This is a genomic window from Methylorubrum rhodesianum (assembly GCF_014199985.1).
Taxonomy (GTDB): Bacteria; Pseudomonadota; Alphaproteobacteria; order Rhizobiales; family Beijerinckiaceae; genus Methylobacterium; species Methylobacterium rhodesianum.
Map to the genome: position 1 here is coordinate 112601 of NZ_JACHOS010000001.1, position 55602 is coordinate 168202.

53 protein-coding genes, 1 tRNA gene and 4 pseudogenes (2 of these 58 only partly in view) are annotated in these 55602 nt (G+C 67.3%); 24 read left to right on the plus strand and 34 right to left on the minus strand.

What is annotated here, in order from left to right; translation table 11 throughout:
- The 4 genes in view from HNR01_RS00510 to HNR01_RS00525 are tightly spaced (at most 8 nt apart) and all read right to left on the minus strand, a layout consistent with a single transcriptional unit that may run on beyond the window.
- Nucleotides 1-418: the 5' portion of a DUF3305 domain-containing protein gene (locus HNR01_RS00510; protein ID WP_183665980.1), read on the minus strand. Its footprint begins 125 nt before the window's first position; only the first 418 of its 543 coding nucleotides appear in the window; the start codon lies at nt 416-418; the stop codon falls past the left edge of the window.
- Nucleotides 419-426: 8 nt separating this feature from the next.
- Nucleotides 427-1437 carry a DUF6352 family protein gene (locus HNR01_RS00515; protein ID WP_153875692.1) on the minus strand — a complete coding sequence of 337 codons (1011 nt, stop codon included), beginning with the start codon at nt 1435-1437 and terminating at the stop codon, nt 427-429.
- Nucleotides 1434-2012, minus strand: coding sequence for a DUF6505 family protein (locus HNR01_RS00520; RefSeq protein WP_017482692.1), 579 nt, complete (start codon nt 2010-2012; stop codon nt 1434-1436). Before HNR01_RS00520 ends, HNR01_RS00515 begins: the two co-directional genes overlap by 4 nt.
- A complete protein-coding gene (locus HNR01_RS00525; RefSeq protein WP_153875691.1) occupies nt 2009-2773 on the minus strand; it encodes a biotin/lipoate--protein ligase family protein in 765 nt (254 codons plus the stop codon). Before HNR01_RS00525 ends, HNR01_RS00520 begins: the two co-directional genes overlap by 4 nt.
- A gap of 163 nt (nt 2774-2936) precedes the next feature.
- Between HNR01_RS00525 and HNR01_RS00530 the strand changes: the two genes are divergently transcribed.
- The 4 genes from HNR01_RS00530 to HNR01_RS00545 all read left to right on the plus strand — a co-directional run bounded on the left by HNR01_RS00530 (nt 2937) and on the right by HNR01_RS00545 (nt 7887).
- On the plus strand, nt 2937-4934 hold the full coding sequence (locus HNR01_RS00530) for a 4Fe-4S binding protein (RefSeq protein ID WP_183666377.1): 1998 nt from the start codon (nt 2937-2939) through the stop codon (nt 4932-4934).
- Nucleotides 4935-5151: 217 nt separating this feature from the next.
- The gene (locus HNR01_RS00535; protein ID WP_183665982.1) at nt 5152-6078 is read left to right on the plus strand and encodes an ABC transporter ATP-binding protein; all 927 of its coding nucleotides are present in this window, start codon (nt 5152-5154) and stop codon (nt 6076-6078) included.
- 11 nt (nt 6079-6089) lie between these two features.
- Nucleotides 6090-6854 (plus strand): ABC transporter permease, encoded by a 765-nt coding sequence (locus HNR01_RS00540; protein ID WP_017482696.1) that lies wholly within the window; start codon nt 6090-6092, stop codon nt 6852-6854.
- Nucleotides 6855-6873: 19 nt separating this feature from the next.
- Complete coding sequence (locus tag HNR01_RS00545) at nt 6874-7887, plus strand: hypothetical protein (protein WP_183665984.1); 1014 nt, start codon at nt 6874-6876, stop codon at nt 7885-7887.
- A gap of 17 nt (nt 7888-7904) precedes the next feature.
- Here HNR01_RS00545 and HNR01_RS00550 read toward each other — a convergent pair whose 3' ends face one another.
- Both HNR01_RS00550 and HNR01_RS00555 read right to left on the minus strand, forming a co-directional pair.
- Nucleotides 7905-8369, minus strand: coding sequence for a hypothetical protein (locus HNR01_RS00550; protein ID WP_183665986.1), 465 nt, complete (start codon nt 8367-8369; stop codon nt 7905-7907).
- 136 nt (nt 8370-8505) lie between these two features.
- The gene (locus HNR01_RS00555; protein WP_017482699.1) at nt 8506-9279 is read right to left on the minus strand and encodes an alpha/beta fold hydrolase; all 774 of its coding nucleotides are present in this window, start codon (nt 9277-9279) and stop codon (nt 8506-8508) included.
- 166 nt (nt 9280-9445) lie between these two features.
- On the opposite strand from HNR01_RS00555, the gene HNR01_RS00560 reads away from it, so the two are divergent.
- From HNR01_RS00560 to HNR01_RS28275, 3 genes are all read left to right on the plus strand, one after another.
- Entirely contained in the window at nt 9446-10273 is an 828-nt protein-coding gene (locus HNR01_RS00560) for an FkbM family methyltransferase (protein WP_017482700.1), read from the plus strand.
- A gap of 100 nt (nt 10274-10373) precedes the next feature.
- Nucleotides 10374-10661, plus strand: a complete 288-nt coding sequence (locus HNR01_RS00565) for a hypothetical protein (protein WP_183665988.1) — start codon at nt 10374-10376, stop codon at nt 10659-10661.
- Between the two features lie 15 nt (nt 10662-10676).
- The gene (locus HNR01_RS28275; RefSeq protein WP_488168552.1) at nt 10677-10886 is read left to right on the plus strand and encodes a hypothetical protein; all 210 of its coding nucleotides are present in this window, start codon (nt 10677-10679) and stop codon (nt 10884-10886) included.
- Here HNR01_RS28275 and sfsA read toward each other — a convergent pair.
- Nucleotides 10830-11594: a DNA/RNA nuclease SfsA gene (gene sfsA / locus HNR01_RS00570; RefSeq protein ID WP_183666379.1), complete on the minus strand. Its 765-nt coding sequence runs from the start codon at nt 11592-11594 to the stop codon at nt 10830-10832. The genes HNR01_RS28275 and sfsA overlap by 57 nt on opposite strands.
- 84 nt (nt 11595-11678) lie before the next feature.
- Here sfsA and HNR01_RS00575 point away from each other — a divergent pair, with 84 nt between their 5' ends.
- Nucleotides 11679-12431, plus strand: a complete 753-nt coding sequence (locus tag HNR01_RS00575) for a competence/damage-inducible protein A (protein ID WP_183665990.1) — start codon at nt 11679-11681, stop codon at nt 12429-12431.
- Between the two features lie 64 nt (nt 12432-12495).
- On the opposite strand, the gene HNR01_RS00580 is transcribed toward HNR01_RS00575, so the two are convergent.
- From HNR01_RS00580 to HNR01_RS27345, 4 genes are all read right to left on the minus strand, one after another.
- Nucleotides 12496-14343 (minus strand): Hint domain-containing protein, encoded by a 1848-nt coding sequence (locus HNR01_RS00580; protein ID WP_183665992.1) that lies wholly within the window; start codon nt 14341-14343, stop codon nt 12496-12498.
- A gap of 83 nt (nt 14344-14426) precedes the next feature.
- Nucleotides 14427-16250, minus strand: a complete 1824-nt coding sequence (locus HNR01_RS00585) for a Hint domain-containing protein (RefSeq protein ID WP_183665994.1) — start codon at nt 16248-16250, stop codon at nt 14427-14429.
- Nucleotides 16251-16333: 83 nt separating this feature from the next.
- Nucleotides 16334-18154 (minus strand): Hint domain-containing protein, encoded by a 1821-nt coding sequence (locus HNR01_RS27415; protein ID WP_246417343.1) that lies wholly within the window; start codon nt 18152-18154, stop codon nt 16334-16336.
- 82 nt (nt 18155-18236) lie between these two features.
- Entirely contained in the window at nt 18237-20054 is a 1818-nt protein-coding gene (locus HNR01_RS27345; protein ID WP_198580560.1) for a Hint domain-containing protein, read from the minus strand.
- A 385-nt stretch (nt 20055-20439) separates the two neighbouring features.
- On the opposite strand from HNR01_RS27345, the gene HNR01_RS00600 reads away from it, so the two are divergent.
- Together HNR01_RS00600 and HNR01_RS00605 are read left to right on the plus strand one after the other, a co-directional pair.
- Nucleotides 20440-21540 (plus strand): helix-turn-helix transcriptional regulator, encoded by a 1101-nt coding sequence (locus HNR01_RS00600; protein ID WP_183665996.1) that lies wholly within the window; start codon nt 20440-20442, stop codon nt 21538-21540.
- Between the two features lie 84 nt (nt 21541-21624).
- On the plus strand, nt 21625-22506 hold the full coding sequence (locus HNR01_RS00605) for a formate/nitrite transporter family protein (RefSeq protein ID WP_183665998.1): 882 nt from the start codon (nt 21625-21627) through the stop codon (nt 22504-22506).
- A gap of 68 nt (nt 22507-22574) precedes the next feature.
- On the opposite strand, the gene HNR01_RS00610 is transcribed toward HNR01_RS00605, so the two are convergent.
- A complete protein-coding gene (locus tag HNR01_RS00610; protein ID WP_017482705.1) occupies nt 22575-23039 on the minus strand; it encodes an Lrp/AsnC family transcriptional regulator in 465 nt (154 codons plus the stop codon).
- Nucleotides 23040-23164: 125 nt separating this feature from the next.
- On the opposite strand from HNR01_RS00610, the gene HNR01_RS00615 reads away from it, so the two are divergent.
- Nucleotides 23165-23896, plus strand: a complete 732-nt coding sequence (locus tag HNR01_RS00615; protein ID WP_183666000.1) for an AzlC family ABC transporter permease — start codon at nt 23165-23167, stop codon at nt 23894-23896.
- Complete coding sequence (locus HNR01_RS00620) at nt 23893-24192, plus strand: branched-chain amino acid transport AzlD family protein (RefSeq protein WP_017482707.1); 300 nt, start codon at nt 23893-23895, stop codon at nt 24190-24192. Before HNR01_RS00615 ends, HNR01_RS00620 begins: the two co-directional genes overlap by 4 nt.
- Before the next feature lie 93 nt (nt 24193-24285).
- On the opposite strand, the gene HNR01_RS00625 is transcribed toward HNR01_RS00620, so the two are convergent.
- The 3 genes from HNR01_RS00625 to apaG are packed head-to-tail and all read right to left on the minus strand — an operon-like array spanning nt 24286 to nt 26781.
- Complete coding sequence (locus HNR01_RS00625) at nt 24286-25206, minus strand: bestrophin family protein (RefSeq protein WP_183666002.1); 921 nt, start codon at nt 25204-25206, stop codon at nt 24286-24288.
- A gap of 10 nt (nt 25207-25216) precedes the next feature.
- Nucleotides 25217-26392, minus strand: coding sequence for an acetylornithine deacetylase (gene argE, locus HNR01_RS00630; RefSeq protein WP_183666004.1), 1176 nt, complete (start codon nt 26390-26392; stop codon nt 25217-25219).
- On the minus strand, nt 26389-26781 hold the full coding sequence (gene apaG / locus HNR01_RS00635) for a Co2+/Mg2+ efflux facilitator ApaG/CorD (RefSeq protein WP_017482710.1): 393 nt from the start codon (nt 26779-26781) through the stop codon (nt 26389-26391). The genes argE and apaG overlap by 4 nt, the downstream gene beginning before the upstream one ends.
- A 125-nt stretch (nt 26782-26906) precedes the next feature.
- Between apaG and HNR01_RS00640 the strand changes: the two genes are divergently transcribed.
- The 3 genes from HNR01_RS00640 (at nt 26907) to hemN (ending at nt 30003) form a co-directional block, all read left to right on the plus strand.
- Nucleotides 26907-27431: a hypothetical protein gene (locus HNR01_RS00640; protein ID WP_183666006.1), complete on the plus strand. Its 525-nt coding sequence runs from the start codon at nt 26907-26909 to the stop codon at nt 27429-27431.
- Complete coding sequence (locus HNR01_RS00645) at nt 27428-28549, plus strand: 2'-deoxycytidine 5'-triphosphate deaminase (protein WP_183666008.1); 1122 nt, start codon at nt 27428-27430, stop codon at nt 28547-28549. Before HNR01_RS00640 ends, HNR01_RS00645 begins: the two co-directional genes overlap by 4 nt.
- 101 nt (nt 28550-28650) lie before the next feature.
- Nucleotides 28651-30003: an oxygen-independent coproporphyrinogen III oxidase gene (hemN, locus tag HNR01_RS00650; RefSeq protein WP_183666010.1), complete on the plus strand. Its 1353-nt coding sequence runs from the start codon at nt 28651-28653 to the stop codon at nt 30001-30003.
- A gap of 764 nt (nt 30004-30767) precedes the next feature.
- On the opposite strand, the gene HNR01_RS00655 is transcribed toward hemN, so the two are convergent.
- Together HNR01_RS00655 and HNR01_RS00660 are read right to left on the minus strand one after the other, a co-directional pair.
- A protein-coding gene (locus HNR01_RS00655) for an IS630 family transposase (RefSeq protein WP_183666385.1) occupies nt 30768-31729 on the minus strand; the annotation gives its coding sequence in 2 pieces (ribosomal slippage) (nt 30768-31378 and nt 31378-31729; 963 coding nt in all).
- Between the two features lie 12 nt (nt 31730-31741).
- Nucleotides 31742-32413: a 3'-5' exonuclease gene (locus HNR01_RS00660; protein WP_312893202.1), complete on the minus strand. Its 672-nt coding sequence runs from the start codon at nt 32411-32413 to the stop codon at nt 31742-31744.
- Nucleotides 32414-32646: 233 nt separating this feature from the next.
- Between HNR01_RS00660 and HNR01_RS00665 the strand changes: the two genes are divergently transcribed.
- Both HNR01_RS00665 and HNR01_RS00670 read left to right on the plus strand, forming a co-directional pair.
- Complete coding sequence (locus HNR01_RS00665) at nt 32647-32847, plus strand: hypothetical protein (RefSeq protein WP_153875674.1); 201 nt, start codon at nt 32647-32649, stop codon at nt 32845-32847.
- A 293-nt stretch (nt 32848-33140) separates the two neighbouring features.
- Nucleotides 33141-33314, plus strand: coding sequence for a hypothetical protein (locus tag HNR01_RS00670; RefSeq protein ID WP_246417344.1), 174 nt, complete (start codon nt 33141-33143; stop codon nt 33312-33314).
- Between the two features lie 679 nt (nt 33315-33993).
- On the opposite strand, the pseudogene HNR01_RS27420 reads toward HNR01_RS00670, so the two are convergent.
- The 4 genes and pseudogenes from HNR01_RS27420 to HNR01_RS00685 form a co-directional block, all read right to left on the minus strand.
- Nucleotides 33994-34125 (minus strand): annotated as a pseudogene (locus HNR01_RS27420) (IS3 family transposase); the annotation flags it as partial.
- A 43-nt stretch (nt 34126-34168) separates the two neighbouring features.
- A pseudogene (locus HNR01_RS00675) lies at nt 34169-34402 on the minus strand (transposase); the annotation flags it as partial.
- Nucleotides 34288-34647 (minus strand): hypothetical protein, encoded by a 360-nt coding sequence (locus HNR01_RS00680; RefSeq protein WP_183666425.1) that lies wholly within the window; start codon nt 34645-34647, stop codon nt 34288-34290. The gene HNR01_RS00680 and the pseudogene HNR01_RS00675, both read right to left, overlap by 115 nt.
- Nucleotides 34648-34856: 209 nt before the next feature.
- Nucleotides 34857-36164, minus strand: coding sequence for an MFS transporter (locus tag HNR01_RS00685; RefSeq protein ID WP_183666014.1), 1308 nt, complete (start codon nt 36162-36164; stop codon nt 34857-34859).
- A gap of 279 nt (nt 36165-36443) precedes the next feature.
- Between HNR01_RS00685 and HNR01_RS00690 the strand changes: the two genes are divergently transcribed.
- The 6 genes from HNR01_RS00690 to HNR01_RS00715 are packed head-to-tail and all read left to right on the plus strand — an operon-like array spanning nt 36444 to nt 42248.
- Nucleotides 36444-37259, plus strand: coding sequence for an IclR family transcriptional regulator (locus HNR01_RS00690; RefSeq protein WP_017482721.1), 816 nt, complete (start codon nt 36444-36446; stop codon nt 37257-37259).
- Between the two features lie 10 nt (nt 37260-37269).
- Nucleotides 37270-38439 carry a CaiB/BaiF CoA transferase family protein gene (locus tag HNR01_RS00695; protein ID WP_017482722.1) on the plus strand — a complete coding sequence of 390 codons (1170 nt, stop codon included), beginning with the start codon at nt 37270-37272 and terminating at the stop codon, nt 38437-38439.
- Between the two features lie 12 nt (nt 38440-38451).
- Complete coding sequence (locus HNR01_RS00700; protein ID WP_183666016.1) at nt 38452-39195, plus strand: enoyl-CoA hydratase/isomerase family protein; 744 nt, start codon at nt 38452-38454, stop codon at nt 39193-39195.
- Entirely contained in the window at nt 39192-40019 is an 828-nt protein-coding gene (locus HNR01_RS00705; protein WP_183666017.1) for a CoA transferase subunit A, read from the plus strand. Before HNR01_RS00700 ends, HNR01_RS00705 begins: the two co-directional genes overlap by 4 nt.
- A complete protein-coding gene (locus tag HNR01_RS00710; protein ID WP_183666018.1) occupies nt 40012-40743 on the plus strand; it encodes a CoA-transferase subunit beta in 732 nt (243 codons plus the stop codon). Before HNR01_RS00705 ends, HNR01_RS00710 begins: the two co-directional genes overlap by 8 nt.
- Nucleotides 40744-40772: 29 nt before the next feature.
- On the plus strand, nt 40773-42248 hold the full coding sequence (locus HNR01_RS00715) for a class I adenylate-forming enzyme family protein (RefSeq protein WP_153875330.1): 1476 nt from the start codon (nt 40773-40775) through the stop codon (nt 42246-42248).
- Between the two features lie 786 nt (nt 42249-43034).
- Here HNR01_RS00715 and HNR01_RS00720 read toward each other — a convergent pair.
- The 8 genes and pseudogenes from HNR01_RS00720 to HNR01_RS00755 form a co-directional block, all read right to left on the minus strand.
- Nucleotides 43035-43670 carry a 5-formyltetrahydrofolate cyclo-ligase gene (locus HNR01_RS00720; protein WP_183666019.1) on the minus strand — a complete coding sequence of 212 codons (636 nt, stop codon included), beginning with the start codon at nt 43668-43670 and terminating at the stop codon, nt 43035-43037.
- A gap of 828 nt (nt 43671-44498) precedes the next feature.
- A pseudogene (locus tag HNR01_RS00725) lies at nt 44499-45142 on the minus strand (IS5/IS1182 family transposase); the annotation flags it as partial.
- Nucleotides 45143-45475 carry a cytochrome C oxidase subunit IV family protein gene (locus HNR01_RS00730; protein ID WP_153875332.1) on the minus strand — a complete coding sequence of 111 codons (333 nt, stop codon included), beginning with the start codon at nt 45473-45475 and terminating at the stop codon, nt 45143-45145.
- Between the two features lie 9 nt (nt 45476-45484).
- On the minus strand, nt 45485-46222 hold the full coding sequence (locus HNR01_RS00735) for a heme-copper oxidase subunit III family protein (RefSeq protein ID WP_183666020.1): 738 nt from the start codon (nt 46220-46222) through the stop codon (nt 45485-45487).
- A gap of 19 nt (nt 46223-46241) precedes the next feature.
- Nucleotides 46242-46940, minus strand: a complete 699-nt coding sequence (locus tag HNR01_RS00740; protein WP_183666021.1) for a cytochrome c oxidase subunit 3 — start codon at nt 46938-46940, stop codon at nt 46242-46244.
- On the minus strand, nt 46937-48703 hold the full coding sequence (gene ctaD / locus HNR01_RS00745; RefSeq protein ID WP_026105270.1) for a cytochrome c oxidase subunit I: 1767 nt from the start codon (nt 48701-48703) through the stop codon (nt 46937-46939). The genes HNR01_RS00740 and ctaD overlap by 4 nt, the downstream gene beginning before the upstream one ends.
- Nucleotides 48704-48708: 5 nt before the next feature.
- Nucleotides 48709-49548: a cytochrome c oxidase subunit II gene (locus HNR01_RS00750; protein WP_183666022.1), complete on the minus strand. Its 840-nt coding sequence runs from the start codon at nt 49546-49548 to the stop codon at nt 48709-48711.
- A 63-nt stretch (nt 49549-49611) separates the two neighbouring features.
- Nucleotides 49612-50403 carry a DUF2189 domain-containing protein gene (locus HNR01_RS00755; RefSeq protein ID WP_183666024.1) on the minus strand — a complete coding sequence of 264 codons (792 nt, stop codon included), beginning with the start codon at nt 50401-50403 and terminating at the stop codon, nt 49612-49614.
- A gap of 231 nt (nt 50404-50634) precedes the next feature.
- Between HNR01_RS00755 and HNR01_RS00760 the strand changes: the two are divergent.
- Nucleotides 50635-51029: pseudogene (locus HNR01_RS00760) on the plus strand (type 1 glutamine amidotransferase domain-containing protein); the annotation flags it as partial.
- 1241 nt (nt 51030-52270) lie between these two features.
- Here the strand turns inward: HNR01_RS00760 and HNR01_RS00765 are convergent.
- From HNR01_RS00765 to HNR01_RS00785, 5 genes are all read right to left on the minus strand, one after another.
- Nucleotides 52271-52363 (minus strand) — tRNA-Ser (locus tag HNR01_RS00765).
- 35 nt (nt 52364-52398) lie between these two features.
- Complete coding sequence (locus tag HNR01_RS00770) at nt 52399-53181, minus strand: glycosyltransferase family 2 protein (RefSeq protein WP_017482738.1); 783 nt, start codon at nt 53179-53181, stop codon at nt 52399-52401.
- 60 nt (nt 53182-53241) lie between these two features.
- The gene (locus HNR01_RS00775) at nt 53242-54780 is read right to left on the minus strand and encodes an acetate--CoA ligase (protein ID WP_183666027.1); all 1539 of its coding nucleotides are present in this window, start codon (nt 54778-54780) and stop codon (nt 53242-53244) included.
- Nucleotides 54781-54851: 71 nt separating this feature from the next.
- On the minus strand, nt 54852-55373 hold the full coding sequence (locus tag HNR01_RS00780) for a GNAT family N-acetyltransferase (protein ID WP_183666029.1): 522 nt from the start codon (nt 55371-55373) through the stop codon (nt 54852-54854).
- Nucleotides 55374-55444: 71 nt separating this feature from the next.
- A protein-coding gene (locus tag HNR01_RS00785; RefSeq protein WP_183666031.1) for a microcin C ABC transporter permease YejB crosses the window boundary here: on the minus strand, nt 55445-55602 show its 3' end. Its footprint extends 946 nt past the window's final position; 158 of the gene's 1104 nt are visible here — the last part of the coding sequence; the start codon falls outside the window, past its right edge — the gene reads right to left on this strand; the stop codon is at nt 55445-55447.

Below are 55602 nucleotides of genomic sequence, written 5' to 3' on the forward strand. Positions count from 1 at the left end.
CCTGAATCTCGGGCGGCATCGGCACGGCCTCGACGATCTCGCCGATGCCCTCGGCCATCGACTCGCCCTCGTAGGGGTCGGCGGTGACGCTCGCGACTTCGTAGGTGTCCTCCGCCGTGGCGTGCAGGGTGACCCAGAGAGAAGGGCGGCCGGAGACGAGGTTGTCGCGATAATGCGCCGTCTCGGCGATGTGCAGCATCACCTCGTGGGCGCCGGCGTAGAAGGTCGCTTCGTCCTCCGTCTCGGAGAGTTGGGTCCAGGGGGCGGCCTGTGGCGCCGCCGGCAGGGCGGCCACCGGCAGCCAGGCATGGCTCGCCCATGGTCCTTTCAGACGACGGCGCGCCACGATGATGCCGACCTCGAAGCGGTCCTCCGGCAAGCGTTGCGGCAGCGTCTGCGGCGTGTCGTCCGATGTCATGTCCAGCCTCACGCGGCGGCCCGGTCGGAAGCCAGCGGCAATCCGACAACGAGATTCTGGGGCTTGAGCTGCACCGTCTTATCCGGCGTCATGGCGAGCAACAGGTAGACCGGCCGGTCACCGACCCGCGGGTCGACACTGGCCGGATCGGCGAAGGTGAGGCTGAACACGGCGATTACCCGCTCGCGGGCAGCGTCATCGAGCGTTTCGCCCCGCCAGAGCGCATTGCCGATCCGCGTGCCCTCGGCATCGAGTCCGACGAACCAGCGCCAGTCGGGATCCTCCAGTTGGGCAAGCGGCGCGACCGTGACCTCGGCGTTGAGCAAGTGGCGCACGAAAGCCTCGATCGCCCGTGCCAAGCCGTCCCGGCTTCGGGCACTGGAACTGAGATTGAGCGCCATGGTGAAGGCGTCCGATCGGCTCCAATAGGTCCAGGCGTTCTCCTCGTTGAGAATATCGAGTTCGCTCGCAGCCTTCTTGCCGAGCATCGAGACCAGGGGCGAGAGCGGCGCACCACCCTCCCGCGCCTCGATCACCTCGGCATCGGCGAGCAGCACCGCGCCCTCGTGAAGGCTCACCCGCTGCGGCCGGAAGAACAACTCGGCGGCGCGCAGCACGAACGGGTCGTCGCAGCCGTCCAGGGCGTTGCGCAGGATCAGGTGAACGAGCTGGCTCAGGAAGAGGCCCGGCACGCCCTGCAGCCCGCCGCGCACCAGCGCGAGATAGGCCGCCTCGACCGACCGAGCCGACAGGAGACGGTCGCGGAAGGCGAGCATCACCGCCCAGTTCTCCCGCGCATCCGCATCCGCGATCTTGTCGACTTCACCGCTCTCGACCCGCCGGCGCGGGTCGGTGAGCAGGCTGGCATGGAGCGCGCGCTCGGCCGCGCAGGCCTCCTCCGGCGGCACCAGTTCGGGACGCGCCAGATAGGCCAGGATCAGCTCGTCGGTGACGGCGAGGCCGCCGCCCTCGGTGCGCTGCGTGAGATGATGGCCGCTCGATACCCAGAACTCGGTCATGCTCGCTTCGCCCCCGCGGGGGCTCCGTTCAGAAGGCCCAGAAGGTCGGCCTGCTCCTCAGGTCCGTCCTCGTCGGTCTCGACGAAGTGGAAGGCGCGCCCGTGCAGCGGGTCCGCGCCCGGCGCGCGCTGGTGCAGGGTGCGGAACTCCTCCGCGATCTCACCGTCGCGCTCGCTTCGATGCATCGCCACCACGCTCCCGACCGGCAGGTTGCACAGCGAGGCCGCGACCTCGATCTCCTCGCGCGCGGCGGCGCATGCGGCCTCGCGATCCGGCGCGCCGAGACGCTCGTGGATATGACGGGCGAGGTCCTCGACCGCGGCTTCGCGCTCCGCATCGCTCGCCTCGCTGACGACGACGAGCGTGGAGAAGCCGAGCGAACGCACGCCGACGAAGCCGGAGCGGAACGCCGCCCGATCCTTGCCGGTCAGGGCCGAGAGATCGGCATCGAAGAACAGGAACGATCCCGTCACCGCCCACTCGCCGGGCTCGGCGGCCTGAGCGAAGACGAAGGTGTCGGAGGGGTCGAGCCGCAAGGTGCGCGGCAGCTTGCCCGACGTCTGGGTTTTCGTCACAGCCGCACCATTCCGGTGGCCGGGTCGCGCCAGGTGGGGGTGACCAGCGCCGGCATCAGCGGCAGGGATTCGCCGCGCCCGTCGGCGTGGATGAGCCGGGCATCGCCCTCCGGATCGATCGTTGCCCGCGCCCCCGGCGGCAGAGCGAGGCGGGCGAGGTAGCGTCCGGTCGAGCGCGCGGCACCGTCCTCGCTCCAGATCTCGAACGCCTTGGTCAGGTGGCGGGCGAAGCTCTCCACCAGCGCCTCGCGCAGGTCCGTGGGGAAGCCTTCCTCCTCCAGGGAGGTGGACTCGGGCGTGAGGCCGGGATCGCCCGCATCCCGCTTTGAGGCGATCAGCATCGCCGAGAAAACGAGCCAATCCGGCGTCTCGGTTTCGGCGCAGCCCTGCGGCCAGTGCAGGGTGCCACCGCCGAGGCGTGCTCCGTTGAAGGTTAGGGTGTCGGGCCACAGGAAGGTCACCGGGATCTCCGGCGGACCGAAGGTGCCGACCGTATCCGCCAGGGCCTGCATTCCGACGAAGAAGGCCCGCCGCGCCGTCGCGAGTGCCTCCGTCGGCGCCAGCACCACGGCGAGCGCGATGACGTCGTCGCGCTCTTCCATCAGGAGGGTTCCGGCATCCGCCGCGCCGGTCTCGGCCAGCCGGCAGGCATGCCCGGCAGCACCGAGGGCGCCCGCCGCAACGAGTCCCGTGAAGGCCGGGGGCAGGACCAGGGGAGCGGGGCGCAGAGCCGGCGATCCGATATCGAGGGGGAGGGTCATGAGCCGTGCCGGGCGCCTGCGCCCGCATGTCCGTTCGTCGTTTTAGAATGATACGAGTATATGGAAGGCAGGCCCCCGCGCGAAGGGCCCTCCGGCTCTTCCAATCGTCTCAGGTTCAATCGTGTCCGATCGTCTCGTGTTCGCCTGTTCCTGCGAGAAGACGATGCCGCTCGATGTCGCGGCCCTCGAAAAGGGTTGCGGCGGTCGCGTGCGCACCGCCGACCAGCTCTGCGGCCGTGAACTCGACCGCTACCGCGAAGCCCTGGCCTCGGGTGCGCCGATCACCGTCTCCTGCACGCTGCAGGCACCTCTGTTCGAGGAGGTCGCCGCCGAGCACGAGGCGGAGGAGCGCGTCGCTTTCGCCAAGATCCGCGAGACCGCCGGTTGGTCGTCGCAGGCCGACAGATCCGGTCCGAAGATGGCCGCCCTGCTCGCTGCGGCGGCGGAGGCGGTGCCCGTCGCCGGCACCGTGCCGCTGGAGAGCCGGGGCGTCGCCCTGATCTACGGGCGCGACGAGGCCGCGATCGAGGCCGGGCGGCGTTTGGCCGAGCATCTCGATGTGACGGTGCTGCTGAGCCGGCCGGGCGAGGTCGCGCCGCTCCACCGCAACGAGTTTCCGGTGCTCCGGGGCACGGTGCGCGGAGCGACCGGCCATCTCGGGGCGTTCGAACTGCGCATCGACGATTACGCCCTGCCGGCACCGTCCTCGCGCACGCATCTCGTGTTCGGGGCGGGACGGGACGGCGCGGTCTCGACCTGCGACCTGATCCTCGATCTCACCGGCGGCACGCCACTCTTCCCCGCGCACGAATTGCGCAGCGGCTACCTGCGCGCCGATCCGCGCGACCCGGCGGCGGTCGAGCGGGCGGTGATGGCGGCGTCCCACCTCGTCGGCGAGTTCGACAAGACCCGCTTCATCGACTTCCGCGGCGAGCTCTGCGCCCATTCCCGCTCACGCATCACCGGCTGCACCCGCTGCCTCGATGTCTGCCCGACGGGAGCCATCGCGCCGGCCGGCGACACCGTGGCGATCGACCCTTACGTCTGCGCCGGCTGCGGAAGCTGCGCCGCCGTCTGTCCCACAGGGGCGGCCAACTACGCCTTGCCGCCGGCCGATGCTCTGATGCGCCGCCTGCGTAGCCTGATGCGCGCCTATCGCGCGGCGGGCGGCGCCGATGCGGTGGTGCTGTTCCACGACGGTGACCACGGCGAGCCGCTGATCGACGCGCTCGGCCGCTATGGCGAGGGCCTCCCGGCCCACGTCCTGCCGGTGCGCGTCAACGAGGTGACGCAACTCGGCCCCGAGATCCTGGCCGCCCTGTTCGCCTACGGTGCGGCCGGAGTGCGCGTTCTGGTGCGCGCGCGCCCGAAGCACGACCTCGACAGCCTGCACCGTACCGTCTCGCTCGGCCGGACGCTGGCCGACGCGCTCGGCTACGGCGCCGGCTCGGAGGCGCCGACCGTCGCCCTGATAGAGACCGACGATCCCGACGCGCTCGGCGCGGCACTTCGCGCGGACATGCCAGGATACGCTGCGGCGGCGGCGGCCGGCTTCGTCCCTGTCGGCGGCAAACGCGAGATGCTGCGCCTTGCCTTCCGGGAGATGCACGCCGCCGCGCCCACCCCGGTCGCCGCGGTGCCGCTGGCGGCCGGGGCGCCGTTCGGCGGCCTCGAATTTCGCACTGAGGACTGCACGCTCTGTCTCTCCTGTGTCGGTGCCTGCCCGACCCATGCCCTGTCGGATAGCGCCGACCGGCCGCTGCTCGCCTTCGAGGAGAGCCTCTGCGTGCAGTGCGGCCTGTGCGCGGCTACCTGCCCGGAAGACGTCATCAGCTTGAAGCCGCAGATCGACTTCGCGGCTTGGAGCGAACCGCGCCGGATCGTGAAGGAGGAGGAGCCGTTCTGCTGCGTCACCTGCGCCAAGCCGTTCGGCACCCGGGCGACCATCGAGCGGGTGATCGGCAAGCTGCGGGAGCGTCACTGGATGTTCTCGGGCGAGGCCGGCGAGCAGCGCCTCCGCTCGCTGATGATGTGCGACGATTGCCGTGTCGAGGCGGCGCTCAACCAGGGCTTCGATCCTCACGCCGCGCCGCCCGCGAAGCCGCGCACCACCGAGGATTATCTTCGCGAGCGGCAGGACGCGGGCCGGCTGCAGGGCTGAGCACAAAAAACGACCCGCCTTCATTTCGAGGGCAGGTCGGGTTCAGGGATGTTTTGTCGCAGGAGAACACTTCGACAAACCTCGGACCAAGGCCCGGTTCCGCGGACCGCGCGCGAAACCCGACGAAATCGGTGCGAAATGTAACCGGCAAACGCAGGGTTCACCGCTTCGATCGCCGTGCTATAGGGCGCGCCCCATCCGCCAGCCCTGAGCCCCGATGCCACCGATCGTCTCGATCGCGAACCTGTCGAAGGTCTACGCCTCGGGGTTGCACGCTCTGCGCGACGTAAACCTCGACATCGCCAAAGGCGAAATCTTTGCGCTGCTCGGGCCCAACGGCGCCGGCAAGTCGACCCTCATCAACATCGTCTGCGGGATCGTGACGCCGAGTACCGGCGAGATCCGCGTCGGCGGCCACGACATCCTCGGCCAGTATCGCGCCGCGCGGCGGCTGATCGGGCTGGTGCCGCAGGAACTCACCACCGACGCCTTCGAGAAGGTGTGGGACACCGTGAGCTTTAGCCGCGGCCTGTTCGGGCTCGCCAAGAACCCGGCCCATATCGAGCGAGTGCTGCGGGATCTCTCCCTCTACGACAAGCGCGAGAGCCGCATCATGCAGCTTTCCGGCGGCATGAAGCGCCGGGTGCTGATCGCCAAGGCGCTCGCGCACGAGCCGCAGGTGCTGTTCCTCGACGAGCCGACGGCAGGCGTCGACGTGGAGCTGCGCCAGGACATGTGGCGCCTCGTGCGCCGCCTGCGCGATCAGGGCGTCACGGTGATCCTCACCACCCACTACATCGAGGAGGCCGAGGAGATGGCCGACCGGGTGGGGGTGATCCGCAAGGGGGAGATCATCCTCGTGGAGGACAAGGTCGAGCTGATGCGCAAGCTCGGCAAGAAGCAGCTGATCCTGCATCTGCGCGAGGCGGTCTCGGTCCTGCCCAAAAACCTCGCGCGCCACGATCTCCAGATCGGCGAGGACGGACGCACCCTCGTCTACACCTACGACACGCGGCGCCAGCGCACCGGCATCACCGGCCTGCTCGGCGAGCTGGCCGATGCCGGCATCGCCTTCACCGATCTCGATACCAGCCAGAGCTCGCTCGAAGACATCTTCGTCGATCTCGTCCGCGAGCGCGCGTGAGGACCGTGTCCATGCTGAACGTCCCAGCGATCCTCGCCATCTACCGCTTCGAGATGGCCCGTTTCTGGCGCACGGCCCTGCAGAGCATCGTCGCACCGGTGATCTCCACCTCGCTCTACTTCGTGGTGTTCGGGGCCGCGATCGGTTCACGGGTGCAGACGGTGGACGGGGTGCCCTACGGCCTTTTCATCGTGCCGGGGCTGATGATGCTCTCACTGCTGACGCAGAGCGTGTCGAACGCCTCTTTCGGCATCTACTTCCCGCGCTTCGCCGGCACGATCTACGAGATCCTGTCGGCCCCGATCTCGCCCTTCGAGGTCGTGCTCGGCTATGTCGGCGCGGCGGCGACGAAGGCGATCGTGATCGGCCTCACCATCCTCGCCACCGCCGCCCTGTTCGTTCCGCTGCATATCGAGCACCCGTTCTGGATGGTGTTCTTCCTGCTGCTGACGGCCATCACCTTCAGCCTGTTCGGCTTCGTGATCGGGCTGTGGGCCGACGGGTTCGAGAAGCTTCAGCTGGTGCCGCTCCTTATCGTCACGCCGCTGACCTTCCTCGGTGGCAGCTTCTACTCCATCGACATGCTGCCGCCGTTCTGGCGGGCGGTGAGCCTGTTCAACCCGGTGGTCTACCTCGTGAGCGGCTTCCGATGGGCCTTCTTCGGCAAGGGTGACGTGGCGGTCGGCATCAGCATCGCCGCGACGCTCGCCTTCCTCGCGCTGTGCCTCGGTCTCGTGACCTACATCTTCCGTACGGGGTACCGGCTGAAGAGCTGATCCGATCGAAGGTGGGCAGATGGCGCGGGATCCCTACATCGTCAGGCGCGACAGCCTCGCGGCGGCCTTTCCGCCCGGGCACGAGCCGCCCGCGCTCCTCCTCGACTTCGCGGATTGGCTCGAGGGGCGCCCCTGGGGCAGCCTGGGCTGCTTCCGGCTCGAGGGAACGCTGAGTGACGAGGCGCCGGTCGTCGACGGCGGCACCCTGCGCCGGGAATTCTCGCTCTTCCTCTACCTGCCCGACGGTTCGCTCGTCGGCTTCTGGCACCCGGACGGCATGCCGACGGCGGCGAGCCCCATCGTCGGTCTCGGTTCCGAGGGCGAGGCCGCGATTCTCGCGGGCTCACTCGAAGGCTTCCTGGCCAAGCTCGCCCGCAACGCGTTCTCGGATTCAGGTTGGAGCGACCTCGCGGCTGACGAGGACGACGAAGAGGACGAGGAAGACGACGGTGATGGAGGCGAACTGGTGCCGGTCGCGGACGAAGACGCCCGTGACGCGCTCGCGGAATGGCTCGGGGCGCGGATCGGGGCGGAACGCCTGAACGAGTTGGCGAGCGAGGAGTGCGCCTCGACGGCTTTCGCGGCACGGATGGAGGCCTGGATGCAGGAGCGCGAGGGCTACTGGGTCGGGCATCCGATCCTCATCGAGATCGGGCGCGCCCTGGCCGCCCACCGTCCTCCCGGCAGGACTCCGTGGGATCGGACCCGCCTGAGGGCCGCACTAGTCGGGACCCTCTGCGAGGTGCAGGTTTATCGCGCCGGGCCTCAACCGGTCCCGGAAGCCGCCCAGGTCGAGCCGCTCCTGCGTGCCCTGCGTGACGAGCAGCAGCGATCCGATCCCGATCTCGGCTTCTGGTTCGAAATCCACCTCGCGCTCGATGCGCAGGGCCGCATCCTGCCCCGCTTCGACTACCAGGTCCGTCCCGAGATCGGCGGTGCACCGGCGCCGGTCGAGGCGGCGCGGTTCGATCTCGCGCGGGCGCCGCGCCCGGCGCGATGGGTGCCGGGGTGGCTCGCGGCTGCGAGCGTATAAGAGTCTCGCCGCTTCGCTCAGAGCGGCCGTACCGCGTCGAGGGTCAGCATCCGTGCCGCCGCCCCACAGGCGAGTACGCGAAGCGACACCTTTCGGCCGACGGTCAGGATCGTTTCGAGAGATTGCTTGACCGTGCCGTTGGTGGCGGCGTCGAGGGTTCGGTAGCCGTCCTCGACGTTGATGAAGCTTCGCTGACCGGACGGCTCCTCGATGACGACGGATTGAAGATAGAGGCCGTCGCGGCCGAACTCCCGCTTCGCGATCCGGCCCGTCAGCTTGGCCGGCAGGCAGCCTTCGTCCGAGGAGAGATTGCTGAGGGCGACGACCTTCCCCCCGGCATAGGTCAGCTTCGGCCGTGCCGTAGCCGCACCGCCGAATACCAGCAGAAGGATCGCGAGGAGGATGAGCGCCGTGGCGAAGGCGTCCGCCACGAGCGAGCGAACGGCGCCGCTCCCCGCAATCTGCGAAGTCCGACCAAACATGACCGATTCCCGAAGCCCGCCCAGAGCTTTGGCGCGGATCGGGTTCCGGCGGCAGTCCGCCAAACGATCTACCACTGATAGGCCAGGACGACCCGTCCGCGCCGCTGCGGGCAGGCGCGCTGGGGACGCCGCGCGGCTAGGGCCGCTGCGCCAGGAATTCCAGCACGCCTTGGCGGTGCAGCCGGTCGCCGACCGCCGTGGAATGGTCGCGGTTCGGCAGGTCGAGGGCGCGGGCGTTCGGCATCAGCTTGGCCAGTTCCGGCCCGGAGCCCGCCACCGTGTCGAGCGTGCCGACCGAGATCAGCGTCGGCGTATCGATGGCCGAGAGTTCGGCCCGCGACAGCGTCTGGCGCGAGGCGCGGATGCAGGCGGCGAGGGCGCGCAGGTCGCTCTTGGTCTGCTCGGCGAAGGTGCGGAAGGTCGCCGCCGTCGGGTTCGGCGCGGGCGTGCCGGCGGGCGCTTCCAGCGCCTCGGCGATGCCCTGCGGCAGGCCGCGCCCGTCCACGAGGTTGAAGCCGAGGCCGCCGATCAGCAGCGAGCGGACCTCCGTCGGATGATCGAGCGCCATATGCGCAGCGATGCGCGCGCCCATGGAGTAGCCCATCACGTCCGCACGGGCGATGCCGAGATGGCGCAGCAGCCGCACCGCGTCGCCCGCCATCTGATCGGAGGTGTAGGCGCCGGGATCGTAGAGCTTCTCGCTCTGGCCGTGGCCGCGGTTGTCGAGAGCGATGACCCGGTAGCCGGCCTCGGTGAGATACCGGACCCAGAGCGTATTGACCCAGTTCACGGCGTGGTTTGAAGCGAAGCCGTGAATCAGGAGGATTGGGTCACCGCCGCCCGAAGCCCCTTCCTTGGCCGGCACGTCGATAAAGGCGATCTGCACGCCGTCGGAATCGAAGCTCTGCATGGGCGTGTCTTCGGGTGCAGCGAGCCCGTTGTCAAAGGCCGGGTGAACGCTTCCTGCGACAACCGGCGGAATTTGCTGCCGGGCGCCCCCGGCACCCCCGACTTTTGAGCCCCGCTGATGAGCCCGGCTTGCCGCCGCCCCTTCGGGCTGGCATCACCCCGGCACGATGACGGATACCTCGCCCTACGGCACCTACGCCCCGACCGGCCTCGTCGCGCGGATCGCGGACCGGACTCAGAAGCTTCCCGAGCAATCCTGGCGCGCCCGCCGGATGGCGATGTTCCTGCGCCGGCTCGCCATCTCGATGCTGCGCGGGCGACCGCTCGACGTCGAGCGCTACGGCGCGCGGATGCGGCTGCACCCCTACAACAACAACTGCGAGAAGAAGGTGCTCTTCACCCCGCAGTTCTTCGACCCGCAGGAGCGCGCGCTCCTGCGGCAGCGCCTCGCCGAGGATGCGGTGTTCCTCGACATAGGCGCCAATATCGGCGCCTACGCGCTGTTCGTGGCGGCCTTCACCGGGCCGCGCGCCCGCATCCTCGCGGTGGAGCCGCAGCCGGACGTGTTCGACCGGCTGACCTTCAACATCGGTCAGAACCCGTTCGGCACGGTCAAGGCCATCGCCTGCGCCGTCGCCGACAAGGCGGGCGAACTGACCCTCTTCATCGATCCGCGCAATCGCGGCGAATCGAGTGTGAAGATCGTCGGCACGCACAAGAACGCCACCGTGCGCGTGCCGGCGGTGACGCTGGTGGATCTCTGCCGCTCGGAGGGGATCGAGCGGATTGATGCGATCAAGCTCGATGTCGAGGGCGCCGAGGATCTGATCCTGGAGCCGTTCCTGCGGGACGCGCCGGCTTCGCTCCTGCCGTCGCTGCTCATCATCGAGAACGGTGCCGATCAGTGGCAGATCGACCTGCCGAGCCTGCTCCTCAAATACGGCTACCGCCAGATCGCCCGCACCCGGCTCAACCTGATGTTCGAGCGGCATTAGGGTCAAGTTCGACAAATGAGCTGACCCCACTCGGGGCATTGTGCTTTGTTTCTGGCTTGCTAGATCTGTTCTCATCGAGAGGACGGAAGCGAATCACTTCGTGCCGACACTGAGCAAAGATCCGCCCGGTTTCGATGTCATTGGGCCGTTTCAGCTCAGTAAGGCTGACGTAGCAGCCGGCGTATTCGTCGAAAAGTTCGGTCACGAGGTAGTAGCGAGGAGAATCTTTTTATCAATTACATTCGTGATGGTCATAACCTTGTTTGTGGTTGGATTGAGTGATTATTTCAGCGTCCTGACCGCTGTTCTGGTGCTCATTGTGGTGGAGATATCTATATTTCGCCCTTTGTTGATAATGGTTAGATATCGCGGTGGTGCCTATTTATAGTATACTGACCAAGGCATTGACGCCAGATCGAAGCACGGGCATGCTCTCTACAAATGGCACATGATCCGGTCGATCGAAAAACTGGGTCCCCGCCTGCTCATCCACATGGCCAACGGTGGCGCTTTGATCGTTCCTGAGAGGTCCACCACGACTAGGAATTTGGAGCGACTAACATCCACCCTTGAACATTTTGACGTCATTCTGCCGAAGCGAGCCCGCTGCTGACGTCAGGATCGGTACCGGTTCCGCAATTTCCACGCCCTCCGGCCCCACCGCGCAGGTATAGGCGTAGGCCTCGACGCCGGCCGCCAGCGCCGCCCGGAGGGCCCGGTCGAAGGCCGGGTCGATGTCGCGAGCGACGTCGAACGCCTCCGCTCGCATCTGGATCACCACGATCAGCATCGCCCGGCCGCCCGCGGCCACGACACCGGCCAGCTCCTCCATGTGACGGGCCGAGCGGGCGGCCTTGCAGTCGGGAAATTCGGCGAGCCCCGGCCGCCGCATCAGGTGGCAATTCTTCACCTCGACGTGACAGGGCGGCAGGCCGCCGCCGCTCGCGAGAAAATCGACGCGGCTCGCCTTGCCGTAGGCGACCTCCGGCCGGAGCGTTTCGTAGCCCGCGAGCGGTGCGAGCCGGTTCTCGCGAAACGCCTCCGCGACCAGCGCATTGGGCCGGGCCGTGTTGATGCCAACCCATTGCAGGCCGCCCGGCAACTCCGCCTCCACCAGTTCCCACGAGAAGCCGAGCTTTCGCGTCGGATTGGTCGAGGGCGAGACCAGCACGCGGAAGCCCTCCGCGTTGAGCCCCAGCATTGCACCGGGATTGGCGCAATGCGCCGTGACCATCGTGCCGTCGGCAAGCGTGACGTCGGCGAGGAAGCGCTTGTAGCGCCGCACGAGGCGGCCTTCGATCAGGGGAACGGGAAAACGCATCGCGGCCGTCGAGGAGTGGAACGGGCTTTCGCTTTCGCGCATCCGCGCCCTAGCTTCCACCCGTTTCCCTGCCCCCGAGGCTCCATGTCCCAGAGTTCCAGCTCTCAGAGTTCCGACGTCACCGCCGCCGTCCTCGTCATCGGCGACGAGATTCTCTCGGGCCGCACCAAGGACAAGAACATCGGCACCATCGCCGACATGCTGACCGAGATCGGCGTGGACCTGCGCGAGGTGCGCATCGTGCCCGATGTGAAGGAGGAGATCGTCGCCGCGGTGAACGCGCTGCGGACGCGCTACACCTACCTCTTCACCTCCGGCGGCATCGGCCCGACCCACGACGACATCACCGCCGACAGCGTGGCGGAAGCCTTCGGCGTTGGCATCGATGTCGATCCGCGCGCCCGCGCCATGTTGCTGGAGCGGCACCGGCCGGAAGACCTCAACGCCGCGCGGCTGCGCATGGCCCGCATCCCCGACGGGGCCGACCTGATCGCCAATCCCGTGTCGAAGGCGCCGGGCTTTCGCATCGGCAACGTCTTCGTCATGGCCGGCGTGCCGCAGATCATGGCGGCGATGCTCGACGAGATCCGCCCGACCCTCACCTCGAACGCGCCGGTGATCTCGGAGACGATCGAGGTCGGTGCGATCCCCGAGGGCAACTTCGCCGACGGCCTCTCCGAGATCGCCGCAGCGCATGGAAGCGTCTCAATCGGCTCCTACCCATCGATGACGCCCGAGGGGTTTCGCAACCGCATCGTGGTGCGCGGGCGCGACGCTGAGGCGGTCGCGGCGGCGCGGGCGGCGGTGGAGGACCTGCTGTCCGGGCTGCGAACCTGACGGCGGGTTCGGATCTGGGTCGGCGGCTGGGGCGCCGCCACGACGTCCCGGCCGGCGGAGCCGGTCAGATCGTCGGAGAGGCGGACGCTCCCGTCCAGGCGCAGGACTGCACGAGCTCGGCCGAGAACACGGCATCGAGCCGGCGCCGCTCGGCCTCGACCACAGGTCCCTCCACTAAGACCGGACGACAGCGGGCGGCGGAGTCCGCCGCCATGCCGTCAGGGTCGTGCAGGGGCTCATCGGAGCCGGCGAACCACGGCCGTGAGCCGAGATCGAGGTAGCTCTCGGCGCCTAAACCCTCCGCGAACAGGATGTCGTGGGCATCGAGTTCGACGTGCCAGTAGGTGATGGACTCGACCGGTATCCGGGCGACGCTGATGCCGTTGACGAGGCACATCACCGGCACGAGGAGGCCGCCGGAACCGTCGGCCTCTACCCCGACCAGCACCGGGTGTCCGGGGGAGAGGAAGAGGTCGCGCGCGGGAAGGCCGTCGCCGAACGCGCCGGTGCGGATGCGGATCGGCTGCTGATTGTGGGGCAGGGCACGGCCGTGATCGTCGAGGCTGCGGGAGCCGATCCAGCGGATCGGGCGGGAGCCGCCGGCGACGGTGAGCGCTTGGTCACCGACGCGCAGATCCTCGACCGCGACCTCGCCGCGCTCGGTGCGAATACGCGTGCCGCTGGCGAAGCAGATCACGTCGGAGACGAACACGTCGCGGGCGATGTTGGTGTCGCCCGGCACGAGGTTGGTGGCGTTGCTGTCGAAGGCGACGCGGCTGCCGTCCGCCGACAGGCCAAGGCGACTGCCGTTGCTGGGGCCGTTGCCCTGCGTGCCGTCGGCAGCACTGGAGACGCGGGTGAGCGCTCCCGTGGTCAGGTCCTTGACGAAGGTGTCGGTGGCGAGATTGGTGTCGCCGGGCACGAGGTTGATGGCGCGACTTGTGAACGCGACTTTGGTGCCGTCGGCCGAGATTTTCGGGATGCCGGTGGCCTCGGCGTTGCCCTGGGTGCCGTCGGTGGCGGTGGAGACGCGGGTGATGGCGCCCGTGGTCAGGTCCTTCACGAACACGTCGGTGCGGCCGTTGGTGTCGCCGACCACGAGGTTGTCGGCGTTGCTGAGGAAGGCGACGAGATTGCCGTCGCGCGACTGCGTTGCGTTGAAGCTGTCGCCGTTGCCCAGGCTGCCGTCGGCGGCGGTCGAGGCGTTGGTGACGGCGCCGGTCGTCAGGTTCTTGATGAAAACGTCGGCGCGACCGTTGGTGTCGCCCGCCACGAGGTTGGTGGCGCCGCTGTGGAAGGCGACGCTGCGCCCGTCCGCGGCCAGCGAGAAGGAAATGCTGATGTCATTGGCCTGAGTTCCGTTGGCGGCGGTCGAGGCGCGGGTGATCGCGCCGGTATCCAGGTTCTTGACGAAGACGTCGAAGCTCTGGTTCGTGTCGTTCGCCACGAGGTTCGAGGCCGCGCTCCCGAACGCGACTGTGCGGCCGTCCTCCGATAGCGAAGGGGTCGTGACGTCCGCGTTCGCCAGGCTTCCGTCGGCGGCGCTCGATGCGACGCGAACCTCGCCGGTCTCGAGGCTCTTGACCACGATCTGACGCGGACGGCCCGACTCGATCAGCTCCGGTGCGCCGGTCACGAACGCAACGGCGCTGCCGTCCGGCGTCAGCGAAGGTGCGAAGCTCTGCTCCGACAGCGGGTTGCCGTCGCTGTCGGTCGACACGCGGGTGAGCGCGCCGGTGGTCAGGTTCTTGAGGAAGACGCTCGAAGTCCCGCTCGCATCGGGCGTGATGCCGAGGTTGGTCGCCGAGGTGTCGAAGGCGACGAGGGTGCCGTCGCCCGAGAGGGAGGCGTCGCTACTGCGTCCGTTGCCTTGAGTTCCGTCGGTAGTCGTCGAAGCGCGGGTGATGGCCATCGAGTCGGTCTCGTCTGCGAGGAGCTGGTGCAGGCCGGGTCAGGGCGCTGCGAGCGGGACGGAGGCGGGCGGGTGCCCGGCTCTCAGGCGATGATCCAGGGCAGGCCGGCCTCGGCCCAGGCGCAGGCTCTCGCGAGCGCGGCCGCGAACACCGCGTCGAGACGCCGCCGCTCGGCCTCGACGACCGGACCGTTCAAAGCCAGCGGACGGCAGCGGCCGGGTGCGTTCGTGGCGGCGAACTCGGGGTCGTGCAGCGGCGCATCGGATCCGGCGAACCAGGGCCGCGAGCCGAGATCGAGGTAGCTCTCCGCCGGCAATCCTTCGGCGAGCAGGATGTCGTGGGCATCCAGCTCGACGTGCCAGTAGGTCACCGCCTCGACCGGCATCCGGGCGAGGCTGGTGCCGTTCACGAGGCTCATCACCGGCACGAGGTGGTCGCCGACCAGCACCGGGTGGCCCGGGGAGAGCAGGAGGTCGCGGACCGGCAGGCCGTCGCCGAAGGCGCCGGCGCGGATGCGGACCGGCTGCTGGGCAAAGGGCAGGGCGGAGCCGCGGCCGTCGAGGCTGCGGGAGCCGATCCAGCGGATCGGGCGCTGCTCGCCCCCGACCGTGACCGCGCGATCGCCGACGCGCAGATCCTCGACTGCGATCTCGCCGCGGTCGGTGCGGATGCGGGTGCCGGTGGAAAAGCAGACCACCGTGGCAGCGACGAACACGTCGCCGGCATTGTTGGTGTCGCCGGGCACGAGGTTGCTGGCGTTGCTCTGGAAGGCGATGCGGCTGCCGTCGGCCGACAAGGAGCCAGCGTTACTGGCGGCATTGCCCTGCGTGCCGGAGGCATTGACGGAGACCCGGGTGAGTTCCCCGGTGATCAGATCCTTGACGAAGAGGTCGTTGGAGATGTTGGTGTCGCCGGGCACGAGGTTGCTGGCGCGGCTCGAGAAACTGACCTTCGTCCCGTCGGCCGAGATCACCGGGGCTAACGAACCGACATTGCCCTGGGTGCCGTCCGTGGCGGTGGAGACGCGGGTGATGGCCCCCGTCGTCAGGTTCTTGACGAAGATATCGTCGACCCCGTTGGTGTCGCCCGCCACGAGGTTGGTGGCGCTGCTGCTGAACGCGACGAGCTTGCCGTCGCGCGACAGCGAGGTGAAGAGGCCGCTAGCGCTGTTGCCCTGGGTGCCGTCGGCGGCGGTCGAGACGCGAGTGATCGCGCCTGTGGTCAGGTTCTTGACGAAGACGTCGTCTGCCCCGTTGGTGTCGCCCGCCACGAGATTGCTGGCGGAACTGGTGAATGCGACGGTGCGCCCGTCGCCGGAGATGGTCGGAAGGGTGCTGGTGCCGTTGGCCTGGGTGCCGTCGGCGGCGGTCGAGGCGCGGAGGATCGCGCCGGTCGCGACGTTCTTGACGAAGACGTCGTAGGCCGCGTTCGTATCGTTCGCGACGAGGTTGGTGGCTCCGCTGGAGAGGGCGACCAGCTTCCCGTCGCCCGAGATCGCGGAATAGCCGTTCGCGTTGTCATTGCCCTCGGTGCCGTCGGCGGCGGACGAGACGATCACCGCATCGCCGGTGGTCAGGCTCTTGACCACGATCTGATTGTTGCTCGTGTTGTTGACGATCTCCGAGCTGTTGGTCGCGAAGGCCACGGCGCTGCCGTCCGTTGCGAGCGACGGGCCAAAGTTGACGCTGCCGGTAAAAGGTCTTTCTAAAGTGGTGCTCGACGCCCTGACGATCTCGCCGGTGGTCAGGTTCTTGACGAAGACGCCGCCCACGCCGGTCGGCGTGCCGAGATTGGTGGCGTTGCTGCTGAAGGCGACAAGGTTGCCGTCGCCCGAGAGGGAGGGGCTGCCGCTCTCGGCATTGGCCTGATTTCCCTCGAAGTCCGTTGAAGCGCGTGTGATGGCCATCGGGTCTGCCTCGTCGGCGAGGGGTCGGCGCAGGCCGGATCAGGGCGCTGCGGATCGTTCGGGGTGGTAGGTGGGCGCCCGGTTCAGGCGGTGATCCAGGGAGGGCCGGCCTCGCCCCAGGCGCAGGCGCCCGCGAGCACGGCCGCGAACAGATCGTTGAGCCGGCGCCGCTCGGCCTCGACCACCGGCCCCTCCACCGCCAGCGGACGGCAGCGGCCGGGTGCGTTCGTGGCGGCGAACTCGGGGTCGTGCAGCGGCGCATCGGATCCCGCGAACCACGGCCGCGAACCGAGATCGAGGTAGCTTTCCGCCGGCAACCCTTCGGCGAGCAGGATGTCGTGGGCGTCCAACTCGACGTGCCAGTACGTCACCGCCGTCGCCGGCATCCGGGCGAGGCTGGTGCCGTTGACGAGGCTCATCACCGGCACGAGGTGGCCGCCGACCAGCACCGGATGGCCGGGCGACAGGAACAGGTCGCGCACGGGCAGGCCGTCGCCGAAGGCGCCGGCGCGGATGCGGACCGGCTGCTGGGCGAAGGGCAGGGCGGCGCCGCAGCCGTCGAGGTTGCGGGAGCCGATCCAGCGGATCGGGCGCTGCTTTCCCCCGACCGTGACCGCCTGATCGCCGACGCGCAGGTCCTCGACCGCGACCTCGCCGCGGGCGGTGCGGATGCGGGTGCCGGTGGCGAAGCAGATCACCGTGTCGGCGACGAACACGTCGTCGACGCTGTTGGTGTCGTTGGGCACGAGGTTGCTGGCGCGGCTGTCGAAAGCGACGCGGCTGCCGTCGGCCGACAGGGTGGGGCTGACGAAGTTGGCGCCGTTGCTCTGGGTGCCGTCGGCGGCGGTGGAAACGCGGGTGAGCGCGCCGGTGGTCAGGTCCTTCACGAACACGTCGGTCGACAGGTTGGTGTCGCCGGGTACGAGGTTGTCGGCGAAGCTGGTGAACGCGACTTTGGTTCCGTCGGCGGAGATCCGGGCGATGCCGGTGGCATCGCCGCTGCTCTGGGTGCCGTCGCTGGCGGCGGAGACGCGGGTGACGGCGCCCGTGGTCAGGTTCTTCACGAACACGTCGGCGCTGAGGTTGGTGTCGCCCGCCACGAGGTTGTCGGCGCGGCTGACGAAGGCGACGAGGTTGCCGTCGCGCGAGAGCGAGGCGCCGGTGCTGACGCCGTTGCCCTGGCTGCCGTCGGCGGCGGTCGAGGCCCTGGTGATCGCGCCGGTGGTCAGGTTCTTGACGTAGACGTCGGTGACGCCGTTGGTGTCGCCGGCCACGAGGTTGGTGGCGTCGCTCTGAAATGCGACGTGGCGGCCGTCGACCGACATCGACGCGAGGACGCTGCCGGCATCGGCCTGGCTGCCGTCGGCGGCAGTCGAGGCGCGGGTGAGCGTGCCGGTGGTCAGGTCCCTGACGAAGACGTCGGAACTGCCGTTCGTGTCGTTCGGCGCGAGATTCGTGCTGCGGGTCGCGAACGCGACCGTCCGGCCGTCGCCCGACAGCGACACGTCCGAGGTGTCCTGGTTCCCGCGGGTGCCGTCGGCGGCGGCCGACGCGATGGTGAACGCGCCGCTTCCCAGGGTCTTGACGACGGCCTGGGCCGATCCGCCGGCGATGCCGAGGTTGCTCCGGAACGCCACGGCGCTGCCGTCCGTGGCCAGCGAGGGCGCGACGTTGAAGCTGTCGATCGGCGTGGCGTCGCCCAGGGCCGAGGCCCGGGTCACCGCGCCCGTGGTCAGGTTCTTGACGTAGACGCCGAGGGTCAGCGGCGCCGCGGCCGGGGCGACGAGGTCGTTCGCCTGGCTCTGGAAGGCGACGAGAGTGCCGTCGCCGGAGATCGACGCCCCGCTGGCCGAGCCGTCGCTCTGGGATCCGTCGGGATTGGTCGAAGCGCGGGTGATGGCCATCGGATCTGCCTCGTCGGCGAGGGGTCGGCGCAGGCCGGATCAGGGCGTTGCGGATCGTTCGGGGTGGTGGCGGGCGCCCGGTTCAGGCGGTGATCCAGGGAGGGCCGGCCTCGCCCCAGGCGCAGGCTCTCGCGAGCGCGGTCGCGAACACCGCGTCGAGCCGGCGCCGCTCGGCCTCAACGACCGGACCGTTCAAAGCCACCGGACGGCAGCGGCCGGGTGCGTTCGTGGCGGCGAACTCGGGGTCGTGCAGCGGCGCATCGGATCCGGCGAACCAGGGCTTTGAGCCGAGATCGAGGTAGCTCTCCGCCGGCAATCCTTCGGCGAGCAGGATGTCGTGGGCATCCAGCTCGACGTGCCAGTAGGTCACCGCCTCGACCGGCATCCGGGCGAGGCTGGTGCCGTTCACGAGGCTCATCACCGGCACGAGGTGGTCGCCGACCAGCACCGGGTGGCCCGGGGAGAGCAGGAGGTCGCGGACCGGCAGGCCGTCGCCGAAGGCGCCGGCGCGGATGCGGACCGGCTGCTGGGCGAAGGGCAGGGCGGAGCCGCGGCCGTCGAGGCTGCGGGAGCCGATCCAGCGGATCGGGCGCTGCTTTCCCCCGACCGTGACCGCGCGATCGCCGACGCGCAGATCCTCGACCGCGATCTCGCCGCGGTCGGTGCGGATGCGGATGCCGGTGGCGAAGCAGATCACGTCGGACACGAATACGTCGCTGACGTTGTTGGTGTCGCCGGGCACGAGGTTGCTGGCGCCGCTCGCGAAGGCGACGCGGCTGCCGTCAGCTGACAGGCTCGGGCCGCTGCCATCGCTGGCGCGGTTGGCCTGCGTGCCGGCGGCGGAGACGGAGACGCGGGTGAGCGTGCCGGTGGTCAGATCCTTCACGAACACGTCGGAGACGATGTTGGTGTCGCCGGGCACGAGGTTTCCGGCGCGGCTGGTGAACGTGACCTTCGTGCCGTCGGCCGAGATCCGGGCGTTTCCGGACTCGGCGTTGCCCTGGGTGCCGTCGGTTCCGGCGGAGACGCGGGTGATGGCCCCCGTCGTCAGGTTCTTGACGAAGACGTCGGCCCGGCCGTTGGTGTCGCCGGCCACGAGGTTGCTGGCGTCGCTGGTGAACGCCACGAGAGTGCCGTCGCGCGACAGCGAGGCGCTGGTGCTGGCGCCGTTGCCCTGGGCGCCGTTCGCGCTGGCGGACGCGTTGACGATGGCGCCGGTGGTCAGGTTCTTGACGAAGATGTCGGAGGTGCCGTTGGTGTCGCCGGCCACGAGGTTGCTGGCGTCACTCTGAAAGGCGACGCGGCTGCCGTCGGTCGACAGGGAGGCGACGTTGCTGCCGCCGTTGCCCTGCGTGCCGTCGGCGGCGGTCGAGGCGCGGGTGATCGCGCCGGTCGCGACGTTCTTGACGAAGATGTCGAGGGTCGCGTTCGTGTCGTTCGCGACGAGGTTCGTGGCGAGGCTCGAGAAGGCGACCAGGCGCCCGTCGCCCGAGATCGAGGGGTTGGCACCGCTGTTGCCGTTGCCCTGGGTGCCGTCGGCGGCGGCCGAGACGACGGAGATGTCGCCGTTCGACAGATTCTTGATCGCGATTTGGATGTTCAGGTTGTCGGTGATCTCGCTTCCGTTGGTCCCAAAGGCTACGGCGCTGCCGTCTGCGGCCAGCGACGGAGCGAAAGAGTTCCCGGCCAAGGACACCCCGCGGGTGTCACTCGAAGCCAGTACGAACTCGCCGCTCACCAAGTTCTTGACGACGACGCCCGAGACTCCGCTCGGAACCCGGAGGTTGGTGGCGTTGCTGGAGAAGGCGACGAGGGTGCCGTCGCCCGAGAGGGAGGGGGTGCCATTCCCTCTGTCAGCCTGATTTCCCTCGAAATCCGTCGAAGCGCGCGTGATCGCCATCTCATCTGCCTCGCTTGTGCAGCCGGGAGCGCCCGTGCTCGGGCGGGCGGGACCGGCGACGGCCGCCTGCCGGTGCCGATTCTCCGATGCGCGTGGACGCGCCCGTCGGAGCAGGGCCGGACGTCCCGGCGGCAAGCGGGCCGTACGCCGCCTCAGACCCGAAGACGTGATCGACCATGCCATGCCCCCCGATCGATGCGATCGGTCGCTGGCACCGGTCGTGCGTTTGCCGATCACGAGGCCCGCAACTTGCGGAAGGATTTGAGGAGGGGCGTCCACCCTGGGGTGGACGCGGAGCGGCACGGAGTCGTAGTTGTAATTCGGCCACAGCCGACGCGAGTTGCCGTTCGGCCTCTCGGAGGTGACCTTGAACGACCCGGATCCCGTGGCCCTGTCAGCCGTGATCGCTCGGATCTACGACGCGGCTGTCGATCCCAAGCATTGGCCCGACACCATCAAAAGCATCTGCCTGTTCGTCGGAGGCGATCAGGCGCTGTTGTATTGGCACGATGCGCTCAAACCGGATGTCGATACATTGTTCAGGTTCAACGACGATCCCTATTACAGTAAGCTCTACGAGGATCACTATGCGGCTCTGAATCCGCTCTTTCCCGCTTTCGCCTTCCAGCCTGTGGGAGCTGTCTTGTCCGCCAGCGACATGGTGCCGGCGGCGGAGATGGAGCGGACGCGCTTCCACCGGGAATGGCTCGCGCCGCAGGGGATGACCGATTCTCTCGGTGTCGTCCTGGAGAAGGACGCTACCCGCGCCGCCTTCATGACGATCCAGTGGCAGAGGAGGCCGATCGAGCAGGCGGCCCGGTACAGAATCGCCCTGATCGCCCCCCACCTCCTACGGTCCGTCGCGATCGGGCGCCTGTTCGTGCGCGGCCGTCGCCGCGAGGCCGTCCTGACCGGGGCGCTCGACCATGTCGAGGCCGGTGTGTTCCTCGTCGCCGAGACCGGGCGCCTCGTCCTCGCCAACGGGCGTGGTCGGAACATGATCGAGGAGGGGCGCCTGCTTCGCGACGTCGGCGGGCGCTTGAGGGCGACCTCGACCCTGGCCGACCGAGCCATCTTCGACCATCTCCGCGCCATCGGCGGAGGCGAGGGGATCCCTGCCTCCAACCATGCGATTCCGCTCTCGGACGAAACGGAGGACGGCTGGACGGCAACCGTCCTGCCGCTCTCCGACGACCGCCTCGGCCGCGCGGGCGAGCCGCGGAGCGCAATTGCGGCCATTTTCGTGCGATTGCCGTCGCCGCCCGTCGTCAGCCCGTTGGAGGCGCTCGCGCGACGGCACAACCTCACTGCCAGCGAGATCCGCGTGGTCGAGGCGACCTTGCGCCTGAACGGTCTCGACGCCATCGCCGCGGCGCTCGGGGTCGCGCGCTCGACCGTGAAGACGCACCTGAACCGCGTCTACCGGAAATCGGGGACCCGCAACCAGGCCGAACTCATCAGGATGATCGCCGGTTTCAGCGTCTGACGAGGCTCGGAATTTTTCCGCACGCAGGGAGCGCGCAAGCGGTGCCGTACGTTCAGCTGCGACGGGACGACGCCCGAGATCCGCATGTCTGAGGAAGCGCGCGTGCACGGCGAAGCCAAGACCCACGGGGCACATACGCGCGAGAAGGATGACGCCCAGGTCGAGAAGGCCCATCGCCCGGATGCACTGATCCTGCACGAGATCATCCGGCGCGAGGGCGAGGAGGAGATGCAGCGCACGGCGCTGGCGCTCTCGCTCTCGGGGTTTGCCGCCGGGCTCACCATGGGCTTTTCCCTGATCGTGCCCGGTGTACTGAAGGCCCATCTGCCGCACGAACCCTGGGCCGAGCTCGTCCTCAGCATCGGCTATTCGATCGGCTTCCTCATCGTCGTGCTCGGACGCCAGCAGCTCTTCACCGAGAACACCGTCACGCCGATCCTCCCACTCCTGACCGAACGGACATTAGGCGCGCTGCTCCGGGTGATCCGGCTGTGGAGCATCGTGCTCGTGGCCAACGTCCTGGCGACCATCGTCATCGCCTCGGTGCTGGCCCACACCGATGCGTTCAAGCCGGAGGTGCGGGAGGCCTTCGCCGAGATCAGCCGCCACACCATCGAGGACCCGTTCTGGACCACGGTGATCAAGGCCGTGTTCGCGGGCTGGCTGATCGCGCTGATGGTGTGGATCCTGCCGGCCACGGGTTCGGCGGCGCCCTTCATCATCATCCTGATGACGTGGCTCGTCTCGATGTGCGGCCTTGCCCATATCGTCGCCGGCTCGGTCGACGCCTTCTACCTCGTCGCCACCGGCGAGATCGACTTCGCGAAATATGCGACCGGGTTCTTCGTGCCGACGCTGCTCGGCAACGTGGTCGGCGGCGTGACACTGGTCTCGGTGCTCAATTTCGGGCAGGTCGCGCCGGATATGGAGGATCAGGACAGGCCCGGTCCTGCCCGTGAGCCCTGACGTTCGCACGGACCTGTCTGCTGGCGTGAGCCGAGGGGAGGCGCGTCCTTCGTCCTGATCGAGAGAGGTCAGGGTTGTATGGGGAGTGCGCCCGACGGCTTGACCGTCTGCATCGAGATGTCGGTCTTGATGCTGCGCACGCCCGGGATCCGGGCGAGGTGCTCGACCTGAAAGCGCCGGTATGCGTCGAGGTCTCGCACCAGAACGCGGATCAGGAAATCGCAGTCGCCCGCCATCAGGTAGCACTCGGCGACTTGGGGAAGTGCTCGGATCGCGGTGACGAACGCGCTGACCGTGTCCTGATCCTGTCCCGTGAGCCAGACCCGCGCGAAGATCGTCATGCCGAAGCCGATCTTCGCGGCATCGAGCATCGCGGCATAGCGCTCGATCACACCCGCCTCTTCCAACCGCCGGACACGCCGGAGGCAGGGGGACGGGGAGAGCCCTACCTCCTGGGCCAGATCCACATTCTGCAGCCTGCCGTCCCGCTGTAGGGCGCGGAGGATGCGCCGGTCGATGGCGTCGAGTTCCATTGGCACCGTATGCCTTCGATCGCCGCTTTCCTGCAATGCCATTGCGCCATTGGTGCTTCGGTCGCGACAGAACGCAACCAACTGCTGGCTGCGCTGGCGCATAACGCCTCGACAAGGAGGCAGCCATGGCAGGCTTGGACGTGAGCATCACCGCAGATGCTGAGGCAGGACGCGGCTCTGAACTCCTGCGCGGCATGACGGCCGCGCTGCCGGTGATGATCGGATTCGTGCCGTTCGCTCTCGTGCTGGGAGCACAGGCGGCCCGGAAGGGGCTCAGCCCCGTCGAGGTGCCGGTGATGACCGGCCTGAATTTCGGGGGCGGCTCTGAGTTTGCTGCCGTGGAGTTATGGACCTCGCCGCCGCACGCCCTGCTGATCGCGGCGATGACGTTTCTGGTGAACAGCCGTCATCTGCTGATGGGGGCCGCGCTCGTGCCGCACCTGCGCGACCTGCCCAAGCGCCAAGCCTTCCCCGCCCTGTTCTTCATGTGCGACGAGAGTTGGGCCATGGGACTGGCCGACGCCAAGCGGAGCGCGGCCGGCTTCAGTCTGCCCTACTATCTCGGCGTCTCCGCCGGGCTCTACCTGACTTGGATCAGCTTCACGGCGCTGGGCGCGCTCCTCGGGCCGACGATCGGCGATGTGACCGTCTACGGGTTCGACATGGCCTTCCCGGCCGTCTTCCTCGTGCTGCTGCGAGGTATGTGGAAGGGCGCCAGGGCGGCCGCTCCGTGGCTCGTCAGCCTCGTGGCCGCTGCTGCCGTGCACCTGCTCGTGCCGGGAGGAGCTTGGCACGTCGCCGCCGGCGCACTCTCCGGCTTGGCCTGGTCCTTCCTGCAGGCGGGGAGGCGGGGATGATCCAGACCACCACGCTGCTGACCATCACCCTGATGGCTCTGGTCACCTACCTGACGCGCGTCCTCGGCTACGTCGTCCTGCGCGACCGCACCTTGAGCGCCCGCACGACCGCGGTGCTCGACGCTGCGCCCGGCTGCGTGCTGATCGCCGTGATCGCTCCCGCCTTCGTCTCGGATCGGCCGGCGGACCTGATCGCCCTGGCGGTCACGCTCGCAGCGGCCACACGGCTGCCGCTGCTGGCGACGGTCGTGGTCGGTGTGACGGCGGCCGGGCTGCTGCGGCAGCTTCTCGGATGAGGTCGCGATGCGGCCGTCCCCGGCGGGGCCATCGATCCTCCCGCGGTCCACTCATCGCGCCATTGGGGTGATGCGGCGGATCGCGGCTCGCCCCTATCGCAGCATGAACCGATCGGCTTTCGGCGGTTCGCGCCCGGTCTCGCCGAGCGCATCGAGGATCGCCGCATCGGCGGTGTGCAGTAGGGCGTCGAGGGGCAGGTCGTTGGCGTCCGTGCCGAAGGGTTCCTCCAGTTCGTCGCCGAGCGCATCGAGTCCGAAGAACGCGTAGGCCACGAGCGCGGCGATGATCGGGGTCGACCAGCCGAGGGAGCCCGCGAGTCCGAACGGCAGCAGCAGGCAGTAGAGCCAGGCGGTGCGGTAGAGCAGCAGCGTGTACGCGAAGGGCAGCGGTGTTCCGTGAATCCGCTCGCAGGTGGCCTGGATCGCCGACAGGCTGGCGACCTTGTGCTCCAGGCTGGCGAACAGAATGTCGCTGAGCGCGCCGGTTTTGGTCGCCTCGGCGAGATCCCGCGTCAGACCCGTCAGCGCCGCGTCGGCACCGCTCGGCCTCTTGTCGAGTCCGGAGACGTCCTCGGGCGGCAACCAGGGCGCCAGCGCCTGCGCCTCGTCGAGCCCGCGCAGGCGGGCGTGCAGGGCGTGGGCGAAGCCGGCCGCCCGGCGCAGGGCGCGGCGGCGCAAGGCCTCGTGCTCGGGCTCGGGCAGGACGGCCGGCAGCAGCCGGGCGAGGCCGCGCATCTCGACGATCAGGCTGCCCCAGGCCCGTCGCGCCTCCCACCAGCGGTCGTAGCAGGCACCGTTGCGGAAGCTCAGGAAGATCGACAGCGCGAGGCCGACCAGGGTGAAGGGGCCGATGCCGGCGGTGACGGGAAACCACTCGGCGTGGCGCTGCTCGACCGCCACCACGAGGAAGGACAGCGCGGCGATCACGATCACCTGCGGCGCAACCTTCGGCAGGATCGAGCCGCGCATGGCGAACAGGATCGTCAGAAGGCCGGGACGAGGGCGGACGATCATCGCATCGGTGTCAGTTTGTGCAGGCCGCGACCAGCCGGCGCATGAAGGCCTCGCCTCGGGCGAGCTCGTCGAGGGAGATGAACTCGTCCGGCTGGTGCGCCTGATCGATCGAGCCGGGACCGCACACGACGGTCGGAAACCCCGCGCGCTGGAAGCGCCCGGCCTCGGTGGCGTAGGGCACGGTGATCGTGTTGTTCCGGCCGGCCAGCCGAAGAGCCAGCCGCTCGGCCTCCGAACCTGGATCGGGCGCGAGCCCCGGCACCGACACCTCCTCCACTGTCTCGATGCGCCCGTAATCACCGTAGCGGTTGAGCCGTTCCCGGATTACCCGCTCGCAGGCCCCTTCGAACAGGGCGGGAATCTCGCCCATGTCGAGGTCCGGTAGCCCGCGGAACTCCCAGAGAAAGGTGCAGAGCTTCGGCAGGATGTTGCGCGCGGTGCCGCCCTCGATCACACCGACATGGACCGTGGTGTTGGGCGGGTCGAACCGGCCGGAGGCGTCGCCGCGGGCGACCATGGCATCGGCGATGCGGTTCAGTTCCGCGATCAGGTCGGCCGCCGCCATCACCGCATTGGCGCCGAGCATCGGCTTGGCCGAATGCGCCGCGTGTCCGTGCACGGAGGTGTTGTAGGTAACGACGCTCTTGTGCGCGTCCGCCACCTGCATTCCGGTCGGCTCGCCGACGATCACGGCTCCGGGCCGCGGCAGGTCCGCGCCGAAGCGGGCAATGGTGTCGGCAACGCCGAGGCAGGTGGTCTCCTCATCGTACGACAGCAGGATGTGGATCGGCCGGGTCAGCCCGACTTCCAGGGCCGCCGGCACCAGGGCGAGCGCGAGGGCGTCGAACCCCTTCATGTCGACGGCGCCCCGCCCGAAGGCGCGGCCGTCGGCAACGCGGAGGGAGAACGGATCGCTGGTCCAGGCCTGGCCTGTCACCGGCACCACGTCGGTATGGCCGGAGAGAACGACGCCGCCGTCGATCATCGGCCCGAGGGTGGCGAACAGCGCGGCCTTGTCCCCGCTCGCGTTCGGCACCCGGACGTGCGGTACGCCCCAGTCGTCGAGGTGTCCGGCCACGAAGTCGATCAGGGCGAGGTTCGATTTCGAACTCTCGGTATCGAATGCGACGAGCCGCTCGAGAAGCTGCAGCGGCGTGTAGCGCGTGCCGCCCACCGGCGCCGTCAATGGACCACGCGGCGCATGTGGGGCGAGTCCAGCGAGAAGGCCGGGATCTCCGCCTCGAAGCTCTCGCCGCCGATCGTCGACATCGTGTAGCTGCCGGCCATCAGGCCGTCGGGCGTAGTGAGGGGACAGCCGCTGGTGTAGCTGAACGACTCGCCCGGCTCGAGCACCGGCTGCTTGCCGACGACGCCCGCGCCGCGCACCTCCTGGCAGGCGCCGCGCCCGTCGATGATCCGCCAGTGGCGCGAGCGGAGCTGCACCTGCTCGCTCCCGTTATTCACGATCTCGACAGTGTAGGCGAAGAAGTAGCGGCTCTCCCCCGGCGAGGACTCCTCCTCGACAAATCGGGGCTCCACCGTCACCGTGATGCCGCGCGTCTCGGCCTTGTACATCGCGTGAAAGCATCTCCGTGGACGGCGCGCAGGCCGCATCGCGACATCTGCGACGCGCCGTGGTACGTGGCGCCAGAAACCTCGTCAATCACGGTATCCTACGGTGGGCGGAGGCCGGAGACCACGTGCCGAACGCGTCGCACCGGGAAGGCTGGCAGGGCGCGTTGCAGACCGCGCGGCCTGAACGCGCGCCGTTCACGGTCGGCACGGCGCTCGGCACCGTCCTGACGCTCGGCCTCGCCCTGTTCTTCGCCTACGGCCATCCGGATCAGAACCGCTGGCCGGCGCTCGCGCTGGTCCTGGCGCTCGGCCTCGACGCCGCGGCGCGGATCGTAGCGCGGGCGGTGCGGCAGCGGACGGGCGTCGAGACCGAGTTCCGCGGCTTGCCGTCGCCGATGCTGATGCTCGGGAACGCGACTTGGATCGGTGCCGCGGTGGTGGCCGTGGCCGCGGGCCTGCGGCCCGAGCTGTTCCCGCTGCTCGCGAGCGCGCTGGCCGGACTCGTCGCGATGGGAGCCTGTGCCCGGCTGGCGCTGGCGCGGATGGTGGTCGCGATCGAGGCGGCGGAGCGCGCGGCGGCCGAGGCCAAGAAAGCCGAGGCGACCAAGAAGGCCGAGGCGAACAAGAGAGGCGAGGGGACGGGACGATGAGCGGAGACGTGCCGGCAGCATCCGGCATCCTGCCGGCGCAGGCCATCACGGGGCTGACGGAGGCTGGGGCGATCCGTCCGGCGACCACCTATGCCTCCGACCAAATTCAGCCCGCGAGCCTCGACCTGCGGCTCGGCACCCGCGCCTACCGGGTGCGCACGAGCTTCCTGCCCGGCAGTGGGCGCTCGGTGGCGGCCTGCGTCGAAGCCTTCGCGCTGCACGAGATCGACCTGACCAAGGGGGCGGTTCTGGAGACGGGCTGCGTCTACATCGCCGAGTTGCAGGAGGCCCTTGCGCTCCCCCGCGGCCTCAGCGCCAGCGCCAATCCGAAGAGCTCGACCGGGCGTATCGACGTGTTCACTCGCGTCATCACCGATCGGGCGAGCGCCTTCGATCAGATCGAGGCGGGCTATGCCGGCCCGCTCTACGCCGAGATCTCGCCGCGGACCTTCCCAGTGCGGGTGCGGACCGGCTCCCGCCTGTCGCAGATCCGCTTCCGCCAGGGGGACCCGCGTCTGCGGGAGGCCGAACTCGCCGCACTCCACGCCAGCGAACCGCTGATCGACGCGGTCACGCCCTCGCTCCAGGGCGGCGTGCCGGTCTCGGTCGATCTCTCGGGTTTCGACGGCCTGATCGGCTACCGGGCCAAGCGCCATACCGGTCTGATCGACGTGGACCGTCCCCGCGGGCACCGGACCCGCGACTTCTGGGAGCCGCTTCCGGCCGACGGCAGCCGCACGCTGATCCTCGATCCCGGCCAGTTCTACATCCTGGCCTCGAAGGAGGCGGTGCGGGTGCCGGCGGACCACGCGGCGGAGATGGTGCCGTTCGATCCCCTCGTCGGCGAGTTCCGCGTTCACTACGCGGGCTTCTTCGATCCCGGCTTCGGCCTCAGCGAGGCGGGCGGTGCCGGTGCCCGCGCGGTTCTCGAAGTGCGTTCCCGCGACGTCCCGTTCCTGCTGGAAGATGGCCAGATCGTCGGCCGCCTCGTCTACGAGCGCATGCTGGAGCGGCCGGCGACCCTCTACGGTTCGGGCGCCGGATCGAACTATCAGGCGCAAGGCCTCAAGCTCTCGAAGCATTTCGCCAGCGAGCCCGAGCCGCCGACGGCCGTCTGAGCCCGAGGGTTTGAGCCACATCAAAGCCCGCCGTGGAGGCCGACCCTTAAGCCTGCGCCCGAGGCGGCGCGTGTCGCCCGTTGTCACCGGGAGCGGCGCGTATGCGGGATGAGTTGAAGGCACGGTACGGGGACGAGCGCCTGCCGCGCTACACCAGCTACCCGTCCAGCCCGCACTTCAGCGGGGCGATCGACTCCACGACCTATGCCGCCTGGCTGCGCGCGCTCCCGGCGGACGCAACGGCGTCCCTCTACCTGCACGTCCCGTTCTGCCGGTCGATGTGCTGGTATTGCGGCTGCCACACGCACATCACTCAGCACGACGCGCCGATCGACGACTATCTCGCGACGCTCCGACACGAGATCGAGCTGGTGGCCCGGCAGATCGGAGACCGGCCGCCGGTGCGTCACATTCATTTCGGCGGCGGAACTCCGACCATCATGGCGGCCGAAGCCTTCCGCGATCTTCTCGCATTCCTGCGCGACCGATTTCCTCTCGCTCCCGACGCCGAGATCGCCGTCGAGATCGATCCGCGCACGCTTGCACCCGGGATGATGCAGGCGCTCGGCGCGGCCGGCGTCACGCGGGCCAGCCTCGGTGTTCAGAGTTTCGACCCCGTGGTGCAGGAGGCGATCCGCCGCCGCCAGGACTACGCGCTCACCGAAGCCGCCGTTCGTGGGCTGAGGGCGGCCGGCATCCGCGGGATCAATCTCGATCTGATCTACGGGCTGCCGCATCAGAGCGTGGTCTCCTGCATCGAGACGGTGCGGCGATGCCTGACGCTGCGGCCCAACCGTTTCGCCGTGTTCGGCTACGCCCACGTCCCCAGCTTCAAGAAGCATCAGCGCCGAATCGACGAGGCGACGCTGCCGGACGGCGCCGCCCGGCGAGAGCAGGCGGATGCGGTCGCGGAAACGCTGATGCGGGCCGGCTATCGGCGGATCGGCCTCGATCACTATGCCCGGCCGGACGACCCGATGGCGGTCGCGCACGGGAAGGGCGAACTCCGCCGGAACTTCCAGGGCTACACCACGGATACCAGCGACGCGCTGATCGGCTTCGGCGCCTCGGCCATCGGCCGCCTGCCGCAGGGCTACGTGCAGAACGAGCCGGTGCTTCGCGCTTATGCCGAGCGCGTCGGCCGAGGCGAACTCGCTACGCTCAAGGGCTATGCTCTGACGCCGGATGATCGGCTCCGGGCGGCGCTGATCGAGCGGATCATGTGCGATTTCGCCGTCGATGTCGGGGCGATCTCTCGAGCCCACGGCCACGACCCCGACGCCCTGCTGGCCACCCTTCCCCGTTTACACCTTCTCGAGGAGCACGGTCTGGTCAGGCTCGAGGGCAGTAGGGTGAGCATCCCGAAGGAGGCCAGATCCTTCGTCCGGAACGTTGCCGCGCTCTTCGACACCCATCTCGGGACATCCGCCGCCATGCATAGCCGCGCCGCCTGATCGCGGGCGGACGCCACCGGCCCATCCCCTCAACGGGGCACCAGGCAGGCGCCCGTCGGAGTGTTGCGATATCACTGGAATTGCGTGGCGGAGACGGCGGGTCTCGCCACCAGATACCCTGGCCCATGGCGAATATGACGCCTTGACCGCGTCCATCTGAGGTTTCGGAGCAATGAGCCGGAGCATCAGTCACAAGTGGAAGCGGGTTCGACGGCCGACGGTGACGGTCGTTAGAGTCAGCACATGCCTGCATCCGACCCGATACTGCTGCCAAATCGCGATCCGCTGATCCTGAAGCTGGAGCGCGGGGCCGACCCGACCGACGATGATCGTCATCTGCTTCAGGCGCGTTCCAGCAACGGCCGGTCGATCCAAGCTGATCAGGATCGAAACGGCAGAGGACACTGCCCTGCCGGAGGAACTGCACGACTTGGTCGGCTAGCTGGCTCTGCGCGATGACCGGAAGGACGTAGGAGCTCGAACTCGGGATTGGTCCGCGCGGAAAATCGATCGCGGGCGGTGAACCGGTCCACCGGCAACTCGCCGCAGGGGCGCCGAAAGATGATCTCGCTGAGATAGGAGCGCTCGATTTCGATCTGGTCTTCCTCGAGGTCGATGTACCAGCAGCGCCGCGCCCCGCTCCAACGGTAGCGGCGTGCCTTGAGCAGATCCTTGGTCTCGATTGGCGAACCTTGCGCCCAGAGGCGCACCGTTGGCCGGCGGGCGGTTTCGAGGAGACATGACAGGGCTAGAGCCGTGCCCGGTCACGTAGCGACGGCCAAGTCGGTATCGTAGCCGGCGGCAGCAAGGGAGTTGCGGCACTCATCTGCCGTGAAGCGAGCCAAAGCCTGCCGGATGGCGTGCCACAGATCAGGGACGGTGCGGGCCGCCGCTGTCCGGAGCAGAGCCTTCAGCTTGGCGAAGATCTGCTCGATGGGATTGAAGTCCGGGCTGTAGGGCGGGAGGTAGAGCAGCCTCGCCCCGGCGGCCTCGATGGTCTCACGCACACCTGCCACCTTGTGGGCCTGCAGGTTGTCGAGGATGACGGTGTCACCGGGCTTGAGCGCGGGCACAAGCGTGTCGGCGACGTAGGCCCGGAAGCGTGCGCCGTTGGTGGCGCCGTCGAACAGGGAAGTGGCGCACAGGCCATCGCTGCGCAGGGCGGCGGTGATCGTGGTGGTCTTGTAGTGCCCGTGCGGGACAGCCAGCCGGCAGCGCTCGCCTCGCGGAGCCCGACCGTAGCGGCGTGCCATGTTGGTGGCCGCGGCAGTCTCGTCGAGGAAAACCAGCCTGTCGGGATCGAGGGCGTCCTGGTTCTCGAACCACGCCTCGCGGGCTGCCCTTACGTCCTCGCGCGCCTGCTCGGCGGCGTGGATCGCCCCTTTTTACGGGTGATGCCACGCCGGGCGAAGAAGCGGGATAGGCTGCTCGTGCTGGTCTGCAGGCCGCGCTCGGCCAAAGCGTCACGCAGTTCGCGCAGAAAGATCGCCGGCCGCGCCTCGTAGATCGTCAGGATCAGGTCGGCCTGCGCCTCGATCCGGTGCGAGGCATGATCGCCGCCCGACGGCTTGGGCGCAAGCTGTCCCTCCTGGCGAAACCGATCCGACCAGCGGCTGGCGCTGGACACGCTGACCCCAAACCGGGCTGCAGCCTGATGACAGGACGCGCCCGCGGCTACGGCCGACACGACACGCTCGCGTAAATCGACGGACAAAGGTGAAGGCATCGCCATCCTCCTTCACCCCTCAACGTCCCGACCCTCCAGCCGTCCCAAACCGCTCGGGCACGGCTCTAGGCGCCCGGACGTCTTGAGCGGGCTGTCGAGTAGCCGAAGCAAGGCGTGGCAGTCGTCGATCGCTCGGTGACCTTGGTGGTAGAACCCGTAGTCCATCACCAGGTAGCCGAGCTTCATCCCCTCGTGACCCTCCGTTTGCCAGGGGATCTGATGGCAGGAGCAGGCCCAGTTCTTCTCGGAAAACACGGGCCAGCGGCCCTCGCACATCTGCCGGTCGAAGCTGGCGTTGTGGGCAATCACCACCGCGGCATCGGCAGCCAGCGCCTGCACTGCGGCATCGTCGATGCGTTTGCCGGCCACGTCGGCGTCGGTGATCCCAGTCAGGCGGGTGATCTCCGGCGGAATGGGCTTTCGCGGCTGGTGCAGCTGGTTGAACGTCTCGAACACTCGGTAGATGCGCCCGCTGGCGCCGTATTCGAATTTCAGGATGCCGAGCTCGATCACCTCGTCCTGCACGAAGTCGGTGCCGGTGGTCTCCACGTCGAGCACTAAACCGATGAATGTCGGCTCGTTGGGCGGCTCTGGGCAGTCGACCAGCGGCGCCAGCCGGCGCAGCACGCGATAGTTCCCCGTGCCTTCGAGTACGCTTGCAATACTGTCGAGGGGCTGGCTCACGGCAACACGATCTCGGCCTGGTTCTCCCTGGCCGGCGGCGCACCTGCCGCGCGGCTGTGCCGACGAGCGTAACCGGGCCTGCGATAGGCTGGCCAGCGGAGTGCCCCGCCCGTCCACAAGGCATGAGCCGGCGCGGGAACCGGGCCACTGCCAGCGTGTTGAACCGGCAGATTGGATCCGTTCTAACTTTTATCCGGGCGATGAAGCCGCCCGCCAGCTGCAGGAGCATCCCCATGGCAAACGCCAAGTGTGAGAGCTGCAAGTTCTTCGATGAGCACAAGGTCAACGGCGCGGCCGCGCAGCACGACGAGGGCCTCTGCCGCTTCAACCCACCGGTGAGCCAGCCCGGTCCGGAGGCGCATGGCCTCTGGCCAGTGGTCGGCTCGACCGATTGGTGCGGGCACTACACCCCCGAGATGACCGCAGCCGAGTAAGGTGGAACGTCACGCAAGTGACGCAGGGGCCAGCCGGAAGGCTGGCCTTTTTTATTGGCGATAGTCGGCTCGCGGGCATCGAGCGAGCCGATAAGCCTGTTGGAGCGCACATCGTCGAGCGTCCTCGAACGAAGGATGTGCAGGCACTGATGCGAGACGGACAATTCTGACGTCCGACTTTGCGTAAGGCAATCTGCAACGATCACACGAGAATTTGCGTCGCGTGTGACGCCGCACGAGCGTAATGTGGGGTTTGCGACACAATAGAGCTGCCTGATCAGGGAGTGATGATCATGCGTGCTATCTACGTGTTCCTGCTTGCACTTTTCCTGGCCACTGGGGCTTTCTGGGCAACGATGCTTATCAGCCCGCCGAAAACCAGGGCGGCACCTACCGCCATAGCCGATACGTGGGTGGTCAAGAAAGATCTGCCGCCGATCGCGGACGACTACGATCCAGAGTTCTGAGTTGGGCCAGAAGGCTGGTGCGGTCGATGCCGATACGTGAGCGGCGGTAGCGTCGTGTGCGATCACGGAGGAGCCACACCGAGCACGGTGCTGATTAACACCTCAGCCGTTGAGCCGCGTCCCCATCTCTTGGTTCGTACCTGACACGGCCCCTGATGGTCAGAGACCGCGCCTAGCTGCTGGGTGCAACCATGTCACTCCATATCGCGTCCGCCACCGCCGCTCTCATCGTCACGGCACTCGGATTGAATCTTCTGACGCGCGCCGCTCATATGCCGGGGCAGATGACTTCGGTGCGATTGGTGCCGGCTCTCAACTTATCCTCCGCTGGCTGAAAACTAGCGGAATGAAACAGCGAAGCTGCTCTCAGGGCAGCTTCCGACTGGGTTCGTCGTAACCCCTAAGATGCGGTTAGGACGCCCTATTGGTTGGAGTTCAAAGAGGAGCGGTGCGCTTTGAAGGCGAGGGAGATCCACGCCTTCCGCACAATTCAAATGTTGAGAGGAAAGCCTCCTCGGCGGTGTTCGGTTTCTGTCATCGCATAGTATGCGATCGATTTTAAAAACATAACCGATGACATGCCTAAAATCTTGGCGCAAATTTCTAAGATTTTGATGGGAAAGACCCAAATCTATCGAAGGATTCTGACAGCATATTCCGCACCCGTTTGCAATCAATCAGTGCGGTTGCTGGCCACGAAGCTTGCGCGGACCTTGGCCATGATTGCTTCGTCGTCTCGCGCACGCTGGCTGGGCTCCCGAGTGAGCCACACGTGGAAGTTGGATTGCAAAACACTCAACGCCGTACACATACATCTCTAGGCGCTCCAGCAGCACCTGATGCAGCAGCGCCTAGACCCCCGCCTCTTGCCAGTCGCGCAGGCGGCGCCAGCAACTCATCCCGCAGCCGCAGCCCATCTCGGCCGGTAGCATCTCCCAGGGCAGTCCTGAACGCAGCACGAACAGGATGCCGGTCAGCGCTGCCCAGTTCTCAATCCGGCCGCGTCCGCCTTTCGGACGCGGCCGGGACGGTGGCAGAAGCGGGCCGTTCTCGCGCCAGAGATCGTCGGGTAGAAGTGGACGAGCCATCTCAACCAACGCCCGATCAGCCGATCCGTGTCCGTTCTGTTAGGCGCACCGAGCATCGCGACGGCACCCTCGAGCAGTCCCTTCGCACTGAATGCGATGTCGGCTTCGTATCGGGAGATCGGTTGCCAGCCCGAGCGAAGACCGAAGCCGAACAAAGTCGCGAGGACGAGCGCTTCGGTGTAGGGATGCCCGAAGCTTCGCTCCTTGAGAGTCAGGATGCCCGCCGCGATAACGGCGACGGTCAATCCGGCAACAGTTCGGCGACCGAGCCGGCCTTTGCTCGCGGGTTCGCCAGCACTTCCCGTGCCGCCGTCTTCAGGCTGATGCCGATGGTCCTGCCCCATGCCCGTCTGAACGACGACGCATTCTCGGAGGTTGAAGCCTGGGCGGTACCGTTTCCGCCCAGGCCATTCGCAAAAGCCTCGCGGCCCGCTCGCGCCTTCGCTGCGATTGATCAGGCGAGGCTGGCGGATGCAGCCGAGCGCCGCGCGATATGCGCATTGCGGTAGAGCGTGAGCGCGCCCACGATCGAGAACATCGCGGCGCAGGCGAGCCAGAGGCCCGGCATCGCTTTGTTGCCCGATGCATGGATCAGGTAGGTGCAGATCGCCGGCGTGAAGCCACCGAAGATCGCTTGGGCCAAGCTGTAGGCGAGCGAGAAGCCGGTGGCGCGCACCTCGGCCGGCATGATCTCGGTCAACGTGACGACCATGACGCCCTGGTATCCGCCGTAGAGGAACGACATCCACATCAGCGCTGCCAGGAGCCGGCCGAAGGACGGGTCGGACACGAGCCACGCCATGATCGGGTAAGCGGTGACGCCGATCAACACCGAGAAGGTCAGGAGCACGGGCAGACGGCCGACGCGGTCCGACACCGCGCCCATGACGGGCACCCATACGAAGTTCGCGAGGCCGACGCAGACCGTGACGATGAAGCTGTCCTTGTCGCTCAGCCCGAGCACTTGGCGCGCGTAGGTCGGCGTGTAGGCCGTGATCATGTAGAAGAACACGCTCGTCAGCGTGACGAGCAGAACGGCCTTCAGGACAATCGCCCAGTTCTGGAGGAGCGAGCGGTAGATCTCGCCGAGCGTGACACGACGATGCTTGGCGCGCTGGGCGAAATCCTCGCTCTCCTGCATCGAGCGGCGGATCCAGAACAGCACCGGGATGATCAGGCAGCCGATCAGGAACGGAATGCGCCACCCCCAGCTGAGCATCTGCTCCTCGGTGAGGAGGCCGCGCAAAGTGACGCCGATCACGGCGGCGAACACGACGGCGACCTGCTGGCTCGCCGACTGCCAGCTCACGTAGAAGCCGCGGTTCCCGGGCGTGGCGATCTCGGACAGGTAGACTGAGACGCCGCCGGATTCAGCGCCCGCCGAGAAGCCCTGGAGCAAGCGTCCGATCAGGACGAGGATCGGGGCGGCGATGCCGATCGAGGCGTAGGTCGGCGTGAAGGCGATCAGGGCGACGCCGACGGACATGATCGCAAGGCTCATGACCAGGCCCGCGCGTCGCCCGTGCCGATCGATGTAGGCGCCGAGCACGATGGCGCCGAGCGGGCGCATCAGGAAGCCGACGCCGAACGTCACCAGCGACAGCATCAACGAGACAAACTCGTTGTCGTTGGGGAACACGGCCTTCGCCACCGCTGCGGCGTAGAAGCCGTAGACCATGAAGTCGAACATTTCGAGGAAGTTGCCGCTGACGACGCGGAAAACGTCCTTCTTCGTCGGCGGCTTTCTCACCGTGGCGTCCATGTTCCCTCTCCCGATGATGGGGTGGTTGTCATCCGGATCTCTGCCGGAGCCGATGAACAGCACCCAATTGTTCTATTATATGGAACGCCGTTTCAGCTTTCATCACGCTATTAAAGGATCCCATTCTGCGTCAATCGAAAAATTCAGCATAGTACAGGCGCCACTTTCGCCACCTAGAAAGCACCTCGATGATTTTTTAAGTTAACTGATCCGCGGCCTTGACGCGCCTCAGCGATCGACACTACCATTTTGTGGAACGCTGTATCGAATAGTGGAACGATGGACAGCACCCTCATCAAAGGCTTGACGGTTCTCGAGCACCTCGCCGGCAGCGAGGCGCCGCGCGGCGTCAGCGACTTGGCCCGCTCCCTGGACCTCACGAAGAGCAACGTGCACCGCACGCTGCAGACGCTGGTTGCCGCCGGCTACGCGCGCGCCACACCGGCCGGCACCTACGAGTGCACGCTGAAGCTCTTCGAGCTGGCGAGCTCCGTCCTGGCCCGCATCGATGTGCGGCAGGTCGCGGAGCCTTTCATGCGGGCGCTGGCCGAGCGGACGCAGGAGACCATCCACCTCTCGCTCCTCGACAAGGCGGACGTCATCTACCTGCACAAGATCGAGAGCCCGCACCCAGTGCGGGCCTATTCCTCGATCGGCGGCCGCGCGCCGGCCTACTGTGTGGCCTCCGGCAAGGCGCTGCTCGCCTACCAAGAAGAGGCCCTGGCGCACTTGCCGGAGGTGCTTCAGGTCCACACCTCCCGCACGATCCCGAGCTTGGACCTCCTCCGCCGCGAACTCGAACAGGTCCGGATCCAGGGGTTTGCGATCAATCGAGGAGAGTGGCGTGAGGGTGTCTGCGGGCTCGCCGCCATCGTCCACGATGCGATGGGACGTCCCGGCGCCGCGATCGGCATCTCTGGCCCTGCCGACCGCCTGAACCCGGCGGCCCTGCGCCGCTACAGCGATGTCGTCGTCGACGTGGCCCGCAGCCTGTCCCGGACGCTTGGCTACAATCCCATCACCCTCTCGTCACACCACGCGCCGCGAGCCGCTCAGGGTCCCGCGTCCTTGGGCGCGACCGCCGAATTCGCCTGATCGAAGGAGTATGGCTTTGCACCCGCTTTCCGGTATCCGGGTCATCGAGTTCTGCAGCGTCGCTGCCGGTCCGTTCTGCGCCATGCTCCTCGCCGACATGGGCGCGGACGTCATCAAGGTTGAACACCCGGACGGTGGCGACACCATGCGGGCCTGGCCTCCGATCAGCGAGGGCTACAGCGAGAACTTCGCCTCGCTGAACCGCAACAAGCGTTCGGTCACGCTCGATCTCAAGGATCCGGCCGACAACGCGCGGGCGCGGGACCTCATCCGCTCCGCCGACATCGTGCTGGAGAACAACCGCCCAGGCGTCATGCAGCGTCTCGGCCTCGACTATGCGGCCGTCAGCGCCGACCGGCCCGCCCTCGTCTACTGCTCGATCTCGGCTTACGGGCAGGAAGGGCCGCGCTCGAAGGAAGCCGGTTTCGACCTGACCCTGCAGGCGATGGGCGGCGTGATGAGCGTGACCGGCGAGCCCGGCGCGCCGCCGGTTAAATGCGGCGTGCCGATCTCGGATTTCGGCACCGGGCTCTACGCGGCCTACGCCATCGCGGCAGCATTGTTGCAGGCACGCGCCACCGGCCGGGGCGTGCATATCGACGCCTCGATGTTCGGCGCCTCGCTGGCGATGGGTGCGCTTCAGACCAGCGAGTATTTCGGCAGCGGTCGCGATCCTCGCCGCCTCGGCTCCGCGCACCCGCGCAACGCCCCCTACCAAGCCTTTCGTGCCAAGGACGGCTACTTTGCGATGGCGGCGGGCAACAACGCGCTTTATCGCTCGGCTTGCGATGCGATCGAGCGCCCGGACCTGTCCGACGACCCGCGCTTTGCCTCGACGGTCCTGCGAGCGCAGCACCAGGGCGAGCTTCTCGAGATCCTGGAGACGCTCTTCGCGGACTTCACCTGTGAGGAGCTTCTCGCGCGCTTCCGCGCAGCCGGCGTGCCCTGCTCGCCGATCAACAGCTACTCCGAGGCCCTCGCCGACCCGCAGGTCGCGCATATGGGCTGGGTGCAGCCGGTGAGACTGCCGTCCGGTGTGGAGACGCGCACTTTCGTCTCCCCCCTGCGGTTCTCCGGAGAAGGATTTCCGATCTACCGGGACCCGCCGGCTCTCGGCGAGCACAACGAGGAGGTGTTCGGACCCGACCAGCCGGTGGCCGCCCTGGCCCGGACGGCTTGAGGAGGATCCGCGATGAGCGAGCTTTTCGTCGAGCGCGACGGCCCGGCCCTGATCCTCACGCTGAACCGGCCGGACAAGATGAACGCGCTTTCGGCCACTTTGGTCGAGGCCCTGCTCGAACAGGTCGCCGAGGCCGGCCGCGCCGGCATCCGCCTGCTCGTGCTCAAGGGCAACGGCCGCAACTTCAGCGCCGGGTTCGATTTCGGCGGCTACGAGGACCAGTCCGAGGGTGATCTAGTTCTGCGCTTCGTCCTCGTCGAACAATTGCTGCAGGCCGTCCGTCACGCACCCTTCGAGACGATGGCGCTGGCGCAGGGGCGCAACTTCGGCGCCGGCGTCGATCTGATTTGCTCCTGCGGGCGCCGCATCGGTGATCCGGACGCCACCTTCCGGATGCCAGGCCTCGCTTTCGGCCTCGTCCTCGGCACCCGCCGCTACGCCGAGCGCGTCGGCGAAGCCCGCGCCCGCGCGGTCCTCGGCGACGGCCTCGTCTTCGACGCCGACGAGGCGCTGCAGGACGGCTTCCTGACGGGCCGCGTCCCGATCCCGGAATGGCCGGAGGCCGTCGCGAACGCCGTCGAGGCGGCGTGCCGGCTCTCGCCCGAAGCGGCCTCGGCCCTCTACGGCGCGACCACGGCCGACACGCGGGCGCAGGATCTCGCCGACCTCGTCACCTCCGCCGCCCGACCGGGGCTCAAGGCGCGCATCGGCGCCTTCCGCGCCCAAACATCGTCGCATCGGGAGAAACGCCCTTGAGTCTCGGCACGCCGAAGATCGTCCCCCTCAAAGACCTCGCCGCCCGCGTGACCGACGGCAGCTCGCTCGCCCTCGGCGGCAGCTTCCTGCACCGCGGCCCCTTCGCCCTCGTGCGCGAGCTGATCCGCCAGGGGCGCAGGGACCTGGAGGTCATCAAGCAATCCCCCGGTTACGACATCGACATCCTTTGCCGCGCCGGGGCGCTCGGCCGGGCGCGCGCCGGCATCGTGGCGATGGAGGGCAATTTCGGCCTCGCACCGTGGTATCGGCGCGCGGTCGAGACCGGCCAGATCCGCCTGGAGGAGCATGCCTGCGCCAGCCTCACCGCGGGCCTGCGCGCGGCGGCCTTCGGCGTGCCCTTCATGCCCTGCGGCGGGATACACGGCTCCGATCTGCCCGCCCTGAACGGCTGGAAGACGGTCGAGGATCCCTACGGGAGCGGCGAGACGGTCTACGTCATCCCGCGGATCACCCCGGACTTCGCCGTCATCCACGCCAACGAGGTCAGCGAGGAGGGAGACGTGCGCGTCTACGGAACCTCGCACTGGGACCGCATCATGAGCCGGTCGGCCAAGCGCGTCCTCGTCGTCGCCGAGCGCGTCGCGTCGAGCGCGTCGTTCCGTGAACAGCCGGAGCTGACCCTCGTGCCCCATTTCCTCGTCGAGGCCATCAGCATCGTTCCCGACGGGGCCTGGCCCGGCTCATGCTGGCCGCACTACGCTGTCGATTACCCGGCGGTCGAGGCCTACATGGACGAGGCCCCCGGCGTGCTCCAGGCCCATCTCGACGCGGCACCCGAGGCGCGGGAGGCGGCCCATGTCTGAGTGGTCCCCCTTCTCCTACGTCGTGACGAACCTCGCCCGCTTCGTGCGGCCGAACGAGATCACCTTCAGCGGCGTCAACTCGGCCTTGCCGATGCTGGCCTGCCTGCTGGCCAAGCGCGCATACCCGTTCGCTTTCACCTATATCAACGTGGCGGGCGGCGTCGATCCGAGCCCGTCTATGGTTCCGATCTCCTCCTCCGACCCGGTGCTCGCGGAGGGCTCCCGCTCGATCTTCGCCAACGAGGACTTCTACGACCTCTGCACTCGCGGCCAGATGGACCTCTGCTTCCTCGGCGCGGCCCAGGTCGACGCGCTCGGACGCACGAATGTCTCCTGCATCGGCGATTGGCACGCCCCGAAGGTGCGCCTGCCGGGCGGCGGTGGCGGCGCGGTGATGCTGCCGACCGCCCGCCGGGCGGTGACGTGGCGAACCGAGCACTCGCGCCGGACCTTGGTCGAAACGCTGGATTTCGTCACCGCTTCCGGCGGCATGCACGGCGTGGTGACGCCGATCGCCGTCTTCACGAAACGCGACGGGCGCCTTGTCCTGGCCTCCTGGCATCCAGAGGCAAGCCTCGACGAGGTGCAGGATCGGACCGGTTTCCGCTTCGAGACCGACGGCGCGGAGCCGACGCAGCCGCCGACCCCGGCCGAAGCGGAGGCACTCGCCGCCCTCGACCCCGACGCCCGCTTCGAACGCGACGCAGCGATCCGCCTGCGCTGACACAAGTATGTAATGGGAGGAGCGAGGGCATGACGCAATCGATCAGCGCGCGCCTGCGAGAGGCAATCGCGCAGCATGCACAGGCTGGCCGGACGGCCATCGCCGGACCTGCCCCCGTCACCTATGCCGAACTGGGTCGGCTGATCGATGGCTACGCTGCGGGCATTCGCGATTGGGGCATCGAGCGCGGAGCCAAGGTCGGCCTCATCGCACCGAAGAGCGTCGCCGCGATCGCAGCCTATTTCGGCGCGATGCAGGCGGGAGCCTGCGTCTGCTTCATCGAGCCCGGACTCGCGCCCGAGGCCGTCGCCGAGCAGGCGAAGACCGTCGGAATGGGCTACCTCGTCGTCGATGAAAGTCTGATCGACCGCTTTGCGGATCGATCGCCTCGCACCCCTTCTGTGCGGGGATTGAACAACTTAAACACCGACGACGCCTTCATCGATGACGGCTTGGGCATCGACGACAGCGCGATGCTCCTATTCACCTCGGGCAGCACGGGCCGGCCGAAGGGCGTCGTCCTGCGTCACGGCAGCCTGATCTGCAATGCGGACGGTGTGCTGTGCCACACCGGCACGAACCCGCGGGACCGCCTCCTCCACGTCATGCCGCTCTACCACACGAACGGCGTCAACAATCAGCTGATCGTCCCCTTTCTGGCCGGCGCCAGCCTGATCCTCCACGACCGCTTCAAGCCGGAGACCGTCATCGAATCGCTGCGGAACGACGGGCCGACCTACATGACCGGCGTACCGACGATCTACGCGCGGATGCTCCCGCATCTCAAACCCGGCGAACGGTTTCCGACGCTCCGCTTCCTCCGCTGCGGCTCAGCACCGATCACGCCGACGCTTCACCAGCAGATCGAGGCGGCTTTCGGCGTACCGCTGCTCGTCTCCTACGGCCTGTCGGAGGCGACCTGCACCTCGACGATGAATCCGCCCGAGCATCGCAAGATCGGCACGATCGGCACGGTGCTGTCCGGCCAGACCGTCCGCTTGTTCGATCCTGTCACCAACGTTGAGGCGGCGCAGGGAAGCGAAGGCGAGATCCGGATCTCGGGGCCCGCTCTCATGGCCGGATATCTTGGAAGCACGGAGCAGCCGATCGTCGACGGCTGGCTGCGGACGGGCGACCTCGGGCGGTTCGACGCGGACGGCTTCCTGTCGATCACCGGTCGCATCAAAGACGTGATCATCCGCGGCGGCGAGAACATCTCGCCCGCCCTGATCGAGCGTCACCTGACGACCCATCCGGCCGTCCGCGATTGCTGCGTGGTGGGTGCCCCGGACGCCGATCTCGGCGAGGTTCCGGTCGCCTTCGTCGTTCTGAAGGAGGGGGAACGACTCGACGAGCCTGCTCTCAAGGCCTTTGTGAAGGGCTCTCTCGCGCGCATCTACGTCCCTGCCGAGATCCGGCGCATCGATGTGTTGCCAACGAACAGCGTCGGTAAGACCGACCGAAAGGCGCTGCGGAACGTCTTGGCGATCGAACCCCAACACTGAGCCCAAGTCATTTTGACAATCGTCTCGGCACGTGTGTGACCGGAGTGGTGCCCGGATGTTCGTTTCGAGTTTTAACCCCACTCCTTTTCGAGTCTTGCATACACTTGCCGGGATCCTTCTTCGCCCTGACGATAGCGGTTCGAGTACGCATCCGAGTGCATGCGGCGTGCTGTGAATGGCCCTGCATAGCTGCGACTGAACGCAACATCATGCCACCCGAAAATGTCTGCTCCGTTGCGTCGGCAGTTCAGCAGCAACCAAGCTATGCTCGACCGAAATTGGCCATGGAAATGCATTCAACCTACTTTGACCTGACCGGCTGGCTTTGGACCGAGTTGATTGAGAGGATCAGCCAGGACCGAAGGATCTGGATATGAAGCGAGGTCAGGACACGGGTGCGGGGCAGGTGGGGCAGAAGCTACGCCAGATCGAGGGATAGACAACACAGGGCAGGAGTTTGGCGAGATAGCATGCAGGGAGGCGGAGATTCCTGAGCAGAATTACGAAGGACGAGTGCCTACGCCAAGAGATCTTCTGCTCGCTCGAGGAGGCACAGATCATGGTCGGGATCTGACAGAACACCTACAACCGCGTTCGAATGCGTCCGTGCTTAGGCTGCTGATAACCCGCGCCTATTAAATAACTAGATTTGGTATTGTGGCTAGCCATGACCGCTGCCATGCAGTAGCCCCTCGATTGGCTCGGACCAAAATACCGATCAGGTTTCCGCCAGCGGCTGGAGTGACTATGAACCCAACTCGATTGGATGCTGCTCCATCAAGGCGGCTAGCCTTTTAGGCGTGTACCCTCGGTGACAATCATCTCAAGTGCAATATCGTGCGGCTGGGGGTAGATTGTCTCAAGAAGGCCAAGCTCGAACCCGACCCCGATGGTTCGCGGCCGCTCAGGCATTGCAGCAATCGTCCGGTCATAGAAGCCGCCACCGTAGCCGAGCCGATAACCTTTCCGGTCAAACCCGACCAACGGGACGATCAGGAGATCGGGAAAGACACCCTCTCCCGACGCAGGCATCGGGATCTTCCAGGTGCCCTGGACCATCAGGCTTCCGGGGGTCCATTCGCGAAAGACAAGCGGCTGCCCACGCTCCACAATAACCGGCAACGCCAAGCGCGTGCCTCTCTCGCGTAGGGCTCCAACAACTCCTCGGGGGTCAAACTCGCCTCGGAAAGGCCAGTAGAACCCTACCAAGCCGCCGACATATGGTTCGACAGCGTCCCGTAATGCCTGACCGATCCTGCTGCTCTTCGCCGTGCGCTCTTCGGCGCTGAGCGCGATACGCTGTGCAATCAACGTGTCGCGTACTGATTTGCGCCAATCACGGATTGTTGGCCAATCAGCGTCCGTTGTCGGTGTACTTGTGACGGGTTCGAGGTCGCCTGACGTACCGGTCGCTTCACTCATGGCCGCACCCTACAGTCCAAGCTGGATGATCATAGCGCCTGCCACCATCGGCGTTTGCCCGTCGTGCCCGCATCTCGGCTATTGTCCCCCGAAGGCTCGCAGTGGCCGTCCAGCTTCCGAGCGATGCACCATCGAGGCACTGCCTGTCGCATCATCGATAGCGGCCAACCGAGGTCCCACAGCCGCATGTAATGACATCTCACTACGGTCCAGAACGAGGTTCACGCACTCGCACCATTCGGCCTCCGCGACGTGGCAGCCTTCCAGTTCGCTCAGGGCCTCAGCGATGACGGCCTGAACCTCATCCAGGATCTTACGGGTTAGAGGAGGGCGCGTCTTTGCCGCGTAAGCGTTGGCGATCACCCGGGCCCATTCGTCGGGTGTCCGGCTCGAATGTGTGCTCATGCGCCGCCACCTCGCTTGACAGAAACAAGATGCACGAACTTGTCGACTTACCACTCATGATCAAAAGTATGAGTGGCAGGTGCGAGACGCCAACGATCCGGAATCTTATAGCAGAACGCCACCATTCTTGCGAGATTTCAGCTTGCTGATTTCCCGGCATGCCGGTCAAGCTGGACAAGCGCCAACAAATGACATCTGGCCCCCTCAAATCTGGCCGTCAGATTGCACTTCTAAGGTGATTTGCGCCCCGTTTGTGATCCAGATCCATCCCAGGGTGGGTGGCCGCACCTTGCGGTGCGAGCGCAGGAAGGCCGAGAGACTGATGGCCCACTTCAGGCTATGATTTAGAGTGCGCTTTGAGCGCCGACCGGCACGCCAAGTGTCTGATCTAAACGCAGAAGGCGGGTTCCTTTCGGATGCTGATCACACTCGCGCCCGTAGGGCGGTGAGGAGCGGTCCGGTTCGAGGATCGCCAGCACCCTCTTCAGATGGTAGGCAACGACTTGCAGGCCCATTTCAGTCGCCAGGTTTTTCAGCCGACGCATCCGGAATTGGATCGCTCCCATCCAACCTTGAATGTCCCAAACACGGTTCGACCGTCTGCCGGCGCGTACGCATGGCGTAAGGGTTCGCGTCGAGCCGACGCTGCACGGCTTCCAAGACCGCCTCGTACTCGCACCGCGTCACCCGCCGCTCCTTGGTTGGCCTGGAGCGCGCTTTGAGTGCGCAGCCGTGGCAGGTTGTCGTGCAATGGCGGCGTAACGTCAGCCGATCCGCATCCGCAGGGTATTCAGACGTTCCGCAATGCGCACCTTGCGCACCCGGGTGACCGCGTCCTCCTGGCGGTCGGCGGTGTCCAGGGCGGCGAGATGGCGCGCGATGCTGGCCTCGACCTGCTTGATGCGGTGCCGGATCGCTGCCGGGGTGAAGTTGCGATCGCGCGTGTTCACCGTTTCGAAGCGGCTGCCGTCGAGAGCCACGTCACCACCGGCCGGGAGGCCGAGTTGTCGGCACAGCACCCCGAACTGATGACAGGCGGCCTGGATCGCAGGACCGTTGTCACGCCGTCACCTGCCGATGGCCTGCTGCGCGAGGCGGGTCGCCAGCGTGTAATCCGCCTCGATGGCCATGATCGCGATGAAGATCAGCAGCGCCGCCGGAGGGATTAGGATCACGTAGATCAGCGCCACGCGCTCCCAGGCGAGGTGCATGAAGACCGCGACGATCAATCCGGCTTTGACGATCATGAAGAGGAGAATCAGAGACCAGCGCAACCCGCCTTGCAGGTGCAGATAATCGACGAGGTAGGAGCAGGCGCTGAGCACGAACAGCCATGCCCACACCACAAGGTAGAGCCCAATCGGGTGGGCCTGCTCGGTCGCCCGTGCCGTCGCCTGCATGGCCTCCTCCTACCAGAGATAGAACAGCGCAAAGATGAAGACCCAGACGAGATCAACGAAGTGCCAGTACAGGCCCATGATCTCGACGTTCTCGTAGCCGCCCGGGCGGCTCGTGAAGTAGCCGCGCCGGCCCTTATCGAAGTCGCCGCGCCATACCTTGCGGCCCATCACGAGGAGCGCGATCACCCCAATGGTGACGTGGGTGCCGTGGAACCCCGTGATCATGAAGAAGGCCGAGCCGAACTGTTCGGCGCCCCAGGGATTTCTCCAGGGGCGGACGCCTTCGTGGATCAGCTTCGTCCACTCGAAGGCCTGCATGCCCACGAAGGTGGCCCCCAGCAGCGCGGTCAGGCCCATCAGCAGCGCCGTGATCCGGCGGCTGCGGCGGTAGCCGAGGGCGACGGCCATTGCCATCGTGCCGCTGCTCGAGATCAGCACGAAGGTCATGATCGCGATGAGAAGGAGGGGCCACGGCTTGCCGGCGATCTCGATGGCGAAGACCTGGCTCGGGTTCGGCCAGGGCACGGGCGTCGACAGGCGCACCGTCATGTAGCCGATCAGGAAACATCCGAACACGAAGGTGTCGCTGAGGAGGAAGATCCACATCATGGCCTTGCGCCAGGATGCGCCAGCGAAGACCTGCCGATCGCCTGCCCACTCGGCGGAAAGACGGGCGAGGTGCGTCGACCGCGGGTTCGAGGGCGGTCCTCGGAGGGTGGCGCCGTGGCCGGCTGCGGTGTGGGGCATGGGGCAGCCTCGCGAGGCATCAACCGGGTCGGCACAGGGCGTCGATCAGTCCCGACCAGGGGGTTCGGAACAGTAGCCCGAACAGCACCAGCCAGACCGCCAGTAGGGCGTCCCAGTACAGGGTGCAGAGTGCGGTGCCCGGCTCGAGGCGCGGGGGGCGCGGCAGGAGAGCGGCCCGGGCGGTGATCCACGCGAGGGCAACGAGGCCGGCCAGGATGTGTAGGCCGTGCAGCGCCGTGATCAGGCAGAAGAAGGCGACCGCCGCGTCGGGGCCCTGCACGAGTCCCGCTTGCCAGAGCGCCTGCCACGCAAATGCCTGGCCTCCGAGGAACCCCAGGCCTGCGGCCGAGGCAAAGCCGAGAGCGGCGGTAGCTTGCTCCTCCCGCCCGCGCCGCGCCGCGGCGTGGGCGCCGTGCAAGGCGAGGCTTGCACCCGCAAGCAGAAACGTGGTGAGCCAGAGCAGCCGCGGATCGAGCGGAACGAGCGCCGTTCCTGGAACGCGCATGGCGTAGGCTGCCACCAGAAGTGAAAAGAGCAGTCCCGCGCTGGCGAGAAAGATGCCTAGGCCGAGTCTCGTCGGGGCGGTGATGGCAGCGGGCGCGACGAGCGGGTGCGGAGAGCCGACGGTCAGCCAGGGCCGATCCGCAAGGTGCTGTTGCGCGAGCCAGCGCGCGGCGAAAGCGCCGAGAACGGCGAGATAGGCGAGGACCAGACTCACGGCACAGCCCCCGCGCGGATGGGGGCCGGCTGGTTCTGCGGCACGAAGTCCTCCGGCGCGCCGGGCACGCTGTAGTCGTAGGGCCAGCGGTAGACGATTGGCAGGGCCGGACCCCAGTTGCCGTGCGACGGTGGTGTCTCCGGCGTTTGCCACTCGAGCGTCGTCGCACGCCAAGGATTGCCGCCCGCGGGCGCGCCATGCCTCAGGCTGTGCAGGAGGTTGAACAGGAACACGATCTGCGCGGCCCCGACGACGAAGGCCACCAGGCTGATGAAGGCGTTGAGCGTCTCGGCGGACGGCGGCACGAAGCCGAGCCCGGCGGTCTCGTAGTAGCGCCGTGGCACTCCGAGTAAGCCGAGATAGTGCATGGGAAAGAAGATCGCGTAGGCACCCAGGAAGGTGATCCAAAAGTGGACCTGGCCGAGACGCGCGTCGAGCATGCGGCCGGTCACCTTCGGGTACCAGTGATAGAGGCCGCCAAAGATCACGAGGATCGGGGCGACGCCCATCACCATGTGAAAATGGGCGACGACGAACATCGTGTCGGAGAGCGGCACATCGACGACGACGTTGCCGAGAAACAGGCCAGTAAGACCGCCGTTCAGGAACGTGACGATGAAGGCGATCGCGAACAGCATCGGCACGGTCAGGTGGATATCCCCGCGCCAGAGGGTCAGGACCCAGTTGTAGACCTTGATGGCTGTGGGGATCGCGATAATCAGCGTCGTCGTCGCGAAGAAGAAGCCGAAATACGGGTTCATGCCGCTGACGTACATGTGGTGCGCCCAGACGACGAAGCTCAGAACGCCGATGGCCACGATCGCCCAGACCATCATTCGGTAGCCGAAGATGTTCTTGCGGGCATGGGTGCTAATCAGGTCGGAGACGATGCCGAAGGCGGGCAGCGCCACGATGTAGACCTCGGGATGACCGAAGAACCAGAACAGATGTTGGAACAGGATCGGGCTGCCGCCTCCGTAGCGCAGGCGCTGGCCCGCCTCGATGATGGCTGGCATGAAGAAGCTCGTGCCGAGCAGACGGTCGAGCAGCATCATCACGGCACCGACGAGCAGCGCCGGAAAGGCGAGCAGCGCCAGGACGGTCGCCGTGAAGATTCCCCAGACCGTCAGCGGCATGCGCATCAGCGTCATGCCGGGCGCGCGCGCCTGCAGCACCGTCACGACGTAATTCACGCCGCCCATGGTGAAGCCCGCGATGAACAGGATGAGTGAGACGAGCATCAGGACGATGCCCCACTCCTGCCCAGGGGTTCCCGCGAGGATGGCTTGGGGCGGGTAGAGGGTCCAGCCGGCGCCGGTCGGCCCTCCTGGAGCGAAGAAGCTGGCCACGAGAACCAGGACAGCCAAGAGGTAGATCCAGTAACTCAGCATGTTCAGGTACGGGAAGACCATGTCCCGCGCGCCGAGCATCAGGGGGATCAGGTAATTGCCGAACCCGCCGAGGAACACCGCCGTGAGCAGGTACACGACCATGATCATGCCGTGCATGGTAATCAGCTGATAATACTCGGCCGGTCCGATGAAGGTGGCCAAGCCCGGAAATCCGAGCTGCAATCGTATCAGCCAGGAGAGGATCAAGGCGACGAAACCAATTGCCAGAGCGGTGCCGGCATACTGGATGGCGATGACCTTCGCGTCCTGGCTGAAGACGTAACGGGTCCACCAACTGTGCGGATGGTAGAGGTCGTCTGCTTCAGGAAGAAGTGGGGATCCGCCTTGCGGACCGGTAATTGCGTCCGACATGGCCGTCACCGCGCATCTATCGCCGGCCGGTGGAGGCCGGCCTCACGCGTGCTGGTGGATCGTGCAGCGCGTTGCGAGAAGGTCTTCTGCCGGTCGAGCCATGCGCGGAAGGTGGGCTCATCTTCGACCACGACGCGACCGCGCATCGCGTAGTGGCTGGAGCCGCAGACCTCGTTACAGATGGCGTCGAAGCTGCCTGTCCGGCTCGGTGTGAACCACAGTTGGGTCACCATGCCGGGAATGATGTCCATCTTGGCGCGGAATTCCGGGACGTAGAAGTTGTGGACCACGTCGTAGGAGCGCATCAGAAGCTTCACCGGCTGGCCAAGGGCCAGGTGCAGATCGCCCCCGTCGATCACGACGTCGTCCTGGCCGGCACTGTCCTGGGGATCGAGGCCGAGCGGATTGTCGTCGCCGACATGGCGGATGTCGGCAGCGCCCAGGCGGCCGTCGGTTCCGGGCAGGCGAAAGCTCCACCGCCATTGCTGGGCGAGGATCTCGACCTCAGCGGCGTCCGGCGGCGTTCGCACGAACTGACTCCAGACGACGAGGCCCGGTGCGAGCATGGCGGCGATGCCGAGCGCCGTCACCGCAATGAGCCCAGCCTCTAAGCGCGGACTCTCCGGCTCGTAGGCGGCCTGCCGCCCCGGTCGATGCCGGAAGCGCCACAGGCAGTAGGCCATGAACAGCACGATGACGACAAAGACCGCGCCGGTAATCCAGAACGTGATGATCAGCGTTGTGTCGATATAGCTCCAGTTCGACGCGATCGGCGTCCACCACCACGGGCTCAACAGGTGGAACGCCACGGAGGCGACGGCAATCAGGACCAGGATCAGCGCCATCGCTTCCTCCCGCGCCCCGCCAAGCCGCCGGGGCAGGCCGTTGTGGTGCCGGGCGGAGGGCCGTTAAGGCACGACGGCTCGCCGGTAGAGATGCCACGTGGCATGTCCGAGAATCGGCAGAACCAGGGCAAGCCCCACGAAGAGGGGCAGCATCCCCAGGGTGAGGAGGCCCGCGACGATGAGCCCCCAGACCACCATCGTCCCCGGGTTCTGCTGAACGAGAGCAACGGATGTCGCGATGGCCGTCCCAGCCTCGGTGCCACGGTCGATGATCAGCGGAAAGGAAACGGCGCTGATAGCCAGGGCAATGAGCGAGAAGGCCGCGCCGACGAGATTCCCGACTACGATGAGCATCCAGCCCCTCGGCGTCGTCAGAACCTCTTGCAGGAAGCCGAATATCGAGTCCTGACGCGCCTCCCCATACAGAGTCCAGTACAGGGCCATTGCGGCGATCAACCAAGCGACGAACAGCAGCGAGAGAGTCAGGGCGACCACGCCGATGGCCTTTGCGGATTGACCGGTCAGCGGCGCGTAGGCGTTGATCAAACCGATGTCGCAGCCCTGTTCCCGTCGCCGGCTCATCTCGTAGAGCCCGATCGCCGCGAAGGGGCCGAGCAGGGCGAAGCCCGACGCCAGCGGAAACATCAGCGGTATGAGGTCGTTCTCGAACGTCGCGGCCGCGATGAGCACACCCGCGACTGGGTAGATGGCGATGAGAAACAGAGCGTGTGTCGGCATGGCGATGAAATCGTCCAAGCCGTTCCGCAGGGCGAACCGCAAATCGTCAAGACCGATGCGACGCACGCTCGCGCGCGCCAGAGCTTGCGGGTGAGAAACAGGATAGAGGCCGGCCATCGCATAGCCCTCCATGGGGAAGACACGCTCGCGACTGACGTCAGACATCCCGTTGGATGCCTATCGCTAAGCTTTCATGCGCAATCATTCGCTTTATAGCAGGATCAAGTCTGACTGTCGCGAAAATTTTTGCCCCTAGAATTTCGCTATGCGCGCTTCACGAGCTCGTCCTCCAAGATGATCTTGAGACACGTTCGCGTTCACGCAGCGAGTACGCTCCTCAAGGGGCACGTGTTCTATCCCGGGGGCACGGTCCCCTGTGGGACTTGGCCGAAGACCCTGCCTCGATCAGGCTGATCGAGGCGACATTGCAGGCCGGCAAGCCCGTCGCCTTGGTCTGCCATGCCCCTGGCGTGCTACGCCATGCAAAGGCGCCCGACGGCAAGCCGCTCGTCGACGGAAAGGACGTCACCGGCTTCACGAACACCGAGGAGGAGGCGGTGGGCCTCACCGAGGTGGTGCCCTTCCTCGTCGAGAACGAGCTCACGCGCAACGGCGGCAACTTCTCCAAGGCTGACGACTGGGCACCGTACGTGCTGGCCGACGGCCTGTTGATCACCCGCCAGAACCCGGCCTCGTCCGGGCCTGCGGCCGAGCGTCTCCTCGAGCGGCTCGCCAACCGTTGAGCGTGGGGACGGGGGCTTCCCGGTAGAGGTCCTCGTTTCGCTCTGGCGATGGCCGTTGCCTATGATACGGCTTCCGGCTGATTGGTTCGGTCCAGCCCTCACCGCCGCCATTCCGGGTCGCTGATAAGCGAACCCGGAATCCACGACGGGACGCGACACTGGTCTTGAGCGCCGCATCACGTGCAAATGCCGGGTTCCGCTGCGCAGCCCCGGGCCCTTCGAACCAGGGCGACTAGGACGAGACCCGCGCAAGCGCGTGCTCCGGCCCAGCAGGGATCACGTAACTACAGCATGGGAGGCCGACGCGGCCGCGGCCCGAGCGGGAACGCCGCGTCCCGACAGGGTCGTGAGGGCCTCCGGCCCGAGCAACGATGTTGCGGCAAACCCGGAGAGGGCATCCGTGACGGCGACGCTACACTACAGCAACAAGGATGGGCCGCTGCCGTCGTCCATCCGCAGTATCGGGTCGTCTTTATCGAGGAGGATGGTCGCCGGAAGATCGACGATGTCCATCTGATCGATCCGATAGGGTACCGGACAGGTCGCGAGGTCGGGCTGAAGCGCGCATCTGGGACCCTGACGGAGGAACGCGTGCCCACCACGGCCGAGTGCCATGCCTCTGCAACCCGTCTTCCCGTCCATCACTAGCGTCGATCGACCGGATTCCCAACCACCGCCGCCGCGAGCGCCGATGGGCCTCGAATGATCCCCGCGTTCGCCCCCGGCCACCCAGCCCGGCGAGCCGTCCCGCTAGGGAGCGCGCCCGTGCCGGACGACGCTGGTATCGCAGTGGCGAACAGGTACCATACTGCCCGCACGGCGCGATCAAATTTCTCGACCGAGCTGACAGCCGTCTCCTCAGTCGCCGGTCGCGGGTCAAGGCTCATCAGAGCGCTTTGAACCTCGTGCTTCGGGCTGGGGGAGCGGAAGATCGCATCGCCGTCGAACATCCGATCCGAGATGACGAATGCCGCAGTCGGCACGCCTTCGGATCCCTTCGGGCATCCCGGCGATCTGCACCTACGCGGAGCCAGGTCGGGGATCGATCTGGGCGGGCCGCCGCACGATACGCGGTGCTTTGAAGGAACGACGCTCAGGCACATGGGCGCCAGTGCGCCAAACCCGTCCCTCTGCCGCACTTGGCTCGACTCGCTCGAAGGCAGGCCGACGCAGGGACGAATGCCGAAACGGCAAAGTAGCAACACGTGCTAAATCAACGTGTTGCGAGATAATAGAATGAGTGGCGGAGACGGAGGGATTCGAACCCTCGATACCCTTATTAGGGGTATGCTCATTTAGCAAACGAGTGCCTTCAGCCTCTCGGCCACGTCTCCCCGCCGCTCGGCTGTAGAAGCTCCGGGGCGGCGGGTCAACCCGGTCGGCGCGGGGTTGTGACGCGGCGCTCATAATGCTTGGCCACACGCAGATGGCGCGAGATCGCGTAGTTCATCGCCGTGAGGAACCCGTAGGCGCCACGGACGAAGTGGCGGCGGCCAAGATAGGCCTTCAGGAAATTGCCCGGCAACTCCACGTAGAGCCGCCAGGCCGGGATGGTGATCCCGCGCGCGTCGAGGTCGTCGGCCTGCTGGTCCGAATATCGGTTGAGTTTGTCGAGCTGGTCGCCGAGTGAGCGCACCGAGAAGTGGTGGATGCGTCCCTTGATCCGACCGACGCTCACGCCCGGCCCCAGCACCACCCGATCATGCACCGGCGAGGTCGAGTAGGTGCTCAAGTCTCGACGATAAAGCCGAACCGGGGTCAGGACATAGGCCCACGGGTGAGGACGCGTTTCGCCCGGGAAGATCTCGGCGATGGCGATGCTCCACGCGGCGTGCGTCGGCTCGCCCCCGGCGAAGACCGCGCGGATCCGCTCGGCGAGGTCGGGGGGCACCACCTCGTCGGCGTCCAGGTTGAACACCCAATCGTGGCGGCACTGGCCCTCGGCGAAGCGCTTCTGCCGGCCGTAGCCCGGCCAGTCGTTGTGGATCACCCGGGCGCCGAGCGAGGCCGCGAGCGCCTGCGTCCCGTCGGTCGAGCCGGAATCGACCACGACGATGTCGTCGGCGAGCTCGCGCACCGCCGCGATGGTGGCACCGATGCGGTCGGCCTCGTTCTTGACGATGATGAAAACGGAAATCGGAAGCGGGGCCATGGATCTCGATACGCGCGCCGCCCTCGCTCTACCGGCCGGATTCCCCGCGAACAAGCACGGTCACCCGGCGGCCTCCGCGAGGCGTTTGCGCTGAACCTTGCCGTTGGCGGTGCGCGGCAGCGCGTCGAGGAAGCGAATGGCACGGGGCGCCTTGTAGGCGGCCAAGCGTTCGCCGCACCACGCCGTCAGGGCCTCCTCGTCGGGCTCGACGCCGGAGCGGAGAACCACGAAGGCGGCGATTACCCGTAGATCGGCGCGCACGGCCAATTCCGCCACGCCGACTTCTGCCACGTCGGGATGACCGGCCAGCACACCTTCCACCTCGACCGGCGAGACGCGGTAGCCCATGGCGTTCATCAGGTCGTCGTTGCGGCCGTGGAACCAGAGGTAGCCGTCCGCGTCGAAACTCGCGAGGTCGCCACCGGCGAACCAGGGGCCGCGCATTACCGCCGCCTCCTCGTCCGGCCGCTGCCAGTAGCCGAGCATCAGGCCGGGATCGGTGCGGTGGATCGCCAGCAAGCCGGTCTCGCCGGCCGGAAGCGGCTCGAACGGTCCCTCCACGGGCAGGATCGCGACCCGGCGGCCCGGCTGCGGCCGGCCGGGCGAGCCGGGGCGGACGGGGATGGTCGGGCCGCTCGACACGTAGGTCGAGATCTCACTCATGCCGAGCGCCTCGTAGAGCGGTTTGCCCGTCGCCCGCGTCCAGGCCTCGAGGAGATCGGACGACAGCGCCTCGCCCGCGGTGACGCCGTGGCGCAGGCGCGAGAGGTCGTGCTCGCCAAGGTCGGCGTATTTGAGGATCTGGCGATAGACGCTCGGCACCGCCGCAAAGATCGTCGCGCCCTGCTCGGCGATCAGGCGCGGCCACACCCCGCGGTCGCGCGGGCCGTTGTAGAGCACCGTCGTCGCGCCGCAGGCCCAGGGGTCGGTAATGCCCACGCCCAGCGTATAGGTCCAATTCATGGTGCCGGCATGCAGCATCACGTCGGACTCGTTCAGCCCGAGCCAGTGCGCGTGCATCGGCCGGCGGCCCCAGACGGCGCGGTGAGCATGGAGCACGCCCTTGGGACGGCTCGTGGTGCCGGAGGTGTAGACGAGCGTCGCCGGATCGTCGGCAGCGGTGTCGGCATAATCGGCGAGCGGCTCACCCGCCTTCATCTGCGCGATCTTGCGCGAATCGAGCCGGATGTAGCCGGCAGGAGCACCCGCGTCGGACTCGGCGAGTCCGTCTCCGGTCACCACGGCGGCGACGCCGGCATTTTCCATGAGGAAGGCGGCTTCGGAGGTCGTCAATTGCGGCGAGGAGGGGAGGGCGACGAGGCCTGCGGCCAGCGCGCCGAAATAGACCAGCACATAGTCGGGCTCGTTGCCCATGCGGATCATCACGCGGTCGCCGGGCTTGAGACCGAGGTCGAGCAGGCCTGCCGCGATGCCGCGCACCGCGCGCTCGGCCTCGGCATAGGTGAAGCGGCTGACGGCGCCCCCCTCGCCGACCATGATCAGCGCGGTCTTGTCGCCCCGCAGCCGAGCATTCTCCGCAAGGCAGTGGCGGGCCGCGTTGAAACGGGGCGGGGGCTGGCGGTCGTCGGACGTCGGCACGGCGGGCGCTTCCGGTGATCTTCGTGGTTGCCCCGGTGTCCGATCCCCGATCCCGGCGGTCAAGCGGCGCCTTATCCCGGCGTGCCGTGGGGATGGCGCGGCGGGCGGATCGTCCCGAACAGGCCGGTGCTCGCACCATCCTTGAGTTCCAGCCATAGGAAACGCGCCGGATCGACCGGGCCGGGCAGCGTGAGCCGTCCGGCGGGCACGGGGCGGAAGCCGAAGCGGCTGTAATAGGGCGCGTCGCCGACGAGAACGACGAGGCCGTGTCCGGCGGCCCGGGCCGCGTCGAGGCTCGCCCGCATCAGGCTCGTGCCGATGCCGCGGTCGGAGAAGCTCGGATCGACGGTGAGGGGCCCGAGCACCAGGAGTGGTCCACCCTCGGCCTCGGCCGGGCCGATCCGGACCGAGCCGACGAGGTAGGTGCCCACGAGCGCGGTCAGGCAGAGGTTGGGCAGGGGCACGGTGCCCTCGCGCAGGCGGTAGGCGGTGCGGGCAAAGCGGCCGGGACCGAAGGCGCGGGCGTGCAGCCGCTCGATGGCCGGGGCGTCGTCCGGATGCTCGGGACGGATGACAAGGGGGAGGGCGGTCACGGGCGGGGCGTCCGGCGGCGGTTTCGCGCCGATAGCAGCCGGGCACGCAGCCGGCAAACCGGCGGCGGGTGTCAGGCGCCTCGGGCGGAGAAATCGATGCGCGGATCGATCCAGGTATAGGTCAGATCCGACAGAAGATTCACCGCAAGACCGAGCAGCGAGAAGATGTAGAGCGTGGCGAACACCACCGGATAGTCGCGGCCGACGATCGAGTTGAAGGACAGGAGCC

Excerpts from the sequence above, each read along its gene's own strand:
- HNR01_RS00515 (WP_153875692.1), bottom strand. The coding sequence starts at position 1,437 with ATGACCGAGTTCTGGGTATCGAGCGGCCATCATCTCACGCAGCGCACC.
- HNR01_RS00525 (WP_153875691.1), bottom strand. The coding sequence starts at position 2,773 with ATGACCCTCCCCCTCGATATCGGATCGCCGGCTCTGCGCCCCGCTCCC.
- HNR01_RS00530 (WP_183666377.1), top strand. The coding sequence starts at position 2,937 with ATGCCGCTCGATGTCGCGGCCCTCGAAAAGGGTTGCGGCGGTCGCGTG.
- HNR01_RS00535 (WP_183665982.1), top strand. The coding sequence starts at position 5,152 with ATGCCACCGATCGTCTCGATCGCGAACCTGTCGAAGGTCTACGCCTCG.
- HNR01_RS00540 (WP_017482696.1), top strand. The coding sequence starts at position 6,090 with ATGCTGAACGTCCCAGCGATCCTCGCCATCTACCGCTTCGAGATGGCC.
- HNR01_RS00545 (WP_183665984.1), top strand. The coding sequence starts at position 6,874 with ATGGCGCGGGATCCCTACATCGTCAGGCGCGACAGCCTCGCGGCGGCC.
- HNR01_RS00550 (WP_183665986.1), bottom strand. The coding sequence starts at position 8,369 with ATGTTTGGTCGGACTTCGCAGATTGCGGGGAGCGGCGCCGTTCGCTCG.
- HNR01_RS00555 (WP_017482699.1), bottom strand. The coding sequence starts at position 9,279 with ATGCAGAGCTTCGATTCCGACGGCGTGCAGATCGCCTTTATCGACGTG.
- HNR01_RS00560 (WP_017482700.1), top strand. The coding sequence starts at position 9,446 with ATGACGGATACCTCGCCCTACGGCACCTACGCCCCGACCGGCCTCGTC.
- sfsA (WP_183666379.1), bottom strand. The coding sequence starts at position 11,594 with ATGCGTTTTCCCGTTCCCCTGATCGAAGGCCGCCTCGTGCGGCGCTAC.
- HNR01_RS00575 (WP_183665990.1), top strand. The coding sequence starts at position 11,679 with ATGTCCCAGAGTTCCAGCTCTCAGAGTTCCGACGTCACCGCCGCCGTC.
- HNR01_RS00580 (WP_183665992.1), bottom strand. The coding sequence starts at position 14,343 with ATGGCCATCACCCGCGCTTCGACGACTACCGACGGAACTCAAGGCAAC.
- HNR01_RS00585 (WP_183665994.1), bottom strand. The coding sequence starts at position 16,250 with ATGGCCATCACACGCGCTTCAACGGACTTCGAGGGAAATCAGGCCAAT.
- HNR01_RS27415 (WP_246417343.1), bottom strand. The coding sequence starts at position 18,154 with ATGGCCATCACCCGCGCTTCGACCAATCCCGACGGATCCCAGAGCGAC.
- HNR01_RS27345 (WP_198580560.1), bottom strand. The coding sequence starts at position 20,054 with ATGGCGATCACGCGCGCTTCGACGGATTTCGAGGGAAATCAGGCTGAC.
- HNR01_RS00605 (WP_183665998.1), top strand. The coding sequence starts at position 21,625 with ATGTCTGAGGAAGCGCGCGTGCACGGCGAAGCCAAGACCCACGGGGCA.
- HNR01_RS00610 (WP_017482705.1), bottom strand. The coding sequence starts at position 23,039 with ATGGAACTCGACGCCATCGACCGGCGCATCCTCCGCGCCCTACAGCGG.
- HNR01_RS00615 (WP_183666000.1), top strand. The coding sequence starts at position 23,165 with ATGGCAGGCTTGGACGTGAGCATCACCGCAGATGCTGAGGCAGGACGC.
- HNR01_RS00620 (WP_017482707.1), top strand. The coding sequence starts at position 23,893 with ATGATCCAGACCACCACGCTGCTGACCATCACCCTGATGGCTCTGGTC.
- HNR01_RS00625 (WP_183666002.1), bottom strand. The coding sequence starts at position 25,206 with ATGATCGTCCGCCCTCGTCCCGGCCTTCTGACGATCCTGTTCGCCATG.
- apaG (WP_017482710.1), bottom strand. The coding sequence starts at position 26,781 with ATGTACAAGGCCGAGACGCGCGGCATCACGGTGACGGTGGAGCCCCGA.
- HNR01_RS00645 (WP_183666008.1), top strand. The coding sequence starts at position 27,428 with ATGAGCGGAGACGTGCCGGCAGCATCCGGCATCCTGCCGGCGCAGGCC.
- hemN (WP_183666010.1), top strand. The coding sequence starts at position 28,651 with ATGCGGGATGAGTTGAAGGCACGGTACGGGGACGAGCGCCTGCCGCGC.
- HNR01_RS00665 (WP_153875674.1), top strand. The coding sequence starts at position 32,647 with ATGGCAAACGCCAAGTGTGAGAGCTGCAAGTTCTTCGATGAGCACAAG.
- HNR01_RS00670 (WP_246417344.1), top strand. The coding sequence starts at position 33,141 with ATGCGTGCTATCTACGTGTTCCTGCTTGCACTTTTCCTGGCCACTGGG.
- HNR01_RS00685 (WP_183666014.1), bottom strand. The coding sequence starts at position 36,164 with ATGGACGCCACGGTGAGAAAGCCGCCGACGAAGAAGGACGTTTTCCGC.
- HNR01_RS00690 (WP_017482721.1), top strand. The coding sequence starts at position 36,444 with ATGGACAGCACCCTCATCAAAGGCTTGACGGTTCTCGAGCACCTCGCC.
- HNR01_RS00695 (WP_017482722.1), top strand. The coding sequence starts at position 37,270 with ATGGCTTTGCACCCGCTTTCCGGTATCCGGGTCATCGAGTTCTGCAGC.
- HNR01_RS00700 (WP_183666016.1), top strand. The coding sequence starts at position 38,452 with ATGAGCGAGCTTTTCGTCGAGCGCGACGGCCCGGCCCTGATCCTCACG.
- HNR01_RS00710 (WP_183666018.1), top strand. The coding sequence starts at position 40,012 with ATGTCTGAGTGGTCCCCCTTCTCCTACGTCGTGACGAACCTCGCCCGC.
- HNR01_RS00715 (WP_153875330.1), top strand. The coding sequence starts at position 40,773 with ATGACGCAATCGATCAGCGCGCGCCTGCGAGAGGCAATCGCGCAGCAT.
- HNR01_RS00720 (WP_183666019.1), bottom strand. The coding sequence starts at position 43,670 with ATGAGTGAAGCGACCGGTACGTCAGGCGACCTCGAACCCGTCACAAGT.
- HNR01_RS00730 (WP_153875332.1), bottom strand. The coding sequence starts at position 45,475 with ATGCAGGCGACGGCACGGGCGACCGAGCAGGCCCACCCGATTGGGCTC.
- HNR01_RS00735 (WP_183666020.1), bottom strand. The coding sequence starts at position 46,222 with ATGCCCCACACCGCAGCCGGCCACGGCGCCACCCTCCGAGGACCGCCC.
- ctaD (WP_026105270.1), bottom strand. The coding sequence starts at position 48,703 with ATGTCGGACGCAATTACCGGTCCGCAAGGCGGATCCCCACTTCTTCCT.
- HNR01_RS00750 (WP_183666022.1), bottom strand. The coding sequence starts at position 49,548 with ATGGCGCTGATCCTGGTCCTGATTGCCGTCGCCTCCGTGGCGTTCCAC.
- HNR01_RS00755 (WP_183666024.1), bottom strand. The coding sequence starts at position 50,403 with ATGGCCGGCCTCTATCCTGTTTCTCACCCGCAAGCTCTGGCGCGCGCG.
- HNR01_RS00770 (WP_017482738.1), bottom strand. The coding sequence starts at position 53,181 with ATGGCCCCGCTTCCGATTTCCGTTTTCATCATCGTCAAGAACGAGGCC.